Origin of the sequence: Abyssicoccus albus (assembly GCF_003815035.1) — a bacterium.
GTDB lineage: Bacteria > Bacillota > Bacilli > Staphylococcales > Abyssicoccaceae > Abyssicoccus > Abyssicoccus albus.
This window is the reverse complement of record NZ_RKRK01000003.1, coordinates 173014-230684: the sequence shown is the minus strand read 5'-3', so window position 1 is coordinate 230684 and position 57671 is coordinate 173014. Positions and strand designations below refer to the sequence as shown.

The 57671-nt window shown below is 37.2% G+C and carries 70 protein-coding genes (2 of these 70 only partly in view); 47 read left to right on the top strand and 23 right to left on the bottom strand.

Annotation, left to right across the window (positions count from 1 at the left end; genetic code table 11):
• Positions 1-918 carry the 5' portion of a potassium/proton antiporter gene (locus EDD62_RS06350; protein ID WP_123807973.1) on the bottom strand. Its footprint begins 552 nt before the window's first position, so the window shows 918 of its 1470 coding nt (coding positions 1-918); the start codon lies at positions 916-918; its stop codon lies beyond the left edge, outside the window.
• Between the two features lie 162 nt (positions 919-1080).
• Between EDD62_RS06350 and EDD62_RS06345 the strand changes: the two genes are divergently transcribed.
• Positions 1081-1992, top strand: coding sequence for a nuclease-related domain-containing protein (locus tag EDD62_RS06345; RefSeq protein WP_123807972.1), 912 nt, complete (start codon positions 1081-1083; stop codon positions 1990-1992).
• Between the two features lie 490 nt (positions 1993-2482).
• On the opposite strand, the gene EDD62_RS06340 is transcribed toward EDD62_RS06345, so the two are convergent.
• Both EDD62_RS06340 and EDD62_RS06335 read right to left on the bottom strand, forming a co-directional pair.
• Positions 2483-2809, bottom strand: coding sequence for a hypothetical protein (locus EDD62_RS06340; RefSeq protein WP_123807971.1), 327 nt, complete (start codon positions 2807-2809; stop codon positions 2483-2485).
• Positions 2810-2811: 2 nt separating this feature from the next.
• Positions 2812-3279, bottom strand: a complete 468-nt coding sequence (locus EDD62_RS06335) for a MarR family winged helix-turn-helix transcriptional regulator (protein ID WP_077139592.1) — start codon at positions 3277-3279, stop codon at positions 2812-2814.
• 102 nt (positions 3280-3381) lie between these two features.
• Between EDD62_RS06335 and EDD62_RS06330 the strand changes: the two genes are divergently transcribed.
• The gene (locus tag EDD62_RS06330) at positions 3382-5040 is read left to right on the top strand and encodes an alpha-keto acid decarboxylase family protein (RefSeq protein WP_123807970.1); all 1659 of its coding nucleotides are present in this window, start codon (positions 3382-3384) and stop codon (positions 5038-5040) included.
• 57 nt (positions 5041-5097) lie between these two features.
• Positions 5098-6585, top strand: coding sequence for an aldehyde dehydrogenase family protein (locus tag EDD62_RS06325; protein ID WP_123807969.1), 1488 nt, complete (start codon positions 5098-5100; stop codon positions 6583-6585).
• A gap of 53 nt (positions 6586-6638) precedes the next feature.
• Here EDD62_RS06325 and cstB read toward each other — a convergent pair whose 3' ends face one another.
• A complete protein-coding gene (gene cstB / locus EDD62_RS06320) occupies positions 6639-7970 on the bottom strand; it encodes a persulfide dioxygenase-sulfurtransferase CstB (RefSeq protein WP_123807968.1) in 1332 nt (443 codons plus the stop codon).
• 17 nt (positions 7971-7987) lie between these two features.
• Positions 7988-9052: a DsrE/DsrF/DrsH-like family protein gene (locus EDD62_RS06315; protein ID WP_414731066.1), complete on the bottom strand. Its 1065-nt coding sequence runs from the start codon at positions 9050-9052 to the stop codon at positions 7988-7990.
• Between the two features lie 149 nt (positions 9053-9201).
• Between EDD62_RS06315 and EDD62_RS06310 the strand changes: the two genes are divergently transcribed.
• Entirely contained in the window at positions 9202-9459 is a 258-nt protein-coding gene (locus EDD62_RS06310) for a metal-sensitive transcriptional regulator (RefSeq protein ID WP_077139597.1), read from the top strand.
• Positions 9459-10214, top strand: a complete 756-nt coding sequence (locus EDD62_RS06305) for a sulfite exporter TauE/SafE family protein (RefSeq protein ID WP_123807967.1) — start codon at positions 9459-9461, stop codon at positions 10212-10214. The genes EDD62_RS06310 and EDD62_RS06305 overlap by 1 nt, the downstream gene beginning before the upstream one ends.
• Before the next feature lie 76 nt (positions 10215-10290).
• On the opposite strand, the gene EDD62_RS06300 is transcribed toward EDD62_RS06305, so the two are convergent.
• From EDD62_RS06300 to EDD62_RS06270, 5 genes are all read right to left on the bottom strand, one after another.
• Positions 10291-10677 carry a TOBE domain-containing protein gene (locus EDD62_RS06300; protein WP_123807966.1) on the bottom strand — a complete coding sequence of 129 codons (387 nt, stop codon included), beginning with the start codon at positions 10675-10677 and terminating at the stop codon, positions 10291-10293.
• Between the two features lie 258 nt (positions 10678-10935).
• Positions 10936-11655: an aggregation-promoting factor C-terminal-like domain-containing protein gene (locus EDD62_RS06295; RefSeq protein ID WP_123807965.1), complete on the bottom strand. Its 720-nt coding sequence runs from the start codon at positions 11653-11655 to the stop codon at positions 10936-10938.
• Positions 11656-11972: 317 nt separating this feature from the next.
• Positions 11973-13586 (bottom strand): BCCT family transporter, encoded by a 1614-nt coding sequence (locus EDD62_RS06290; protein WP_123807964.1) that lies wholly within the window; start codon positions 13584-13586, stop codon positions 11973-11975.
• 512 nt (positions 13587-14098) lie between these two features.
• Positions 14099-15751 carry a YhgE/Pip domain-containing protein gene (locus EDD62_RS06280; protein ID WP_123807963.1) on the bottom strand — a complete coding sequence of 551 codons (1653 nt, stop codon included), beginning with the start codon at positions 15749-15751 and terminating at the stop codon, positions 14099-14101.
• A 535-nt stretch (positions 15752-16286) separates the two neighbouring features.
• Positions 16287-16631, bottom strand: coding sequence for an ArsR/SmtB family transcription factor (locus EDD62_RS06270; protein ID WP_123807962.1), 345 nt, complete (start codon positions 16629-16631; stop codon positions 16287-16289).
• Positions 16632-17000: 369 nt separating this feature from the next.
• Between EDD62_RS06270 and EDD62_RS06265 the strand changes: the two genes are divergently transcribed.
• Positions 17001-17573 (top strand): TetR/AcrR family transcriptional regulator, encoded by a 573-nt coding sequence (locus tag EDD62_RS06265; RefSeq protein WP_123807961.1) that lies wholly within the window; start codon positions 17001-17003, stop codon positions 17571-17573.
• Between the two features lie 17 nt (positions 17574-17590).
• Positions 17591-17938 (top strand): DUF488 domain-containing protein, encoded by a 348-nt coding sequence (locus EDD62_RS06260; protein WP_123807960.1) that lies wholly within the window; start codon positions 17591-17593, stop codon positions 17936-17938.
• Here the strand turns inward: EDD62_RS06260 and EDD62_RS06255 are convergent.
• Positions 17935-19281: a sodium-dependent transporter gene (locus EDD62_RS06255; protein ID WP_123807959.1), complete on the bottom strand. Its 1347-nt coding sequence runs from the start codon at positions 19279-19281 to the stop codon at positions 17935-17937. The genes EDD62_RS06260 and EDD62_RS06255 overlap by 4 nt on opposite strands.
• 316 nt (positions 19282-19597) lie before the next feature.
• Positions 19598-20083 carry a hypothetical protein gene (locus EDD62_RS06250; RefSeq protein ID WP_123807958.1) on the bottom strand — a complete coding sequence of 162 codons (486 nt, stop codon included), beginning with the start codon at positions 20081-20083 and terminating at the stop codon, positions 19598-19600.
• Between the two features lie 82 nt (positions 20084-20165).
• On the opposite strand from EDD62_RS06250, the gene EDD62_RS06245 reads away from it, so the two are divergent.
• Positions 20166-20591, top strand: a complete 426-nt coding sequence (locus EDD62_RS06245; protein ID WP_123808118.1) for an SACOL1771 family peroxiredoxin — start codon at positions 20166-20168, stop codon at positions 20589-20591.
• Entirely contained in the window at positions 20588-21415 is an 828-nt protein-coding gene (locus EDD62_RS06240) for an SDR family NAD(P)-dependent oxidoreductase (protein WP_123807957.1), read from the top strand. Before EDD62_RS06245 ends, EDD62_RS06240 begins: the two co-directional genes overlap by 4 nt.
• A gap of 328 nt (positions 21416-21743) precedes the next feature.
• Here EDD62_RS06240 and EDD62_RS06235 read toward each other — a convergent pair whose 3' ends face one another.
• The 4 genes from EDD62_RS06235 to EDD62_RS06220 all read right to left on the bottom strand — a co-directional run bounded on the left by EDD62_RS06235 (position 21744) and on the right by EDD62_RS06220 (position 25274).
• Entirely contained in the window at positions 21744-24008 is a 2265-nt protein-coding gene (locus EDD62_RS06235) for an ATP-binding cassette domain-containing protein (protein ID WP_123807956.1), read from the bottom strand.
• 16 nt (positions 24009-24024) lie between these two features.
• Entirely contained in the window at positions 24025-24504 is a 480-nt protein-coding gene (locus EDD62_RS06230; RefSeq protein ID WP_123807955.1) for a glutathione peroxidase, read from the bottom strand.
• A 65-nt stretch (positions 24505-24569) separates the two neighbouring features.
• Complete coding sequence (locus tag EDD62_RS06225) at positions 24570-24893, bottom strand: hypothetical protein (RefSeq protein ID WP_077139608.1); 324 nt, start codon at positions 24891-24893, stop codon at positions 24570-24572.
• 69 nt (positions 24894-24962) lie between these two features.
• Entirely contained in the window at positions 24963-25274 is a 312-nt protein-coding gene (locus EDD62_RS06220) for a CHY zinc finger protein (RefSeq protein ID WP_123807954.1), read from the bottom strand.
• A 58-nt stretch (positions 25275-25332) separates the two neighbouring features.
• Here EDD62_RS06220 and EDD62_RS06215 point away from each other — a divergent pair, with 58 nt between their 5' ends.
• Together EDD62_RS06215 and EDD62_RS06210 are read left to right on the top strand one after the other, a co-directional pair.
• Complete coding sequence (locus tag EDD62_RS06215; protein WP_331463354.1) at positions 25333-25659, top strand: DMT family transporter; 327 nt, start codon at positions 25333-25335, stop codon at positions 25657-25659.
• Complete coding sequence (locus EDD62_RS06210; protein ID WP_123807952.1) at positions 25659-25973, top strand: DMT family transporter; 315 nt, start codon at positions 25659-25661, stop codon at positions 25971-25973. The genes EDD62_RS06215 and EDD62_RS06210 overlap by 1 nt, the downstream gene beginning before the upstream one ends.
• 85 nt (positions 25974-26058) lie before the next feature.
• Here the strand turns inward: EDD62_RS06210 and EDD62_RS06205 are convergent, their stop codons facing one another.
• Complete coding sequence (locus EDD62_RS06205; protein ID WP_123807951.1) at positions 26059-26922, bottom strand: DegV family protein; 864 nt, start codon at positions 26920-26922, stop codon at positions 26059-26061.
• A gap of 136 nt (positions 26923-27058) precedes the next feature.
• Between EDD62_RS06205 and popT the strand changes: the two genes are divergently transcribed.
• The 4 genes from popT to EDD62_RS06185 are packed head-to-tail and all read left to right on the top strand — an operon-like array spanning position 27059 to position 31346.
• A complete protein-coding gene (gene popT, locus EDD62_RS06200; protein ID WP_123807950.1) occupies positions 27059-27910 on the top strand; it encodes a polyprenyl-phosphate transporter PopT in 852 nt (283 codons plus the stop codon).
• Between the two features lie 26 nt (positions 27911-27936).
• Positions 27937-29781 (top strand): cation:proton antiporter, encoded by a 1845-nt coding sequence (locus EDD62_RS06195; RefSeq protein ID WP_123807949.1) that lies wholly within the window; start codon positions 27937-27939, stop codon positions 29779-29781.
• The gene (locus EDD62_RS06190) at positions 29774-30784 is read left to right on the top strand and encodes a GTPase domain-containing protein (RefSeq protein WP_123807948.1); all 1011 of its coding nucleotides are present in this window, start codon (positions 29774-29776) and stop codon (positions 30782-30784) included. Before EDD62_RS06195 ends, EDD62_RS06190 begins: the two co-directional genes overlap by 8 nt.
• A gap of 13 nt (positions 30785-30797) precedes the next feature.
• Positions 30798-31346 (top strand): DsbA family oxidoreductase, encoded by a 549-nt coding sequence (locus EDD62_RS06185; RefSeq protein WP_123807947.1) that lies wholly within the window; start codon positions 30798-30800, stop codon positions 31344-31346.
• Positions 31347-31457: 111 nt separating this feature from the next.
• Here EDD62_RS06185 and EDD62_RS06180 read toward each other — a convergent pair whose 3' ends face one another.
• Positions 31458-33443, bottom strand: a complete 1986-nt coding sequence (locus EDD62_RS06180) for a thermonuclease family protein (protein WP_170152787.1) — start codon at positions 33441-33443, stop codon at positions 31458-31460.
• Between the two features lie 195 nt (positions 33444-33638).
• Between EDD62_RS06180 and EDD62_RS06175 the strand changes: the two genes are divergently transcribed.
• Complete coding sequence (locus EDD62_RS06175; RefSeq protein WP_331463353.1) at positions 33639-34886, top strand: lipid II:glycine glycyltransferase FemX; 1248 nt, start codon at positions 33639-33641, stop codon at positions 34884-34886.
• A 55-nt stretch (positions 34887-34941) separates the two neighbouring features.
• On the opposite strand, the gene EDD62_RS06170 is transcribed toward EDD62_RS06175, so the two are convergent.
• Positions 34942-35301, bottom strand: coding sequence for a hypothetical protein (locus EDD62_RS06170; protein WP_077139618.1), 360 nt, complete (start codon positions 35299-35301; stop codon positions 34942-34944).
• 10 nt (positions 35302-35311) lie between these two features.
• Positions 35312-36136: a TetR/AcrR family transcriptional regulator gene (locus EDD62_RS06165; RefSeq protein ID WP_123807945.1), complete on the bottom strand. Its 825-nt coding sequence runs from the start codon at positions 36134-36136 to the stop codon at positions 35312-35314.
• 198 nt (positions 36137-36334) lie between these two features.
• Between EDD62_RS06165 and EDD62_RS06160 the strand changes: the two genes are divergently transcribed.
• Complete coding sequence (locus EDD62_RS06160) at positions 36335-39478, top strand: efflux RND transporter permease subunit (RefSeq protein WP_123807944.1); 3144 nt, start codon at positions 36335-36337, stop codon at positions 39476-39478.
• Between the two features lie 37 nt (positions 39479-39515).
• On the opposite strand, the gene EDD62_RS06155 is transcribed toward EDD62_RS06160, so the two are convergent.
• Positions 39516-39833, bottom strand: coding sequence for a hypothetical protein (locus tag EDD62_RS06155; RefSeq protein WP_123807943.1), 318 nt, complete (start codon positions 39831-39833; stop codon positions 39516-39518).
• Positions 39826-40980, bottom strand: coding sequence for an MFS transporter (locus EDD62_RS06150; protein ID WP_123807942.1), 1155 nt, complete (start codon positions 40978-40980; stop codon positions 39826-39828). The genes EDD62_RS06155 and EDD62_RS06150 overlap by 8 nt, the downstream gene beginning before the upstream one ends.
• A gap of 84 nt (positions 40981-41064) precedes the next feature.
• Between EDD62_RS06150 and EDD62_RS06145 the strand changes: the two genes are divergently transcribed.
• Positions 41065-42204: an MFS transporter gene (locus EDD62_RS06145; RefSeq protein ID WP_123807941.1), complete on the top strand. Its 1140-nt coding sequence runs from the start codon at positions 41065-41067 to the stop codon at positions 42202-42204.
• Between the two features lie 249 nt (positions 42205-42453).
• Here the strand turns inward: EDD62_RS06145 and EDD62_RS09190 are convergent, their stop codons facing one another.
• Positions 42454-42609, bottom strand: coding sequence for an SE1832 family protein (locus EDD62_RS09190; protein ID WP_170152786.1), 156 nt, complete (start codon positions 42607-42609; stop codon positions 42454-42456).
• Positions 42610-42746: 137 nt separating this feature from the next.
• On the opposite strand from EDD62_RS09190, the gene EDD62_RS06140 reads away from it, so the two are divergent.
• From EDD62_RS06140 to EDD62_RS06000, 29 genes are all read left to right on the top strand, one after another.
• Entirely contained in the window at positions 42747-44069 is a 1323-nt protein-coding gene (locus tag EDD62_RS06140) for an NCS2 family permease (RefSeq protein WP_414731065.1), read from the top strand.
• Positions 44070-44373: 304 nt separating this feature from the next.
• Positions 44374-44682, top strand: coding sequence for a 30S ribosomal protein S10 (gene rpsJ, locus EDD62_RS06135; protein WP_077139625.1), 309 nt, complete (start codon positions 44374-44376; stop codon positions 44680-44682).
• A 29-nt stretch (positions 44683-44711) separates the two neighbouring features.
• A complete protein-coding gene (rplC, locus tag EDD62_RS06130) occupies positions 44712-45371 on the top strand; it encodes a 50S ribosomal protein L3 (RefSeq protein WP_123807939.1) in 660 nt (219 codons plus the stop codon).
• Between the two features lie 29 nt (positions 45372-45400).
• Complete coding sequence (gene rplD, locus EDD62_RS06125) at positions 45401-46024, top strand: 50S ribosomal protein L4 (RefSeq protein ID WP_077139627.1); 624 nt, start codon at positions 45401-45403, stop codon at positions 46022-46024.
• Positions 46024-46299: a 50S ribosomal protein L23 gene (gene rplW, locus EDD62_RS06120; protein WP_077139628.1), complete on the top strand. Its 276-nt coding sequence runs from the start codon at positions 46024-46026 to the stop codon at positions 46297-46299. Before rplD ends, rplW begins: the two co-directional genes overlap by 1 nt.
• Positions 46300-46327: 28 nt before the next feature.
• Positions 46328-47158 carry a 50S ribosomal protein L2 gene (gene rplB / locus EDD62_RS06115; RefSeq protein ID WP_123807938.1) on the top strand — a complete coding sequence of 277 codons (831 nt, stop codon included), beginning with the start codon at positions 46328-46330 and terminating at the stop codon, positions 47156-47158.
• Between the two features lie 61 nt (positions 47159-47219).
• The gene (gene rpsS / locus EDD62_RS06110; protein WP_077139630.1) at positions 47220-47495 is read left to right on the top strand and encodes a 30S ribosomal protein S19; all 276 of its coding nucleotides are present in this window, start codon (positions 47220-47222) and stop codon (positions 47493-47495) included.
• 31 nt (positions 47496-47526) lie between these two features.
• A complete protein-coding gene (gene rplV / locus EDD62_RS06105) occupies positions 47527-47922 on the top strand; it encodes a 50S ribosomal protein L22 (RefSeq protein WP_123807937.1) in 396 nt (131 codons plus the stop codon).
• 18 nt (positions 47923-47940) lie between these two features.
• On the top strand, positions 47941-48597 hold the full coding sequence (gene rpsC / locus EDD62_RS06100; protein WP_123807936.1) for a 30S ribosomal protein S3: 657 nt from the start codon (positions 47941-47943) through the stop codon (positions 48595-48597).
• 1 nt (position 48598) lies between these two features.
• On the top strand, positions 48599-49033 hold the full coding sequence (rplP, locus tag EDD62_RS06095; RefSeq protein ID WP_077139633.1) for a 50S ribosomal protein L16: 435 nt from the start codon (positions 48599-48601) through the stop codon (positions 49031-49033).
• The gene (rpmC, locus tag EDD62_RS06090) at positions 49023-49232 is read left to right on the top strand and encodes a 50S ribosomal protein L29 (RefSeq protein WP_123808114.1); all 210 of its coding nucleotides are present in this window, start codon (positions 49023-49025) and stop codon (positions 49230-49232) included. The genes rplP and rpmC overlap by 11 nt, the downstream gene beginning before the upstream one ends.
• Before the next feature lie 24 nt (positions 49233-49256).
• On the top strand, positions 49257-49523 hold the full coding sequence (gene rpsQ, locus EDD62_RS06085; RefSeq protein WP_123807935.1) for a 30S ribosomal protein S17: 267 nt from the start codon (positions 49257-49259) through the stop codon (positions 49521-49523).
• Positions 49524-49555: 32 nt separating this feature from the next.
• The gene (gene rplN / locus EDD62_RS06080) at positions 49556-49924 is read left to right on the top strand and encodes a 50S ribosomal protein L14 (protein ID WP_077139636.1); all 369 of its coding nucleotides are present in this window, start codon (positions 49556-49558) and stop codon (positions 49922-49924) included.
• Positions 49925-49958: 34 nt separating this feature from the next.
• On the top strand, positions 49959-50267 hold the full coding sequence (gene rplX, locus EDD62_RS06075) for a 50S ribosomal protein L24 (RefSeq protein WP_077139637.1): 309 nt from the start codon (positions 49959-49961) through the stop codon (positions 50265-50267).
• Positions 50268-50294: 27 nt separating this feature from the next.
• Positions 50295-50834: a 50S ribosomal protein L5 gene (rplE, locus tag EDD62_RS06070; protein WP_077139638.1), complete on the top strand. Its 540-nt coding sequence runs from the start codon at positions 50295-50297 to the stop codon at positions 50832-50834.
• A gap of 20 nt (positions 50835-50854) precedes the next feature.
• Positions 50855-51040 carry a type Z 30S ribosomal protein S14 gene (locus tag EDD62_RS06065; protein ID WP_077139639.1) on the top strand — a complete coding sequence of 62 codons (186 nt, stop codon included), beginning with the start codon at positions 50855-50857 and terminating at the stop codon, positions 51038-51040.
• Positions 51041-51073: 33 nt separating this feature from the next.
• Entirely contained in the window at positions 51074-51472 is a 399-nt protein-coding gene (rpsH, locus tag EDD62_RS06060) for a 30S ribosomal protein S8 (RefSeq protein WP_077139640.1), read from the top strand.
• A gap of 31 nt (positions 51473-51503) precedes the next feature.
• Positions 51504-52040 (top strand): 50S ribosomal protein L6, encoded by a 537-nt coding sequence (rplF, locus tag EDD62_RS06055; RefSeq protein WP_123807934.1) that lies wholly within the window; start codon positions 51504-51506, stop codon positions 52038-52040.
• A gap of 30 nt (positions 52041-52070) precedes the next feature.
• On the top strand, positions 52071-52433 hold the full coding sequence (gene rplR, locus EDD62_RS06050; protein WP_123807933.1) for a 50S ribosomal protein L18: 363 nt from the start codon (positions 52071-52073) through the stop codon (positions 52431-52433).
• Positions 52434-52456: 23 nt separating this feature from the next.
• Positions 52457-52951 (top strand): 30S ribosomal protein S5, encoded by a 495-nt coding sequence (gene rpsE, locus EDD62_RS06045; protein ID WP_077139643.1) that lies wholly within the window; start codon positions 52457-52459, stop codon positions 52949-52951.
• A gap of 14 nt (positions 52952-52965) precedes the next feature.
• Positions 52966-53145 (top strand): 50S ribosomal protein L30, encoded by a 180-nt coding sequence (gene rpmD / locus EDD62_RS06040; protein ID WP_123807932.1) that lies wholly within the window; start codon positions 52966-52968, stop codon positions 53143-53145.
• A gap of 34 nt (positions 53146-53179) precedes the next feature.
• Positions 53180-53620 (top strand): 50S ribosomal protein L15, encoded by a 441-nt coding sequence (gene rplO / locus EDD62_RS06035; protein WP_077139645.1) that lies wholly within the window; start codon positions 53180-53182, stop codon positions 53618-53620.
• Complete coding sequence (secY, locus tag EDD62_RS06030) at positions 53620-54912, top strand: preprotein translocase subunit SecY (protein ID WP_077139646.1); 1293 nt, start codon at positions 53620-53622, stop codon at positions 54910-54912. Before rplO ends, secY begins: the two co-directional genes overlap by 1 nt.
• 17 nt (positions 54913-54929) lie before the next feature.
• Positions 54930-55583, top strand: a complete 654-nt coding sequence (locus EDD62_RS06025) for an adenylate kinase (RefSeq protein ID WP_123807931.1) — start codon at positions 54930-54932, stop codon at positions 55581-55583.
• Between the two features lie 176 nt (positions 55584-55759).
• Positions 55760-55978 carry a translation initiation factor IF-1 gene (gene infA / locus EDD62_RS06020; RefSeq protein WP_077139648.1) on the top strand — a complete coding sequence of 73 codons (219 nt, stop codon included), beginning with the start codon at positions 55760-55762 and terminating at the stop codon, positions 55976-55978.
• Positions 55979-56011: 33 nt separating this feature from the next.
• The gene (rpmJ, locus tag EDD62_RS06015; protein ID WP_003156543.1) at positions 56012-56125 is read left to right on the top strand and encodes a 50S ribosomal protein L36; all 114 of its coding nucleotides are present in this window, start codon (positions 56012-56014) and stop codon (positions 56123-56125) included.
• Positions 56126-56144: 19 nt separating this feature from the next.
• A complete protein-coding gene (rpsM, locus tag EDD62_RS06010; protein ID WP_077139649.1) occupies positions 56145-56510 on the top strand; it encodes a 30S ribosomal protein S13 in 366 nt (121 codons plus the stop codon).
• Between the two features lie 22 nt (positions 56511-56532).
• On the top strand, positions 56533-56922 hold the full coding sequence (gene rpsK, locus EDD62_RS06005; RefSeq protein ID WP_077139650.1) for a 30S ribosomal protein S11: 390 nt from the start codon (positions 56533-56535) through the stop codon (positions 56920-56922).
• Between the two features lie 85 nt (positions 56923-57007).
• Positions 57008-57671, top strand: partial view of a DNA-directed RNA polymerase subunit alpha gene (locus EDD62_RS06000; RefSeq protein ID WP_077139651.1) — the 5' portion only. 284 nt of this gene lie beyond the right edge of the window; the window shows 664 of its 948 coding nt (coding positions 1-664); its start codon is at positions 57008-57010; the stop codon falls past the right edge of the window.

Genomic DNA, 57671 nt, shown 5'->3' with positions numbered 1-57671 from the left:
CATTAGGATCAAAGCGATAAATAATCCTCCCCACATAATGGATACAAGTGATGATGGAAAGACGAGTAACCCAAGTAAGATGAACATGCTCATCTGTCCCATCCAGGCAAAACTTTCACCGAATCGAATGATACTCGTTCTATAACTTAACGGTTGATTACCGAGTACGAGTGAAAAGATATATACGGCAAGTAATCCACTGACACTCATCCAAGAGGAGACGCCGTATGTTAAGAATGTAAGCGTCAACGCGAGAATTGGGTATAATCCTGTTGCTTCGAGCTTCATCCAATTAATCAGATAAACACCAGCGTAACCAGCTAACACTCCAACAATTACCCCACCAACCATTTGCCAAATAAACATTAAGACAGACTCGAAAATCGTTGCATCGGGAATCAATATTAAGCTGATCATCATCGTCGTTAAAAATAAAGCCATCGGATCGTTTGTTCCAGATTCAACTTCAAGAATATTTTTGATTTTTAGGTTGATTTTTTTGTTGCCGAGAATACTAAATACTGCAGCAGCATCAGTCGAACCAACAATCGCACCAAACAGTAATCCTTGTTGCCATGATAGGTCTAAGATGAACATAGTGGCTACAGCGACAATAAGTGTTGTGATGAATACACCAACTGTTGCAAGGATACCTGCATATGTAAGTGAAGATTTTACTTTTTGATAGCTTGTCTGAACACCACCATCGAATAGAATTGTGATGAGTGCCATCGTACCAATGGCTTGAGCGATCAATGCGTTGTTGAAAGTGAAGAAAGAGTTTAACCCCATACCAACAAGTAGAAATACAATTAAAGAAGGAAGGCCAAGTTTTGACGACAACGTCGTTGTAGAAATCGCGATAAAAAGTAAAAAGCCGATAAATAAAATAATCAAATCGGTAGTAATATAAATCACCTCGTTAAATTCTTATTTAGTATATCATATTTATTCACAGAATATTAAGTATACGCATCGGAATAGAGGATTCAGATGGATTCATTTCTATAAATGAACTTTTGCATTTTTTAAGAAATCACCCTCCGAAAAAACGATATATATAGTAGGAGGTATTTTTTTATGATTTTAAAAAATTTAAAATGTAGTAATACTTTGAACTATCTTCAAAATGCTAATAATCGTTGTACTTTGAATGAAACGGACGAACATCAATTGCAGACATTAATGAAAGGGATTGAAGGTGAACGCCTGTTTTTGAATTGCTTCGAACATTGCGAGAACATATTGAAGCTATGGGATTTACAAATCGATTATCGAGGTTTAGTTCAGTTCGATATATTATTTATTGTTCAAGGTGTTGTGTATCATTTTGAAATAAAAAATTATAACGGTTTATTTGTTGAACAAGGAGATAATTTGCAAGGCCCGTCAGGATTTATTTACCGAGGGATTTATTCTCAATTGGACCGTCAACATATGATGCTGAAAAATGTATGCCAAGGGTTTAAAGTAGTATCAAAAATTGTAATGATCAATCCAGGGTTTAAAATAAATACGAATCGTAGTGATATAATATTTCATAGTGATTTGGATGAATTGGTGAGGAAATTTGCTCAAGTTGAATCGTTCACTGCAATGGATTTAAAATTAGCTCGGAAACTTGAAGCAATGCATATTCAGGACAGTAAGTTTGATCGAATTTTTTACTATCCTTTTAATGAATTGAAGAAAGGATTGAAATGTCCTAACTGTAGAAAAATTTTAGAGCATCCAGTCAAAACTAAAAAGAAAATTATTTGTTCATGTGGTCATATGATAAATAAGCGTGAAGCGATCATGTTGAGTATAGATGAAATTGAATGTTTGAAAAATGATTATTTTACGTGTAGTGAAGTCTCTGAATGGGCTGGAGTATCGGCAAATATGGTATATCGAATTTTAAGAAATGAAGATGCGTACGATCGAATAGGACATTTTAAAGACGCACGTTATCGGAAAAAGCGACATCAGAGTAAATCGGAGATACTCTGAATACGGGATGGAAAATGAAAGAAAAGGTGCTGGTAATCAGAGTAAATCGGGGATACTCTGAATACGAGACGAAAAATGAAAGAAAAGGTGTTGGTAATCAGAGTAAATCAGAAATACTCTGAATACGGGACGAAAAATGAAAGAAAAGGTGCTGGTAATCAGAGTAAATCGGAAATACTCTGAATACAGGATGGAAAATGCAAGGAAAGTTATTGGTAATCAGAGTAAATCGGAAATACTCTGAATACAGGATGGAAAATGCAAGGAAAGTTACTGGTAATCAGAGTAAATCAGAAATACTCTGAATACGGGATGGAAAATGCAAGGAAAGTTATTGGTAATCAGAGTAAATCGGAAATACTCTGAATACGGGACGGAAAATGAAAGAAAAGGTGTTGGTAATCAGAGTAAATCGGAAATACTCTGAATACAGGACGAATAAAAACTACCGCCTATCAAGCGATGTCGCTTGATAGGCGGTAGTTCCTTATTATTTATTCAATTGTTCATTTAAATATTCTACAAATTGTTCTTTGTCACCTTCGATGATGTCTTTCATTTTGACACGCATTTCGCCCATTTGTAAAAACAGGTCATCCTCTTGAATAAAACCGCTTTGGATTGCATTATACGGGATATTTCGTTGATATACCTCGTCTTTCATTAAAGCGTTCATAATCAATCGCTCATTCGTTAAAATATAAGCTGCTTTGTATTCGCTTTGACCTTCAATTTCGTATTCAACCGTTCCTACAACTGATGGACCGACTTTTTCTGTTGGATATAACTCGTCAAATTTTAATTCGTTTAATTTCATCCTTATTCATCCTCCTTATAATGTGGTGATTTTTGCATTAAGTTTTCTACAAAATCACGATACCCTTGCCGTTCATTCGCATATTCATGCATGACTTCGAACCAATCATGTCCTACTTTATCAAAAATTTGAGCCATGCGCTTTGATTGTGCTTCAGTTAATTTTTGTTCTAGCAATTTTCCTTTGCGTGTTAAATATAAATGTTTAACACGCCGATCTTGTTCGTTATTACGCTCTATGATATATCCTTGTAATTTCAAGTCTTGTAACGTTTTATGGCTGCCTTGCTTTGAGATTTCTAACACTTTAATTAACTCTTTCAAAGACATCCCTTCGCGGCGTGCGATAAAAAATAAAAATCGATGATGTTGGCGACGTAGTCCGAACTCGGATAAAATTTCATCGGCGGTTTCTGTGAATGTATGATATGCAAAATAAAAAGTCATAATTTCATCGTGGTGTGATGTCATAAAAATACACTCCTAAATTTAAGTCAACTTTATTGACCTATTATATCAAAAAGTGTAAATTATGAATAGAAAAGAGTTTTATCAAGAAAGGATGAATGCAAGATGACATATACAGTAGGACATTATTTATTTGATCGATTAGTAGATGTAGGTGTAGATCGAGTGTTTGGAGTACCTGGTGACTTCAACTTGACATTTCTAGACACAATTGTCAGTCATGACAAATTACAATGGATCGGTAATACGAATGAATTGAATGCGGCTTATGCAGCGGATGGATATGGGCGTATCAATGGTATCAGTGCAATGGTGACAACATACGGTGTTGGAGAATTGAGTACAGTTAACGGGGTCGCTGGTTCATATGCAGAACGTGTACCCGTTGTTGCAATTACTGGTGGTCCAACGTCAGTTGTTGAACATGCTGGGAAATATGTTCACCATACGTTAGGTGAGGGAGACTTCAAAGATTTCCAAAAAATGTTCGAGCCGATTACAGTTGCTCAAACGAGATTGACTCAAGTGAATGCAAAGGAAGAGATCGATCGAGTGATTCGCCTTGCAATTATGGAACAACGTCCAGTGCATATTCATTTGCCAGTTGATGTCGCAGCGAAAGAAGTAGAAGAAGGGTTACTTGAATTCGATGTGACGGAGAAAAATATTACGTCTGAACATAAACAATGGTTGAGTGAATTGAAAGAAACAATTGACAATAGTAAGCAACCAGTTATTTTAACTGGTCATGAGATTAATAGCTTTAAGCTTCATGATGAATTGAAAGCATTCGTTGAAGCAACGAATATCCCAATCGCTCAATTATCTTTAGGTAAAGGTGCAATTGATGAGACGATTGATCAATATATCGGAATGTATGCAGGGGCAATTTCTGAAGATGATGTGCGTAACTATGTGGATTCAAGTGACTGCATCATAAATATCGGAGCGAAGTTAACGGATTCTGCAACAGCTGGATTCTCACAAAAATTTGATGCAAAAGATATGCAGATCATTAATCATCGCAATACTGATATTCTGAATTATCATGATGAAGATATTGCGTTAAGTGTATGGCTTAAAGAATTACAAGATTTAGGCATTAATAAACGTAACGATGAGTACAAAACTTATCAACATCAATACGATGTGTTAGTTGATGAAGTAACGGGTAATGAATTAACACAAAAATCATTACACAGCTTAATGAATCAGTACTTAGAACCTAATGATATATTGCTGGCTGAACAAGGAACATCATTCTTTGGTGCGTATGAAATGCACTTACCATCAAAAGTGAGCTACATTGGTCAACCTTTATGGGGGTCAATTGGATATACGTTACCGGCATTGTTAGGCACTCAGATGGCTGACTTAGATCGCCGTAATATCTTGATGATCGGTGATGGTTCACTTCAACTCACAGTTCAATCCATTTCAACAATGATTAGAGAAGGCATTAAGCCGATTATATTTGTAGTGAATAATGACGGTTACACAGTTGAACGTATTATTCACGGAGAGAAACAACACTACAATGACATTAAAATGTGGGACTATAAATCAATACCTGCAACATTTGGTGCTAAAGAAGGTGAAGTTGAACTTCACGATGTGAAAACTGATAAACAATTTGTTGAAGTGTTTGAAAAGATTAATAAGAATAAAGAAGTCATGCATTATGTTGAATTACACACAGCGGTAATGGATGCACCTGAAAACTTATACGAGATAGGCAAAGCATTTGCAAATCAAAATAAGTAATCATACAATGAAGTTATAGTCCTTGTGCAAACGATTACAATATAGGAGGAATTATAGATGGTTAACGTTAGAGATTATATCGACGAAAGTTATAAATTATTAATTAATGGTGAATTTGTAGACGCTGAAAGTGGCGAAACATTAAAGACATACTCACCGTCAACAGGTGAAGAATTAGCGACATTCGCTAAAGCGGGTCAAGCGGATGTAGATAAAGCGGTAAGTGCTGCTCAAGAAGCATTCAAAACATGGAGCAAGACTTCATTGCAAGAGCGTCAAGCATTACTTCATAAAATTGCTGATAAAATCGAAGAAAATGCCGATCGTATTGCATATGCAGAGTCTATGGACAATGGTAAAGTATTACGTGAATCAACAGGGATTGATATTCCATTAGGTACAGATCACTTCCGTTACTTTGCAGGTGTTCCTCGTACCGAACTTGGAACGGTGACTGAAATGGATGAGAATACAATGAGTTTGGTTACTAGTGAACCAATCGGAGTTGTTGGTGCGGTTGTCGCATGGAACTTCCCATTTTTACTTGCTTCATGGAAGTTAGCACCAGCACTCGCTGCGGGATGTACGATTGTCATTCAACCATCTTCTTCAACGCCGTTAAGTATGTTAGAGCTTGCTAAAATTATGCAAGAAGTATTACCGAAAGGTGTTGTGAACATTTTAACAGGTAAAGGATCTGAATCTGGTGATATGATCTTCAACCACGAAGGTGTAGATAAATTATCATTTACCGGTTCAACTGAAGTTGGATACTCAGTTGCTGATGCAGGTGCGAAGCGCTTAGTTCCAGCAACGTTAGAGCTTGGTGGTAAGAGCGCGAACATTATCTTTGACGATGCAAACTTTGAGCAAGCATTAGAAGGCGCTCAAATTGGTATCCTATTCAACCAAGGTCAAGTATGTTCTGCAGGAAGCCGTGTACTTGTGCAAGAAGGCATTTACGACAAATTCGTAGATGCACTTGTGAAGAAGTTTGAAGATATTAAGATTGGTAACCCATTAGAAGAAGGTAGTATCCTTGGTTCAATTACAAGTGAAGGTCAATTGAAGAAAATTATGGGCTACATGGACACTGCTAAAGAAGAAGGATGCAAGATTTTAACAGGTGGAGAACGTGTGACAGGTGGAGAATTTGATAAAGGATTCTACTTCAAACCGACAATTATCGAAGTACCAAACAATAGTGTGACAGTAGCACAAGAAGAAATCTTCGGACCTGTTATTACAGTTCAGAAGTTTAGCACGAAAGAAGAAGCGATTGACATTGCGAATGATTCTATTTACGGCTTAGCTGGTGGTGTATTCTCAACAAATATTAATACTGCATTAGACGTTGCACGTAACGTTCGTACTGGTAGAATGTGGGTTAACACATATAACCAAGTACCATCAGGTGCACCGTTTGGTGGATACAAAAAATCAGGAATCGGTCGTGAAACATATAAAGATGCAATTGCGAACTTCCAACAAACGAAAAACATTTACATTAACACATTAGACGCTACTATGGGGTTATACGAATAATTAACACAAATAAATAAGCGCTAAAGCATCATGCTTTAGCGCTTATTTTTATTTTATACGTTTATTTTTGAATATCCTTCTTTAACGTTAATGATATTTGTAAATCCACGATGCTCTAATATTCCAATGGCAATACTACTACGTAGACCAGATTGACAGTGAACGTAAATTTTATCATCATGGTTAAATGGAATGTCTTCTTTCATTAACCGACCGTGCGGAATATGAACGGCATGCTCAATATGACCACGATTATATTCATCTTGAGAACGAATATCTAAAATATGTTCCTCTTGACCAGTGATTGCAGCGGCATCGACAGTGTTTGTCATAATATCAGTTGATGGTTTAATGTAGCCTTTCACTTGATTGAAGCCAATCCATTGTAACGTCTTCGCTGCTTGATTTACTGTATCACGGTCCCCGATGAGTATAACCTCCTCATCATAATTCAAATAAAATCCGATTTGATTGATGAAGTTCTTATCATATGGAATATTGATCGCACCACGTTGGTGTCCACCGTGAAATGCTTCTCGACTTCTTAAGTCAAAGTGTAATAACGATTTATCATCATGAGCGAGTGGGTATACTTCATACGGTGAAATTAATTCAGATCCAAATTGATTGATTTCTTTCATTTTTGCAAAGTGCGTCGGTGGATCTGGTTGTTCACTTGTTAACGCATCGATAAATTGTGATTCATCTGTGATTTTAAATGCCCAGTTGTTCTCTCGTTCGTAGCCAAGTGTAGACATTGGAATGGCACCGAGTGCTTTACCACATGGACTACCGGCACCATGACCAGGCCATATTTGGATATAATCTGGTAAGTCTTTTGTTGACTGAATGGACTTGAACATCGCTTTCGCACCGATTTCTGTAGAACCTTCTACTGAGACTGCTTTTTCTAATAAATCAGGACGTCCAATATCTCCAATAAATAAGAAGTCTCCTGTAAATAGTCCCATTGGAACGGATGAACCGCCACCAATATCTGTTAATAAAAAGCTAATACTTTCAGGTGTATGGCCTGGTGTGTGCAATACTTTTAATTCAATATGGCCGACTTTAATGATATCATCATGTCCAACGAAGTGTGTATTGTCAGGCATGTTTTTATATCCTAACGAGTCATCACCTTCTTTAGACACATGGATGTGTGCGTTCAGTAATTTTGCGACATCACGAATACCTGATGCATAGTCGGCATGAATGTGAGTTTCAACAGCTTGAGTAATCGTAAAGCCTTCTTTATTTGCGACATCAATATATTGTTGTAAGTCTTTGTTAGGGTCAACGATTAATGCTTCATTCGTTCTTTGACAACCGATTAAGTAAGATGCGTGTGATAAATGGTCATTGTAAAATTGTTTAAAAAACATAAAATCTCTCCTTAAATTTAAATAAATAGATTATGGTTGGCGTGCTCAGTTTCGGCAATATACATTGCAACGCCGCCGTATTCTACGTCTGTTCTAAGTTCCTCTTTAGAAATACCCATGACATTCATGCTCATCGTACATGCAATGAATTTCACGCCTAAGTTAGAAGCGGTATCTAGTAACGTCGGTAATGAATTAACATTTTTACTGTTCATCGTATAGCGCATCATTTTATTTCCAAGTCCAAACATATTCATCTTTGATAATGGCATCTGGATTGCTTTTTTAGGCAGCATCATGTCGAACATTTTTGCGATTCCGTCTTTTTTCACTTTCGTCGTGGATGCTTTCTTTAATGCGCTAAGTCCCCAGAATGTGAAGAATATTGATACGTCACGACCGCTAGCTTTTGCTCCATTCGCGATAATCATTGCAGCAACTGCTTTATCTAAATCACCACTGAATAAGACGATGGTTGTTTTGTTACCTGAATTTACAACTTCCATATCTCCTGGTGTCTGCTTTTCAATAATGGCATGAATGTAGTCATCATACTCTTCTAATAAAATTGCCTTATGCTTTGTTTGGTTCACGTAACTTTTAATATCGTTGACAAAACCTTTGTCTGTCACAGTGATATCTAATTGTTCACCGTCTTTCATTTGATTTAACTCTTGGCTAATGTTGACGATAGGACCAGGACATTGAAGACCACTATAATCTACTTTTTTACGGTTTGATTTGACCTTTTCACGATCTGTTTCGATTGTTTCTTCTGATAGATGTTGATCTTGATAAGACAAGTAACCACCATCCAAGTTAATAATCTCATAACCTTGATCAGATAGGAACTCACTTGCTCTTGCACTTCGTCCACCTGATCTACAGAATACGTAGTATGTGCGGTCTTTTGGTAAATCAAATGTATCTATTTCTTCAATCGGATGGTTGATTGCATTATGAATTGTACCTAACTGTACTTCTTCTTTAGTTCTCACATCGATTAATTGTGCGTTGTCTGAAAGTGTCTTGAATTCTTCGTTTGTAAAGTTTTTCATATGTTTTGTTGTCATTGGCATGATTAACACTCCTTTTAAATTATAACTGTATGCCTATAAGGGTATATTACAATATATAAATATTTACGTCAAGTACCCATAGGGGTATTTGACAAAGTGATGTGATAGAGGTATGATATACACACTGAAAATAAAGAAAGGAAGAATGGAAAATGAAATATGATAAGAAATTAATCCATCGAATTAATCGAATTCAAGGACAATTGAACGGAGTCGTTAAGATGATGGAAGAAGAACAAGATTGTAAAGATGTTGTGACGCAGTTGAGTGCATCAAAAGGATCGATTCAACGATTAATGGGGATTATTGTCAGTGAAAATTTAGTAGAATGTATTAAAGACGCTGAGGGTAGTGAGGCTGAGCAGGAGATGATCAATCAAGCGATAGAGTTGATCGTGAAGAGTAAATAATGGATGTAGTGCTTATCGTCATTACATTATTAATCGGTGTCATCGGAGGGTTTATTGCTGGTTTAGTAGGTATTGGTGGTGCGATTATTATTTATCCAATGATCATACTGATTCCACCGTTATTTGGGTTAGAAGGTTTTACAGCATATACTGCATCAGGGTTAACGAGTGCCCAAGTTTTTTTTAGTACACTGAGTGGTACGAATCGAGCACGTAAAAGACCATTCTTTAATTTGCGATTGGTTGGTTATATGGGTGTTGGAATGATTGTTGGGAGTATTATTGGAGCAATTATTTCACAACACTTCACAGAACAGATGATTAACTATGTATACATTGCTGTCAGCATATTAGCTATTATGTTGATGATATGGAAGGTTAAGCCAACTATTTCTGCAAGTATTCGAGTCCATTGGTCAATGGCCATTGTAGGTGTATTTATTGGTCTTATCTCAGGTGTGATTGGCGCCGGTGGAGCATTTATTATTATCCCGATACTCCTTACGGTATATAAATTACCGATGAATACAGTTGTCACGAATAGTATTGTCATTGCATTTATCTCTTCTATAGGCGCATTTGTCATGAAGTTATTCCAAGGATTTGTTCCACTAGAACATGCAATATGGATGGTTATAGGAAGTCTTGTGATGGCTCCGATTGGAATGAAAGTTGGAGAAAAAGTTCCAGACGCAGTCCAAAAAGCAATCATCATTATATTAATTGCCATTGCGATTATACAGTTATTAACTTAAAAACGACGTGCTGAGTGTAGTGAACCCAAAAAGTTGAACTTTTTGGGTTCACTACAGTCGAGTAAGCAGGCATTTTTTAATTATCTGTAATTCTTTCTCCTGTATCGAAATCAAAGAAATGCCCTTTATCCATATCAAAGGCAAAGGTCATTGTGTCGCCGGGTTTATTTTGGTTATGCGCATCTACCCTTGCTACAATCTCTTCTCCTTCAAGTTCGGAGTAAATCATAAATTCCGAACCAAGCAGTTCATTCACCCTGACTTTTATATCGAACGGTGATGCTTCTTCCGGCTTAGAAAGCTGCTGATACTCCTGAACATTCTCAGGACGGATGCCAAATTTAATTTTCTTATCTGTATACCCATGCTCTTTCAGTATATGCTTGTCAGCTTCCGCAACCTTAATATTTGTATTGCCGATTTTTAAAAGTTCCCCGTCAAATATACCATCGAATATATTCATAGAGGGTGAGCCAATAAATTGAGCAACAAATAAGTTGTTTGGTGTATTATAAACTTCCTGAGTCTGCAATTAAAATCATTGCAGACTCAGGAAGTTTTACTGCACTGTAAATTTTAGTCATACTCATCCTGCTTTCTATAAATACTCTTTATAGCTTATATAGCCTAAAGTTAATAAATTAAACTCATCCAATGACAACAAAAAAACCGTACTATCTGGATAACCAGATAGTACGGTTTTTAATATTGGTGTTAGATCTTACCACCAGTTGTTAGCATTACGGAATTGGATTGCTGCATCGATTGAACCGTAACGTTGTTCAGCATAGTTAAGCATACCTGATGTTTGTTCTGCTACTGAACCAGTACCCCATGATTCTTTAGTTTGGCCAAGTCCTCGGTAGCCGTTCGGACTTACTGCATTTGGATTACCGCTTGATTCTGGTAATACGATTGAGTTCCACATTGCTTCAGTTCCGCCAGCAGCTAAGAATTGTGACTTAGTAGATCCGCCAGTTGATTGTGTTGTTTGTGGAGCTGGTGTTGCTGCTGCAGGTTCTTCTACAGTTTGAGTTTCTTCTTGAACAGCTGGAGCTGCTTCTTGTGTATTGTTAACTTCTTGTGTTTGTACAGCTTCATAGTTTTGAACTGTTTGTGTTTCTTCTTGAACAGCTGGAGCTGCTTTTTCTACTGCAGGTGCTTGGTTTTGTGCATCTGCTTGGCCATTCATTTCGTATGCCCATGAGAAGTAAGTTCCATCTGATTCGAAGTCGTAGTTAAAGTTGTTGTGGTTAAAGTTGTAGTCATATTCACCTTCGTGTAATGCTGATGCATTTAAAGCACTTGGGTTATTTTGAGCTGTGTGAGCAAGTTCTTCTTTATTAAGATCGTATGATGATGCTTCTGCGTCCTGACCTGCTGCAATTCCTGTTACGCCTAAACCTAATACTAATGTAGTAGCTAATACTGTTTTCTTCATAAAAATTTCTTCCTCCATTTAAATAAATTATATAGTAAACTGATTTGATATTTTTTCTCTAAAGCTAATCACACTTTTTATGTCTTGCTTCCTGACGACAGTTATCAATGTAACACAGAATATTTTTACGTGTGTTACAGCTCAATAATAAAGAAGTTACAATTCCTAACGGAACTGTAATAATGATATCTCACTGTATTATTTCTGACTATTACCATTAAACGGACATATTCGTGTAACACAACTGCCAAATTAGACACACGTTTGATAAAAAAACACCGTATTCTGAAAAAATCAGATACGGTGTGATTGATTATTTACAGATCTCTTTCATCGACACCTGCATTTTTTTGCTCTTCATATTGTTTTTCTTCTTTTTCAAGATATTCTTTCATACGTTTCGTATTTGGCGTTATCGTTAAGCCAAGATATTTTCTTTCTTCGTTTGCATCCTTATAGAAGGAAATCATCATCATGATAATGACGAAGCTGAATGGCAGTGCAGCGATAATCGCTGCGGACTGCAGGGCTTCAAGTCCGGTATCTCCGCCTGATAATAGCAGTATAAAAGCAATAGCTGACAAGCTGATGCCCCACACGACCTTAATACTTGCTGCAGGGCGAAGTGAACCATATGATGTTTGCATGCTGAGTACAAAGGTTGCGGAGTCCGCTGACGTAATAAAGAATGACGATACTAAAATAATCGCGAGAATCGACAGAGGAACGCTCAAAGGCATCTCATTAAAAATAGCGAATAACTGAGTTTCCGGGCCGAATTCTACAAGCGCCGGTACCTTGCTCGCAATTTCAATGCCGGTAACACCAAATACAGTAAACCAGATGATACCGATAGAGGTCGGCACAATAAGCAGTCCTAAAATAAATTCACGCACTGTACGTCCTTTTGATACCCGTGCGATAAAAATGCCGACAAAAGGACTCCAGCTGAGCCACCATGCCCAGTAGTAAATAGTCCATGACTGGAGCCACTCGTTTTTCTGATTGTTTAAAGGAGCTGCATCGAGCGTTCTTGCTATAAATGTATTAATATACTCGCCGGCAGCTGTCGGCAGCATATTCAAGATAAGAAGCGTCGGCCCCAGTATAAGAATAGCCAGCAGCAGGACAGCGGCGAGAAGCGTATTCAAATTGCTCAGGTATTTAATTCCTTTACTTAGACCGCTCCAGGCACTGCCTAGAAACAAGACAGTGACGACGGCGATAATAAGCCCCTGGATACCGATGTTAATCGGGACACCAAACAAGTAATTCAGGCCGCCGTTGATTTGAGTTGTGCCGATACCTAAAGATACAGCGACTCCGACCGCAGTTGCAAATACAGTCAGGACATCTATAAGTATTCCGACTGGTCCGTCTACTCTATCACCAAGTATAGGACGTAAAGTTTTTGACAGGAGACCCGACTCACCTTTTCTGAACTGAAAGTAAGCCAGAGCAAGTGCAACAGCACCGTACATTCCCCAAGCATGTGCACCCCAGTGAAATATGGTTGCTCTGATTGCTTCCAGCATTGCCTCCTCTGTTTCGGGGTCGGCAGTTGCCGGTGCGAAAAAGTGGGCGATTGGTTCTGATGTACTGTAGAATATCATCCCGATACCCATGCCTGCACTGAACAGCATCATCAGCCATGAACGTGTACTGAATTCAGGCTTGTGGTGCGGTTTTCCGAGTTTTAATTTGCCAATTGGACTGAAGATAAGAAAAATACAAAAGAATAAAGTAACGGAGGTGATTATCATGTAATACCATCCGAAGTAATTACTCACCCCGTCTGCTATGAAGCCTGCCACCGACCCGAATCCCTTTGGATTTATGGCGCCGATAACTACAAGTGTGCCGACTATCAGCACAGAATATATAAATACTTTCGACAATTTTTTACTGGCTGGATCTGAAGAATCTTTCATTAATGTGCTCCTTAATATTTTTAGGATGCGGATTATTCATCCGCGATTCCTTTTCTTTTAAATAAATAACCTATTGATAATATCAAACTTACACATCGAGTGCAATTTGAATATGAAAACAGCCGCATTTTCTGTAATGCGGCTGTTATAAAATTTAATTGTTAGCTGCTTTTTTATTACCGATTTTAACCGGACGTCCGGCAACAAGACCAAGTATAGCGATAATTATTGCTGCAGCCATCAAATATTCAAAGGCGCCGTCCATCCAGTGTAATCAGACAAGATTCCGAGAAATAACGGTCCTGCTGCGGCAATCAGATAACCGATTGACTGAGCGATGCCAGACAGGGAATACGGGTCCGCAGCACGGAGAACATTACAGCGAGGCTGAACGTTGTCCCTGCGCCGGGTCCTGCAAATATAAGCGCGGGAATGATGAGGAAAGTCGGCATAAATGCTATGCCAAACAAGCCGATAAAGAAAAAAGCCCGCTCGGTCAGCGGGCTGAACTTTTAGTTTTCAAATTTGGCCATTTTATTCGCTTTTTCTTCATACTTAGGGAATTTATCTTTCAGCCATAATACTAACAATACGAGCAGATAAGCACCTGCAGCTATTGCTAGCAGGATATATATTATTGTGCTGAATTCCATGTTAAATGCCTGGCCGAAAATCGCATCTTTAAAGCTGGACACGACGAATGCCATCGGCAGGAATTCATAAAGCGTTTGATAGAAATTGTTTGCAGTTTCTATCGGGAAAGTTCCGCCGCTTGATGATAACTGTACAATCAGCAGCACGATTCCGAGGAATTTTCCGAAGTTGCCGAATATCATTACCAGCAATCCTATAATGGAAATGGAAACGAGAGACCATACAAGCATCGCAAAGTAAAATCTCCAGTGGCTGGCAATTTCAATCTGCATTACCCAGACAATTGCAGCATACAGCAGAGTTGTAATGATTACCGAGTGAGATAAAAACAGCAGACCGCGGCTGAGCCACTGGCTGAATACATTTTTCTTATTTTCGAATATTTTATTCATCGGGTATACAACATTAAATGTAATAGCTCCGATATACAGGCTGACTGCAATAATTAACGGTGCAAAACTCTGCGCATAGTTTTGTGTATCCACCATGGACTCAATATCCAGGTTAACAGGACTTGCAATCGCTTCTGCTCCCTCATCACTGAAAACAATATTCTGCTCTTCTATTTCCGCAAGCAGCTCGTTAAATCTGGTATCAACCTCTGTAAGTGCTTCTGCCAATTCGCTGGAGCCTGCTTTCAACTCGCTGATACCGCCGTTCATTTGCCCAATACCTGAATTCAATTCAGAAGCCCCGCCAGCAAGCTGTGTGCTGGCTTCATTTAACTGGCCTGCTCCATTTTCAAGTTCTGACTGTGCACCTTGAACCGGCTGTGCATAATTTCCAAGCATTGGTGCCAGCTGAGTGATCTGTCCTGTAAATTGCTGTTCACCATTATACAGTGTTCCTGCTCCCTCGCTGACTTGTGAAGCGCCGCTTTCAAGGTTGTCAGCGCCTTCTTTTAACTGCGCTGAGCTGTCCTCGAGCTGGCCAAGTCCATCGTCAAGTGTGACTGCACCGTTCTTCAGCTCAGCAATGGCATCTTGTGCTTCATCACTCTGGTCAGACAAACTGCCGAGTTCGCTAATCAATGTTTTGGTATATGTTTCTGTAATTTCTTTTTGAACTGTTTCGACTAAGACTGAACCGACTTGTTCAGACATAATTGAACCGATGAAATTGAATCCCGGATTTGTCTTTAGTTTAAGGTTTACATTTTCCGGTGATTCGCTTAAGAAGGTCATGGCATTATCAGAAGCATCTGCAGGGATTTCCAGATATCCGTATGATTCTCCGCTTTTAATTGCTTCTTCTGCTTTTTCCAGAGTGGAAAATTGCCAGTCCAGCTGGTCGTTATCTTTCAGCTCAGCTTCGATTTCTTTTCCGAGCTCTATATCCTCATTGCCTGTATCTTCATTTACTATATGGAACTGCATATCGCCTGTGCGGTCATATGGGTCCCACATTGCACCGAGAAATGTCAATGCATATATAACCGGAAATAATGAAATGACTGCAAGAGATACTAATAACAACGGTTTTTTAAATACAAATTTAAAATCCTGTAACATTTAATCATCCTTCATTTTTTTGTGTTAAAGTTATCGTACACGATGTGCAATAAACCATGGGTATTCGGATTTTATGGTGGAAAAGTTGCTTCCACTTTAAACATCATGTCGGATTCATTTTCTTGTGGTGGTTCTATTGTTTTAAGATCTGGTAGTAATAATAAGTCTGACATATTGTTCATCCTTTACTACTCTGTGATGTTATAGTATTAAATATAGATTTGATATTGAAATTATCATTGCTAATTATTTTACTAACATCAATCTCATAAAGCATTTATATGATTGAAAACAAAAAACCTATCATTCACTATCCTACAATAAAAGGGTTATCCCATAGTTACACGGGATAACCTTACAATTATTAAATTATGCAGTTGCACAGCTACAATCTTTGCACTCGCAAACTTCATCAGTACAGTTGTCTACACATTCTTGACTACAGTAAACTTTTCCTGCTTCTTCTACTTTTGTTTCCCCAAGAAGACAATTACAGTTCGGTCTCGCACATTTTTCCATACTAAACACCTCCTTATTATTTAGGTAAATCTTCGGTTAAACACCAACCTCGATCTAATAGACTAACGACGCAATTATCAACAATTCGGTACCGAATAAAATTGCCTTCACGAATACTGCGAACGATGTCTTTATCAATCAATCGTTGAAGTTGGTTGGAAATGGCTTGAGGTTTCATTTCAAGCTGTTCTGCCACCTCGCTAACAGATGCATTTGGAGTTCGAAGCAAGGTATGCAGTATTCTAAGCCGTGTCCCGTTAGAAAGTATTTTAAAGGTCTCACTTAAACCTTCAGCGTTCTCTGTATCTAATAAGGGGCGTTCCGTTAGTTTTGGTTTTGGTGTACACCAGTTTTCAGACATTATTTCCTCCTCCATTTCACAATTACATTATATAGTGTAATGATTTTTGTGTCAAGAACCTGAAGTTCATATATGAGCATCTTTTTATCAGTACATTATAACGCCTTAATAAGATAAAATATAATTCCCTCTTGTTTGACTACCTACCCGTGATCACCCGTGTTTGATTTATAATTTTGTGGTATTATTATTTTTCCTTAGCATTCCACCAAACAATCCGATTTAACCACTATTTTTTTCGAATTATCAAAATGCTAATTCCACTATATATTCCGAAGACCCTTGATTTTTTGATGTTTTAAATTAAGATATATGTTAGCATATTTATAATTGAATGACAATCAGTCATTTTTGAATGGAGTGAAGATAATGCCGTCTATGAAGGACAAACGTAGTATAATTTTGAAGAGTGCAAAAGAGTTATTTGATCAATATGGTATTGAAAATACAAGAATTTCTGCAATTGTTAAGAAATCAAAAATTGCACAAGGAACTTTCTATTTATATTTCAAAAGTAAACAAGACTTATTATCTAAATTAAGTATTGATAGTATTCAAGAGTATAGTGATTATTTAAAAGAACATACAGATGTTGAACAAGGTGTCTATTACTTATTAGAGTTATCCATTGATCGAATTATTACAATGTCAAAAGACAGTCCAAAATTAACATTGATTGTGTTTGCAAGTGTGAATGAAGTGATGGAAGAGTCAGATTGGGAGATGTTATATGAACCTCTCAGAACGGTCCTAAAGGAGCGATTATTATATTCCATGAAAGCTGGGGATGTTAGAAGTGATCTGAATGTAGAATATACGATTACTTTCATTATCTCATTAATTGAGTCAACGGCTAAGCGATTTATTACCGTTCAACATGATGACGATATCGATCGATATAAAAAAGAGTTGATTGAATTTATTATGAATGCAATTCAATAAGAAAGTGAGCGATGTAAATGATTAGAATAAAGAGAGTATATGAAACAATAGATAGTGATCAATACAATGTCTTAGTCGACGGATTATGGCCTAGAGGGATAAAGAAGTCTGATTTGCATTATGATTTGTGGGCGAAAGATATTGCACCAAGTTCGACACTTAGGAAATGGTTTGATCATGATGAGGATAAGTTTGAAGCATTCGCTAATCAATATAAGGAAGAACTTAAAGAAAATGATAGTGAAACATTGAAAGTATTAATTGAAAAATCACGCACAGACGATATAACGTTGTTATATGCTGCGCGCGATACTCAATATAATCATGCGATTGTGTTGAAATCTTTTTTAGATGAGAGGAACTAGTTAATCAAATTATTAAGAAATACAAAGATAATGATAATCGGTAATACAAATCGAATGATAATCATCCATATTGTGTACATTGTCTTGCTAATCGATGAATCTGTGACGTTTAGTTGAGATTTGATGATGTTTTTATCCATAATGTAACCGACAAATAACGTTATAAGTAACGCACCAACTGGTAGTAATATATTAGATACTGAGTAATCCATAGTATCGAATATGGATTTACCGAAGAGCTGAACATCGCCAAGGACTCCAAATGATAAAGCAGAAGGGATGCCGATAATAAATGCGACTAATCCTATAATCATTGAAGTGGACATTCGTTTAGATGTCTGTTCCTTAATGACATTTGATACGTTAATTTCAATCATTGATAACGCAGATGTTAACGTTGCGAATAAGAACAACATTAAGAATAACAGGTAAAACAGTGTGCCGAATGGAATCTGTTCGAACACTTGTGGTAATACGATAAATAATAGTCCTGGTCCACCTTCTTCTACATCGATGCCTAAGGCGAATGTTGCAGGGAATATTGCAAGACCTGCAAGGATTGAGATAACAATGTTCATACTGACGATAGAGATGCCTGAGTTGACCAAGCTTGTTTCATCATCTAAGTAGGCAGCATATGTCATCATTCCAGTAACACCTAATGATAATGCAAAGAATGACTGTCCAAGTGCATAGATCAAACTTTCACTAGATAATGAACTGAAATTCGGTTGTAAAAAAAACTGAACACCTTCCATCGCACCATCTAATGTGAGTGAACGAATGACGATGATAATGAATGAGACAAAGAGTAAAGGCATCATAATTTTACTAGCCTTCTCTATACCTGATTCGATGCCTCGTCCAACGATTAAAGCAGTAATGAAGATGAAAGCACCTTGAGCAACAATAACCATCATACTATGACCGATTACACTGTTAAATAAATCTCCAGATGAATTGAGTGTATTCAGTCCGATAATATCTCCAATCGTGAGTACGATATAGATTAAGATCCAGCCTCCAATGACACTATAGAAAGATAATAGTAGTAACACTGCGAGTTGTCCTAGCATTCCAATGATTTTATAGTGTTTTTTTCCACCTAACAGTTCAAATGTTTTGACGGGGTATGTTTTTTTACTTCGACCAAGTACGAATTCAGCAAGAAGCAACGGTAATCCAATGAGCAATGTTAATAAGATAAAGATGAATAGAAACGCGCCGCCGCCATGATGGGCAGTCATATATGGGAATTTCCATACGGCTCCAAGTCCTATCGCACTGCCGGCAGCACTTAATATGAATCCGAGTTTTGATCCGAATTGATTTCCACTTTGCATTTTTAACACCCTCCAAGAAAATTTTATATAAAAAAGAAGAAGACTTACATTAGTTTGTGGATAAACTAATGTAAGTCTTCTTAATGAGATACTTTATTAGCTTAAACCATTAGTAATGGCTTAAGCATACACGAATAAGCCATCATACATGTGAGTGGCACTCACATGTACGATGACATATGAGCACTTTACTGTAGATAGCTCCAAAAATAGTTAAATTGTGTTGTGATGACTAATTCGTGTGTCATAAAGCATGACTCCTTTTATATATTGTTCACTATATTATAGTGTATTAGAAATTTTGTCAAATGTTTTGTTATAGAGCATTCATTTCTTTAACATAATAGTCATAAAGAGGTTTGTAATCGTCATTATCATATTGGTGATTAGCATCTAATAACATTTGCTCGATATTGATTAAAGCAACATGCCAATTTGTTATATCATGAATCAATCGATTGCTTAATGTCTCGCTCACTTGTGTTAGACTACACATCGTCGAAATGGGGCTTTGAGAATGTAGATCGAATTGCACATATCCTTTCGGCCATTCTAATTTTAGAAGTTCATCATTCGACACAGAAAGTATCGGTAACGTCAGTGATGAACTATTCGTTTCATCCAATTGGAGTGTGAAATTTGAGCCGTCTTTAACCTGATCAAAATGTATCATTTCATTCCATTGTGACGTTTGCTTTGTAATACATTCAAAAACTTTAGATGGTGATGCATCGAATGTCTTTTTGAACACTACATAGTATTTTTTGTCCATTTCGAAAATCTCAGGATATTCATAAGTCATGATATAATACTCCTTGAATAGATAAGATATTCATAGTTTAACATAACTTACATATGTATATATAAATTGAATGAGGAGTGTTATTATGATACACCGTTTTGAATTGAAAGGGAGATGGACAGGCGGTCGAAATAGCCAAGGTACGATCAAGATGGATGCGTTGGACAGTGACGTATCCATTCCTGAATCAATGGATGGACCAGGTGTCGGAACGAATCCTGATGAAATGCTATTAGGTGCTGCGTCAACGTGTTATTTAATTACACTCGCAGCAATATTAGAGTCAAGTCGGGTTCAGTTCGATTCAATTGAATTAAATTCAGTCGCGCATGTTGAAACAGATAAAGGGATTCCAACGTTTAAAGAGATTATACACGACCCGACAATTATTGGCTTACATTCATATGAACAAACCGATGCAAAAATTCAACGTATATTTGCGAAGGCAGAATCATCGTGTATGATTAGTCGAGCAATAGAAGGGAATGTGAAGGTGACTGTGAAATGACGAAAGTAATTTGGATTACAGGTGCCACAAGTGGATTTGGATTAGCCGTGACGTTAAAGCTTTTAAGAGAGACCGAACACGTGATATGTGTCAGTGCAAGGTCTAAGGATAAATCACAGTGGTTGAGTGAACAAGGGGCACATAGTTACCGGTGTGATATGTCAAATTATGAACAGATTCAACAAACTGTGAAGGGCATAACGTCAGATCATGGACGAATCGATGTCGTATGTTGTAACGCAGGCTATGGAGTATACGGACCAATCGAAGCGGTGCCACATGATGCAATGGTGAAACAATTTGAAGTGAATGTGTTCGGCGTGGTGGACTGTATTCGCGAAGTATTACCACAAATGAGAGCGCGTCGAAGCGGACGAATTGTGTTAACAAGCTCTAGTGCTGCTTATGTATCCAGTGCGGGAATGGGTTATTATGCATCGACGAAACATAGTATTAAAGCGATTGGTACAGCATTAAGACAAGAAGTTAAACCGTTCAATATAGAGGTCTCAATGATTGAGCCAGGTGTCGTTAAGACCGCATTTAAAGATCGTGCAATGGAGAATCAATATGTAGACTCAAGTCCTAAAGATTATCAACAGAAGATGCAACAAGTGAAACGATTCATGTTGAATTCGATGGAGAAAGCACCAACTGTTGAACGAACGAGAAACCAGATGATTCACGCTATTTTAGATGACAAACCAAGAGCTATTTACAAGTCTACAGCATCTTCTCATATCTTATGTAATTTATCGAAATGGGCACCACCTAAGATATATGACACAATCATAAATAAAGGTGTGGAGATTTTAAGTAAATAAAATTACTTGCATATATTTTAAAAGTTGGCAGATTTGATAGGATGAGTAGAAACTGCCAACTAAAACCAATTCTAAGTTGGCAGATTTGATAGGATGAGCAGAAACTGCCAACTAAAACCAATTCTAAGTTGGCAGATTTGATGGGATGAGCAGAAACTGCCAACTAAAACCAATTCTAAGTTGGCAGATTTGATAGGATGAGTAGAAACTGCCAACTAAAACCAATTCTAAGTTGGCAGATTTGATAGAAGAAGTTGAAACTGGCAACTTAACTTAATGCAACCAAAATGCCCGAAGTATGGAATCCATACTTCGGGCATTTTTTTGATTATGATTGAGAAATATACCTTCTCAAATGTTTCATTGTGACGGATTCTTTATCGTCAATGACATCTTGCAGTAGTCCTTCAACCATAATTTGACCGCCGCGTTGTCCTGCTGCGGGTCCGATATCAATCAGCCAGTCTGCTTCAGTCATAATGGATAGGTTATGTTCAATGACAATGATACCGTGTCCTTCTTCAATCATCATTTTAAAGCAATCCATTAAGACTGGAATATCTTGTTCATGAAGCCCAGTTGTTGGTTCATCAAAGATGAATGTAGAAGGTGTCGTTGCTTTCAATAAATGTTGTGATAATTTTAATCGTTGTAACTCACCACCGGATAAAGTATCCAACGTTTGTCCAAGTGTCATATATCCTAATCCTGTAACATTGAGTTGCTGTAATGTGTGGATAATTTTGTCATATCCTTCGAAAAAATCAATTGCTTTCGATGCGGTCATATGCAAAATATTAGAAATATTGTATCCATCGACATAAGTAGATAAAGTCTTTTCGTTATATCGTAATCCATTACATTCTTCACACCGATGCTCACTATTTCCCATAAAGGCAAGTTCAGTCTTAATGACCCCTTTACCATTACATTTAGGGCAGGCACCTTTGGAATTATAACTGAAGTAACCTTTAGACAAGTCTGTTCGATTGCTAAAGAATGTCCGAACTTCATCGAAAATATCTAAATAGGTCAATAGATTTGAACGACTTGATTGAGTCACTGCTTTTTGGTTAATGACAATTGATTGCTCTAAATGCTTAGGTAGCACATCGACAATAAGTGTTGATTTCCCAGATCCTGCAACACCAGTGACTACTGTGAAGACATCTGTTGGTATATTGATATGCTCTATCTTCAAATTATGCTTGGTCACATTCGTAAGTGTCGTATGCTGCTTCGATGTTCTTGGTGAATCATTAAGTTTGTGCTTTTTTGTTAAGGCGTATGCTGTATCATTTCGAGCATTAAGTAATGACTCATAAGCCCCACTATACATAATTTCTCCGCCTTCACTTCCAGCATATGGACCAAGGTCGATGACGTAATCAGCGATGCGAATGACATCCGGATCATGTTCAACGATTAAAACGGTATTTCCTTTATCTTTTAACGATTGGATAATCGCATTAATTTTGATAATGTCTTGTGGGTGAAGCCCAACACTTGGTTCATCTATGATATACACGATATCACTCAGTGCACTGTTCAAATGTTTTACAAGCTTTAATCGTTGTGACTCACCACCTGATAGTGTATTTGTTTCACGTGAAAGCGACAAATAACCAAGACCAATTTCCTCTAATCGAATTAATTGATCATACAGTCGATCGATGACGTGTTGTGCTTCTTTGTGATGTAATGTTTTAACGCATTGAATCGCATCATAAATCGATAATTCACAAAAGTCCATAATGTTCATACCGTTAATCGTTGCACGCAATACCTCATGGTTCAAACGTTGGCCTTGACATTCTGGACATTTCTTTTGAGTGACTACACGATCAATGTCTTTCTTAAATCGTTTGTTTTCGAAGTTTTCATTGAGTAAGAAATTTCGTCTAAAGCGAACAACTAATCCTTCGAACTTTGCAGTCTTTGGCCATTTTTCCGGTGCATCTTTCAACGTTCGTTGAGGAGAATATAGGAAATTATTGAGTTCATCTTCTGAATAGTCTTTAATCGGTTTATCATTATCGAATAGACCTGAATACAAGTAACGTTTACCTCTCCAACTATCAGGCTTAAAGGATGGGAAGTTGATTGCATCTTCATTTAATGAACGGTCCCAATGAATGAGTTCATCGATATCTATATCATCGATAAACCCTAATCCATCGCATGTTGTACACATGCCTTCTTTATTATTGAAGCTATAGACATTTGAATATCCGACAAACGGTTCTGCCATTCTAGAGTAGAACAATCTGACAGTCGAATAGATGTCTGATATTGTGCCGACTGTAGACCGTGAATTCCCTCCGAGACGCTTTTGATCGATAATAATAGAGACAGGTAAGTTTCGAATTTCATCAACATCAGGTTTATTGTACTGGGGAAGCTGATATTGGATATGGCTAGAGTATGTCTCGTTGAGCAATCTATTCGATTCGTAGGCGATTGTGTTAAATAGCAGTGATGATTTACCAGAGCCACTTCTTCCAGTAAAGACGGTAATTTGGTGCTTTGGTATATTGACACTGACATTTTTTAAGTTGTTGACACGGCTATTTATGACTTCAATTTGATTCATAGTATAACTCCTAACATTACAGTAAAGATTCAATCGTCTCCTTCATTGATTTCGGGTCGTCCTTCGGTGAGAATCGCTTGACGACTTGACCATCTCGAGAGATGACGAATTTCGTGAAATTCCATTTAATCGCACTGCCGAATAGTCCTTTTTGTTCTGACTTTAAGTGTTCAAAGAGTGGGTGAGTGTTGTCGCCGTTGACGTAAATTTTTTCGTGCATAGGAAATGTTACACCATAGTTCAATTGACAAAGAGATTCAGCTTCTTCAGCATTCCCTGGCTCTTGATTTGCAAATTGATTACATGGGAATCCTAAAATGACGAGCCCTTGATCTTTATAACTATCATAAAGGTGTTGTAATCCTTCAAACTGAGGTGTTAATCCACATTTACTTGCTGTATTAACGATGATCATTACTTTGTCCTTATACTTTGAAAGTTCGTATGTCTCACCTTGTACTGTCGCCACTTTAATATCATATATTGACTGTTTCATTTTAATTCACCTTTCTTTTCTTTGAATGAAAAACAGAAGGGGTTCAATGCCTTCTGTTTTTCACTTTATTTAGCTGTATGTGTCCATTCTTTCGGGTTTTTTCGTGTGCGTTTTAAGTTGGCATATATATTGTCCCCGGCATAACTTTGATTCGTATATACAGTGATCGTAAATGCTTGAATCGTATCGCTCAATGGCTCGTTTAAGTAGAAATCTTTTAAATGAACGAGCAATGACGTCATCTCATCTTTTTTTAAACTTGGGTATTCACGTAGTACATCTTTAATTAAGTTGTCTTTCTTGTTGATGACCGCTTGAACGATAATGACAAATGTTTCGTCATCTGATAATAACTCGTCAAATGCATTAATCTGACCGATATCAGCCATGTAGAACACCTCATTTCATAAGTGATAATTCTCCAATTCCATTATACTAAAATGAAAACAGTATGCATATCAATTCATATTGAAGTATAAATGGAAGTGGTCATGACAACCAGGATTGAACTGATGATGACAGTGCGGACAATGGTTAACTTGAACGTATTCATTAATTGCAATCGTCTGTTTACATGCACCACACACAACGGCATGTTCTTCGCTTGAAATATTATATTTATTTCTCGGGAAATGTCCGTGTATTGCTTCATAGCATTGAAAACACGGATAGTAGTGTGGATCGTTAGGAAAACGATAGCTGACGATATCAACGTCACTGTTGTAATGAATACAACGTCCTTTGTGATCAGTTAAAGAACCTCTAATCATGTTGATAAGTCTCCTTTTTGGTATGATATACACAATATAATATCAGAGGATGAATCGGATGAAGTATTATTTATATTTGATCGGGACATGTTTAAGCGAAATTGTATGGGTTGTAGGGTTTAACATTGCGAATGGATGGCTAGACTGGTTTTATGTCATTTTATTTGTCACGTTTGACTTTTATTTATTATCGAAAGCGTGTGAAGGATTACCGACAAGCACGGTATATGCCACGTTTGCAGGCATTGGAACCGTTGGGACAGTGCTGATTGATATGTATTGGTTTGATAATACACTGTCATTAATCCATTTAGTTTGTATAGCACTCATTGCCATCGGAGTCATTGGCTTGCATCTATCAGATCATTACAAAGGAGTATCATAATGGGTTGGATTTATGTCATGTTAGCTGCATGTTTCGAAGTCCTCGGAGTCATAGGCTTAAGTCTTTATAGTTCTAAACATACGATACGTCATTTTATATTGTTTGTCGGTGGATTTTTTATGAGTTTTTTATTTTTATATTTTAGCTTTCAATATTTACAACTGAGCATTGCATACGCTGTGTGGGTTGGTTTAGGTACATTTTTTGGAGTGCTCGCAAGTATCGTATTATTTAATGAGTCGAAACATCCGTTAAGGCTAATCAGTTTATTGCTCATTATTTTAGGTGTTGTCGGTCTCAAGTATTACGGATAGTGTCAGATTGCGATTAATGTACCATTACAATATGCAGTTTCAAAAAGCAAAAAAAAGGATGTGACGCAGTCACATCCCTTTGATATTATAAGAACGATTTGAAATCTTGAACCCAACCAATACTAATTGTGCCTAGGCCTGTGTGTACTCCAGCAACAGGAGCTAAATATTGATTAACAATTCGAATTGAGCTGAATTGTGATTGAATTCGTTCTTCCCATTCTTTCACAGCATCCAAATTACCACAATGCATAATGCAGATTTCTTTAACGTGCTCATGATTAATTAATTCACCCATTTTATTCATCATCATAGTTTTTAACTTTTTCTTAGAACGTGCTTTTTCTTTCAGAACGATCGCACCATCATCAAAGCCAATCGCAAGTTGTAAGTTCAAGATGCTTGCAAGTAAGCTCTTCGCTCCAGTTAAGCGGCCACTCTTCTTCACTTGGTCTAATGATGCTGGTAACAGATACATCTCTAACGTATGTGCCATCTTTTGAATGACTTCAACAATGCGTTCAATTTCATGTCCTTGTTCAGCCATTTCAATGCCTGCTTCAATCATTTTAGAGAGTGGATATGATCCGACTTTAGAATCAATCACGTATGTTTTGAATCCTGTTTGATCACTTGCTGCTAGAGATGATTGATACGTTCCAGTCAATTTACTTGAAGCGTGAATTGCTATCGCAACTTCATAGTCGCTATTATCGCGAATGTCTTCATATATTTCAACGAATTCACCAATTGGTGGCTGGCTCGTTGTTGCATTCTGGTTATTATGGTCAAATAACTTATAGAACTCCTCGTAACTCAACTCATCCATTTCTTTATATTCTTTGTCATCTAGAATTAACTTCAATGGCGCGACTTTAATGTCATGTACTTTAATATAGTCTTCTGTTAATGCACATGTTGAGTCTGTAATCCATGCAATGTTTGTCATTCTTGCCGCACTCCTTCTATATTAGATGCTATATATTAGCTAAATTAATAGTACTAAATTAGTATAAAAATAACAAATATTAATGTATCATAAAGTTATATGACTAAAATGATATGATAAAAGGATTTGTGAACTTATGAAACAGATACAGTGGATTAATATATTACGTGGATATGCTATGGGGATTAGTGACCTAATTCCAGGTGTCAGTGGAGGAACGATTGCATTATTGCTTGGTATTTATGATGACTTTATTCAAGCGATTAGCGGTTTGTTTTCAAAACACTTCAAAAAGAATTTTCTATTTCTATTGCCTCTCGGTATTGGAATTATATTGGCGATTGGTACGTTAAGTAAATTGATTAGTTATTTACTCGAATACCATGTCATACCGACGCAATTTTTCTTTTTAGGTTTAATTGCAGGGATTATTCCGTTCTTGTTGCGACTATCTAAACCTAAAGAAAACTTTAAACTGATACATTATATTGTCATTATTATAGGCGTCTTGTTATTGTTATGGATGAGTTTAAATCAAATGGAAAAAACGGATGTGAGCTCAGTTGAACTGACAACACCGATGTTAATCCAATTATATATTGCAGGAATTTTAGCATCGAGTGCGATGTTATTACCTGGTATTAGCGGGTCATTCGTCTTATTGTTGCTAGGGTTTTATGGCATCGTGATTTATTCGGTTAGTGAAGTTGTATCATTTAACTTTGCCTTATTACCCGTAATTATTGCTGTAGGACTTGGAGTCATGACTGGATTTATCGTATCCAGTAAATTAATTAATTATATGTTAACGCATTTCACATATTTAACATATTCGTTAATTATTGGCCTTGTCATTGGCTCTTTGTTCAACGTATTTCCTGGGTTACCTAGCTCAATCATTGTATGGATTATCACTGTGTTCACATTTACTATTGGCTTTTTAGTCAGCTATACACTTGGTAATAAGACGCTAGATGAAATGACATAAAAGCTAAAAGATAAAGGAGTTAAACTATGAAAGAAACGATATTGCTTGGCGCTGCTGTTATTATAGGGCTTGGGATATTCTCGCAATGGCTTGCGTGGAGAATTTCCTGGCCTACAATTGTCATTATGTCTTTAGTGGGATTACTTATAGGACCGGGATTAAATATTGTATCACCGCAAGAAGCACTTGGAGAGTTCTATAAACCGATTATTGCAATGGCGGTAGCACTCGTACTATTCGAAGGTAGTAACAGTTTGAATATCAAAGAAATTAATGGTGTGACGAAGTCAGTTTGGCGAATTATTACGGTTGGTGCATTTATTGCCTGGATTTTAGGAAGTCTAGCTGCACATTATATTGCGGGACTAAGTTTAGGGGTATCTTTTGTCATTGGTGGAATCTTTATCGTGACAGGACCAACCGTCATTATCCCGTTATTACGACAAGCGAAATTGAAGCCTAGAACGGCGGCAATTTTGAAATGGGAAGGGATCATCGTCGATCCGATTGGTCCTCTTGTTGCATTATTTGCATTCGAAATTGTTGTCGTGATGCAAGATCATAACGGAAATTTAACCGATTTAGCAATGTTCTTTGTTGGAGCAATCGTAGCAGCGATTATCGGTGTAATCGTTGGTATATTTTTAAGTTATGTTGTGAAGAAACAATACATTCCAGAATATATGACGACACCTGTCATTTTTGCAATGGTATTACTTTCATTTGCACTCAGCGAACAAGTCATGCATGAAACAGGAATGCTATGTGTTACTGTACTTGGCGTCATCCTCGCGAAGTCAAAACATTTCATCTCGACGATGAGAGATGTTGACCATTTCGCCGAAAATATGTCGATGATTTTAACGTCAACAGTCTTTATCCTGATCACTGCATCGTTAAAACGTGAAACGATAATGGAAGTCTTTTCAATTGAGATTATATTATTTGTCCTTGCAATGTTGTTCATCGTCAGACCGTTGTCCATTGTTATTGCGACGATTAATACAGAACTTTCATTCAAGGAACGCGCATTACTTGGGTGGATTGCACCAAGAGGTATTGTCGCACTCACGGTATCGAGTTATTTTGCTTCAATCATGAAGACTAGAGGATTTGAAGATGCCGAACTGATTCCAGCTATTACGTTTGCACTCGTCTTTATTACAGTGTGTGCACACGGCTTTACATTATCACCACTCGCAAAAATGCTTGGGCTTGCTCACGAGAAATCTGAAGGATTGCTGATTATTGGTGCGAATAAGTTTACGTATCAATTCGCATCATTCTGTAAACAACAAAACATCCCAGTAATGGTTGTGGACAATAATGCTAAACGATTGTCAATATTTGAAGAGAATGGAATAGAAGTCCATCATGGTCAAATTTTAACTGAAGAAAAAAGGTTAGAGATGGATTTAACAGAATATAGTAAAGTGTTATGTATGACTGACTCATTCGTTTTCAATCTATTGTCTTATGAAACGTTGTCTAAACAATTTGGAACGAACAATACATTTTTACTACCTGTCTACTTAGATGAGACATATAAAGATGAAACGATTCCTGAATTTATGAAATCTCATTTGTTATTTAAAGAGAGTGCGGTATTTGAAGATTTAATCTATAAAATTAAGCACGGTCATGAAATTGTAGGGGAAGTTTCATCAGGGTCAAGGAAACTATCAGTTCATGATGATTTAGATGGTACACTATTATTTATTATCCATAAAGAAAGTAAAGAAATCTCAATGATGACAACAAATAGAACGATTAAAACGGAAAAAGGTGACATGCTCGTCTTTTTAAAGTCAAACGAAAACACACAATCACAAATGATAGATATTGAGGGTGAGGGGTCGCTCAATGGATAAATTGATAAATGAATTCAATGATTACGTAATCAATAAAGTTAAATTGAAATATGGTGTGTTAGGTCAAGCGGATGCAGGCAAAAGTTCATTGATTAACTTGCTAACGAATAATAAGGATGCGTATGTATCATCACAAACCGATGCGACGATGCAAATTGATGCATACGATTATGAAAATAGAGCGGAATTAATTGACTTCCCGGGTGTTGGTACGACGCATCATAACTTGAAGAAGTACAAACGGTATATCGATACGCTTAAGCTTGATCGAGTGTTGTATATTTTCTCAAGTAAAATTAAAAATGTTGATATGAAAGTGATTGAATATTTAGCAAAAAAAGATGTGAGAATCATCTTCGTATTTAACAAGGTTGATAGCTTAACTGATGTATCAGGGCAACAATCAAGAGCTCAAATGGAGCGAGAAAAAGATTTAGAACTTGAACAACAGTTCAAAAAATATATCCAACCACCAATGTCTTATATTTACACGAGTGTTTTAACAAATGAAGGTATCGATCAGTTGAAGGAAACGCTCCGTGAAGATATTGCTGAAAAAGAAGAGAAAGTTCGCCAACTCATGAATGATGATGAAATGATCAATCAATTTATCACATACAAGACGAACACGCTGATTCCTAAAATATTTGCACCAAGTTTTAAAGATATTATTATGAGTCGTAAGTATGAGAATATTGAACAGTCGATTTTAAAACATTATCATTTAAAGCAAAATGATAATAAAATCACCTCGATTGATGAACGGATTAACACTTTCAAACAAAAAGCAGAACAAACTAAGTCAATGTTTAACTTAAATCAATTGTTGAAATTCATCACCCCGATACTGAAACTGAAAAAATTAAAACCGATATTTTTTATGGCGACGATTTTGACCGAAGCAGGCGTTAAAGATGTCGTTACGATTATTCGCAGTATCCTCGCTTACGTTGGAGATGCTGAACACCTAACAAAAAAAGAAATCTCAAATCATACGAATTAAAAGGAGTTAAACAATGGATATCATATATTATTTAGATTTTAAATGCCCGTTTTGTTATATGGGATTAAGTCAATTAGAAGAAGCGGTTGAATCATTCGATGAGGAAGTTAATTTATCATTTCATTCTTTCGTCCTTGCAGATCCGACGTCTAAAAAATTAATGGGTGATGTTCATAAGTACAAAGAATCTTTTAATGTACGAATTAAGCCTAAGAAACCCGTCAAGTTCAATACGTTTTTAGCACATCAAACTTTACATGCTATCAATGAAGCGGACCAATTAAACTTTATTAAAGATGCATATGAACTCGTCTTCGAAGAACAACAAAAGCTCGATGAGAAGACGTTAAAACCGTTATGGGAGAAGTATAATGTGACATCTGATGAAGTGATGACGGATGAAATGAAAGATAAGGTACTTACAATTCATCAAGAAGCGGTTAAAGATGAAGTCGAACAAATTCCAGTCGTTGTCATTGATGACCAATATGCTGTAGTAGGTGCCCAACGTAAAGAAGGATATTTGAAAGCAATGGAACAAGCAAAAGCAGGAGAAGCATAAAAATATCGCCGGTACTTGCGCGCAAAATGAATCTGCGCGCAAGTACCGGCGAAAATATGTGGAAAAACGGTCATACGTGCGCGCAAATTTGTTTTGCGCGCACGTCTTCTATTATGCTGCATGTGGGTTTTTAACTTTACTTGGGTGTGTATCAAACTTTGGATGTGATTTTTTCTGTTTATTCTTTCCTTTAGCCTTCCCTTTATTTGGTTTTTCTTTAGAAGGAGATTCTACAGTAGGTTCCTCAGTCGTTGGCTCTTCTACATGTTGTTGTGCATCATCTAACAATACTTTGTAGTTAGAGTAACTATAAGATAACGGCCCAGTGATTTTAGCGTAAGTCTGACCGACTTCTAAGTCGTTTTGTGATTGACCTTTAATTAACACTGTATGACCTGCTTCATCCTTTACTAAAAACTCATTATATTCATTGACGCTTTGAACTGTAACATTTGTTAATGCAACGTATTGTCCTTCATGCGTTTCGTTTGCTTCACTTAAATCAATCTCTTTAGCAATCACTTCATTCATTGCACCTGATTGAGTAATATCTTCTGTTACGATTTGACTTAAACCGAAGTAAGAAGATGTTTTACCTTGAGCAGTAATCTGTTCTCCAATATTAAATGACGTGTTCTCACTGCGCACGACAATACCACCAGTACCATCTTCAATGTATGCATTTTTACCATCGATGTATGTGACGATACCTTCAACGATGACCGGTGTATTTTGAGCTGCTGTTCGCGCTTTGTCAATCGTCACTTGTTTGTATTGTTCTGGTTCAGTCGGCTCAGTCGGTGCATCTTGACCTTCTGCCAGTGTGTAACCATTCGCTTTTGCTTGTTCTTCAGTGAAGAAAATACGGTGTTCTACCGATATGTCTTGATAATTTTCTGGTAAATAATATTCCTTAGTGTCAGAATTTCCAACATAACGTTGTAATCCTTTACCTTGAGAGCGCGCTCTAAATACAAATGGCAATTCCATTAATGTATGTTCTGTCTGCCAAATACCTAATTGTTGATCTTTAGCATATTTAACAGCATCTTGGAACTGATGATATACATTCATATCGCCTACTGGATATATGAAGTACGATACCGCATAACCTTGTTTCACCATTTCTAAATTAATGTTTGTATTACCATCATATACTTGACCTAAAATACGTCCATAATCATCTGTAGGTTTATCAACGTTAACTTTAATCGTTACCGTATCACCGACGCTAATCATTTCGCTTAATGCTTTCGTTGCAAGATCACCGTGATATTTTTGAGAGTGATCATGGTTTGAGTCAATGAGCTCTGCATCATAGGCACCTAAATGATATGTTTCAGGTGTATCCATATTTGTCATACGAATCGTATTACTGCCTAAAATTGCGGGCTCGATTTTAATCGTATCACCATCTGTTACTTTTGATACAGTCACTGTATATTCAGATTGTGGTTGTTCAGGTTCAGGAGCAGTGACATCTGATTGGAATGACCCGATATGATCAAATGTGTCTTTCGGTAATGCTGTAAAATATGCACTTGGATCGTAGTTGTCTTCAGGATTTTTATCCGGTGTCAAATGACTACGGATTAACGTCGTATCTTGTGTACGAACATCTTGGCCGAAAGCACTTCCTGGATCAAAACCAAGTTGTCCAATTGAATCGACAACGGTACCTTCATAAGTATCTTTGTTTAAGTTTTTAAATAGGACAAGTGTATCATCACCATTGAAGTTAAATGCCGTTGAACCACCTGTCAAATCTGCATGTTGAAGAATTGCATCAGATGCACTTTGATGAGCAATGACATACACATCATTTGGTTCAAGTGTTCCTTCTAATTGAACTGAACCTTTAGTCCCTTGTTCGAGATTTGCACCGTTAACAAACGAAACAAGTGTATAGCTGCTTAAGTCGATCGGTGTTGATGTTGGGTTGTATAATTCAATTGCTTTGTTATAACTAGACCCTTCAATGTATTCGCTAATGATCAAGTCTTGACTCACATCATTTGCACTAGACGTGATAGGGAATACCGTTGTGAGCATGATTAAGCACAGGGCCAGGTTACGAATAATATGTAAAATATTCAATGGAATACCTCCTATAGTATAGATTAAATAACAATACATGAACGACTTGCATTGCACGAATAAATATACCAAACCAATATTAAATGAATGTAAAAGTTATATGACAATTCTATCAATTTGAGATGTTTTGCACCGATGGGTGTATTAATTTATAATAGTAAATGAGCTGATGAGTGATGAAAGGAATGGATATTGATGATTAAAGGCGTAAGCTTAACAAATCAAGAGCACGATGAATTTGTAATCAATCATGAGAATGGTGATTTATTGCAGTTGTCTGATTGGGCAAAAACGAAAGAATTAACAGGATGGTATGCGAAACGAATTGCTGTTGCAGATGATGGACAAGTGCTCGGTGTCGGCCAAATATTATTTAAAAAAATTAAAAGAACTAAATATACTTTAGCTTATATTTCACGCGGCTTTGTTGCGAATTATCACCAAACATACGTCATTAAAGCGTTATTAGATGAAGCAATTAAAGTGAGTAAAGCAGAGCATGCATATTGCATCAAAATTGACCCGGATATTGAGTTGAAAGAGCATCCTAATTTGATCAATGCTTTAGAAAGTATTGGATTTAAACATAAAGGTTTGTTTAACGGATTGGATGCACGTTATATTCAACCGAGAATGACGATGGTCACTGATATATCCCCTTCGATGGATGAAGTGATTCAATCATTTGAGTCAGGCAATCGAAGTAATGTTCGCCGTAGTTTAAAGAAGGGGACAATTGCGTATAAAGGAACACGTGAAGATTTGCCGAAGTTTTATGAGCTGATGAAAGAAACAGGAGAACGCAATGTGTTCTTAACTCGAAGTTTATCTTACTTTGAGACGATTTATGACTGCATGAATCCAGGCGGACATATGGAAGTATTCTTTGTAAAATTAGACCCTGATCATTCTTTACAAGAGATTGAGAAGGAAATTAATGCATTGAACGAAGAGAAAGAAGCTTTAAAAGAAAAGAGTAATAAAAAATCTAAAGGAAAACTGAAAGAGATAGATAATCGTCTGCCGAAATTATCGAAGCAACAACAAGATATGCTAGAACTAAAACAAGAGCATCCAAACGGCGTTCATTTATCCGGCGCGATGCTCGGATTAAACGGCCATAAAGCTTATTATTTATACAGTGGTTCATCTAATAGTTATCGTGAATACTTACCAAACCACTTGATGCAAGTAACTTTAATGGAGTATGCTAAATCGCAAGGTGCGACACAATATGATTTCGGTGGTGTCAGTATTGATTTAGATGAAGATGATCCACAACATGGCTTGTATCAGTTTAAGAAAGTATGGGGCACAGAACTAAGTGAGAAAGTCGGAGAGTTTGACTACGTCTTAAAGCCGATTCAATATGCTTTGTTCGATAAAGGCATAGAAGTGTATCGTAACACGAAGAAAAAATTAAATAAGAGAAAAAATAAATAAAAGAAAAAGGTCTAACCTCACAGTGTTCATGATGTAGGTTAGACCTTTTATGATATTAAGTACCGGGATAATTTTTAAAGTTTAATACATGAATAAAATCAAACTGTATATTAAAAGTATCAGTCAAAAATTGCTGGATTAACAAATATAAACGAGGATGCATCACGATAATGAGTATGATATAGATGATTGTTATGATTGTTGTAATTAACAATACGTATGAAAATGGTCTTCTATACTTTATGTATGATTGGTTCGTCTTAGAGTAGATATTAATTAAACTAATTCCAATAGAGATGATTGACAGCATAATCCAGAAATAAATACTGAAAAAGATAATGCCGTTATTCGTGACGTAACTAATCATAAATAAGATTTGCATTAACGTAAACAATACCATGATAACGCGTAACATAGTACCCTCCTTACGATTGACTTGATTTTAGTATTTTTTGGACCATTAAATGAAGTTCATAATGAGCATCACGGAATTGATCGTTCAAAGCGTTGACGATGATGAGATCATCTTCTTTGAAATCTGCTTTGTTCAAATGTTTGATCATCAGTTTTGCAGTTTTTAATTGATGTTCTTCCGTTAAAGTAGAATGAATATATTGTTCAATATGCTCTATAGAATATTCATTCAATGAATTGTTTTGAATCAGCACGTAATTAGAATGATTGTGACTTAATGTGTTTAATATATCATATATTGCATAAGCCGTCTGTTCAAAATCAATCGTTTTTAGATAGCCTGATACAATATCCCCCATAATCCCTTTGACGATGTATTCAAATACATGTGATAAATCTTCAATATGAGATTGTTTCGTCACATTAAATGTATGGACAATAAGATGTTCAAACCATGCATTTTCTATAATTTTTTGTTTATGTAAAAGCTTATGAACTTCTTCTAACTCTTTTGAGAATGAATCTTGCAACATCATTTTAATAATGTCTTTATTGTGATAACACAAATTTAATTGCATTGTGATAAATTGAATAAATTTATATTGAGGTGAATCTTTACTTTCAGTAATGGTTTGAAATTGTGCTTTTAATTGATATTGGAATCCTTTCACGAGCTGAATTAATAAATCTTCTTTATTCTCAAAATATGTATAGAAAGACCCTTTTGATATATTTGCGGCATTCGCAATGTCTTGAATACTAGTTTGGGCGTAGCCTTTGTCTGCAAAACAAGTGAATGCAGCGTTAATGATAATATCTTCTTTTTTTATCGTCATAATAGGTCCCTCATTTATTGTTTAATCATTCTTTACTTTCATCAATTATATAGTCTAATATAAAGCGAGTTGACTTATCAGTCAATATTGTTGACTAACTAGTAAGTGTCTTGTAATATAGTCGATGTTATAGTTGTATTGATATATTCAGATGAATGAAAGTAAGCCTATAATGAATGAAGATTAGGGAGGATACATATGTTAAAGTCTATTATACGATTTAGTTTGAACAATAAATGGGCATTATTTCTAATGTCGATTATTATTGTTGCGATGAGCATTATTGCGACAATGAATATGAAAATGGAGACCATTCCAAGCATTAAAACACCGGTGATTACTGTGACTACGGTTTACCCTGGTTCTACACCTGAGGATGTTGAAGATGAAATTTCAATTCCAATTGAAGAACGTGTGAATAATTTAAGTGGTGTTGAAAATGTCACAAGTCGCTCGATGGAGAATGCAAGTGCAGTGACAATTCAATATGATTTTAGTACGGATATGTCTAAAGCAGAAGATGAAGTGAATGATGCACTTGAAAGTATAGAATTTCCAGAGGGTGTCGATGTTCCGAAAGGTGAACAAATGTCGTTCGGCAGTTTCCCGATCATTAGTTATAGTATCGGTAGTTCTGAAGTGTCAATCAAAGACATGACGAAAATTGCTGAAGATGAATTGATTAAAGACTTGAAAGGCATTGATGGTATTCAAGATGTGACGTTACAAGGACAATTGATGGAAGAAGTTCAACTGTCGTTTGATCAAGATAAGTTGAAGTCTGAAGGATTAAGTGAAGATCAAGTGTTGCAATACATTGAAGGTGCGACAACGAATGCACCACTTGGCCTATATACGTTCGGCGATGAACTGAAGAACATTGTCGTCGATGGTCAATTTAGTTCAATCGAAGCATTAGAAGGATTGAAGATTCCAAACCAACAACAAGCTGAGCAAATGGGCGAAGAGATGAAGGCGTTACAGCAAAAAATCGAATCAGGGGAAGCGTCGCCTGAAGAGATGAAACAAGCTCAACAAGCAACTGAATCGAATGCGATGCCTTCGACGAAATTATCAGATGTCGCAAAAATTGACAAAGTCTCAGAACGTGAATCGATTGCCAAAACAAACGGTAAAGATGCACTGAGTGTTCAGATTACAAAATCAGATGATGCTAATACCGTGACGGTTGCGAATGAAGTGAAAGACGTGATGAAATCGTTCGATAAAGCACATCAAGATATTGAAGTGAACAAAGTGATGGACCAAGCAGAACCGATTGAGACGTCGATTAAAACGATGGTGGAGAAAGCACTTGTTGGTATTATCTTTGCAGTGATTGTCATCTTAGTCTTCTTACGTGATGTCCGTTCGACGCTCATTGCATCTGTTTCAATTCCATTATCGCTACTTGTTGCATTATTAATTTTGAAGAATATGGATATCACATTGAATATTATGACGCTTGGTGCATTAACCGTTGCGATTGGACGTGTCGTTGATGATTCGATCGTTGTAATCGAGAATATATATAGAAGAATGACGTTGAAAGATGAACCTCTAACAGGTAAAGAACTGGTCATAGACGCAACGAAAGAAATGTATATTCCAATCATGTCTTCAACGATGGTAACGATTGCGGTATTCTTACCGTTAGGACTTGTCGGTGGGGAAGTTGGTGAACTGTTTAGACCGTTTGCGTATGCGGTCGTCTTCGCATTGTTAGCATCGCTATTGATTGCGGTTACGATTGCTCCAATGTTAGCACATATGTTTTTTAAACGTGGTGTGAAACATTCAACAAGTCATGAACAAGTAGGGTTTATCGCAAAACATTACCGTTCAATATTGAAATATTCATTAAATCATAAATGGCTAGTATCGATTTTATCAGTATTGCTTCTTGTCGGTTCATTAATGCTTGTGCCGTTCGTCGGCACGTCATTCATCGATACAGGTAGTGAGAAGGTTGTAGCAATCACTTATAAGCCTGCCCCTGGTGAAACGGATGAAGCAATATTAGAACATGCTGATGTCGCTGAAGCATATTTCTTAAATGATGAAGACGTCAAGAATGTCATGTATACAAAAGGTGAAAATCCGATGAGTCCAGGAGATTCAAGTTCAGTCGCTTTCTTTGTGAAATATGAAGACGATACTGAAGAATTTGAATCGAAAGGTGAGAAAGCACTCGAACAATTATCGAAAGAAAATTCTGACGGTGAATTTGCGTTGCAAGATTTTGCAACTGGAGGAACGGCGAACTCATATGCGGTTACGGTTAAAGGAAGTTCAACAGAATCAATTCGTGATACGGTTAATGAGGTGAAGGATATTTTAGACAATGAAGAGCAATTGTCTAATGTGTCAAGTTCATTGAGTGAAACATATGAAGAATATCAAATCGAAGTGAACCATGATAAAGCAAGTGACCTTGGATTGAGTGCCGGTCAAATTGCGATGGCATTAAATCAGCGTTCAATGAATAATGAAGTGACAGAAATCAATCAACAGAAAGATGAACCACTGAAAGTAGTCCTTCACAAAGAAAAGGATACAGAGTGGACTGAGGAAAAATTAGAATCTTACACAATCCAATCACCAATGGGAGAATCTGTGAAGCTCAGTGACATTTCAACATTAAAGCAAGGTGAAACCTCTGATACGATTATCCGTGAAGATGGTGAAATCTCAGCAACAGTTGAAGGTAAAATCAATAGTGATGATGTATCTGCAGTGAGTCAAAGTGTAAATCAAGCTTTAGATGAATTAGATACACCATCAGGCGTTGATGTATCTGTTGGTGGAACGACAGAAGATATTAACGAATCGTTCTCTCAATTAGGTCTTGCAATGCTTGCAGCCATTGGAATCGTCTATTTGATTCTTGTATTAACGTTTAAAGGTGCATTGGCACCGTTTGCGGTATTGTTCTCATTACCATTTACGATTATTGGATCGATTCTAGGTCTTTTAATGACGGGTGAGACAATATCTGTGCCAGTCATGATTGGTATTCTCATGTTAATTGGAATCGTTGTAACGAATGCGATTGTATTGATTGATCGTGTCATTAATATGGAGAAAGAAGGCCTTACAACAAGAGATGCGTTATTAGAAGCGGCGACAATACGTGTGAGACCGATCCTTATGACAGCACTTGCAACGATTGGAGCATTGTTGCCTTTACTGTTGCCTGGAGAAGGAAGTATGTTAATTTCTAAAGCACTAGCTGTGACGGTAATCGGCGGTTTAACATCGAGTACGATTTTGACATTAATTGTTGTTCCTGTCGTTTATGAAGTGTTGATGCGAATTAAGAAAAAGTTTATTAAAGCATAGAAAAAATAAGGGATCAATTTGATCCCTTATTTTTGTGCTAAAAGATAAATAGAATGAGTACAATGATTAATATGATAAATGCTGTAAACCAATGCAACAAAAATAGTCTTTTACGATCACCGTGATGATCTTTGAAGGCAGTGATTTCAATGTTCATCACTAAGCATAGCGTTATAATGAATAACCATATAGAATCAATAGATGTTGTATTCAGTGGAATGAATACGGACAATGTTAATAGCAATGTTCCATAAATATATCTTGCGATATTAAGAAATTTATATGATTGATATATACTTAATAATCCAATCACTACATATATCAATGATAGTAGTAAAAATAATATTTTAATCACGTGCGGTCACCACCTTTTTTGGGTATATTAAGATGAATGCCATACCGATAAATGTCATGACGACACCGAAATAGAATGGTAGTCCGATTAAGATTGTAAATAAGTAATTGAACATCAATGGTCCGAATACGCGAGCAAGGGAGTCCATTGAGTATGCAGCGCTTGTCATTTTACCCATCTCATTATGTGCTGCTTGTTTCGTCACTTGTGAAGTAAGCAATGTTCTAACGAGTGCGTTCCCACACATTAAAAGGACGATACAAACACCTGCGTAGACAAGGTTCATTGTAAATGGCAACATGAAGAAACCAATGGCAGTTAATAATTGTCCGACGACCATCACTTTAGTTTCTTGTTCGATTTTGACGCGTCTTAAATATACACCTTGGAGTAGAGCGCTACAAATTCCACCGATAAAGAACAATATTCCCATTTGCCAAGCTTTTATATTTATTAGCTCTATCGCTAAGAGCTGGAACGTACTTTCCATCCCACTTAACGTAAACGTAACAATGAATGTTGTAATGAGTAATAATCCGACGGGCTCTTTTAAATAATTTATCGGAATTGTAATTTTCTTTTTGTAGCTTTCTTCGCCTTGATATGTTTCTTTTAATTTGAAGAAACTATATACGAACACGAGTAGTATGATGATTGCAGTCATATAGTAACTAAATGAATAACTAATTGTAGATAGTAAACCACCAACACCTGGGCCGAAGATAAAGCCCATTCCAGTCATCATACCCATTAGACCCATGTATTTTGTCCTTTCCTCTTTCGAAGAGAGGTCGGCAACCATGCTCATCGTAGACGTATACAATGCACCTGATGCAATCCCTGTTACGATTCGAGAGATGTATAATATCCATAAGTGATCTAAGAAATAGCCAAACGTAAAAAAGCTGACACCGAATGCAATTAAGCCGATGAGTAATATCGGCCTTCTACCAAATCGATCTGCTAAATATCCCCAAAACGGGGCACTGATAAATGAAGCAACAGAATAAACCGCCAGCAGCCACCCCATATGCATCGTTGGAAGTTCTAGGAACTTGACGATTTCTGGGATGACGGGAATGACCATACTAAATCCGAAATATATGAAAAATTGAATACCCATTAATATAGAAAGTTTTTGTTTCATGTCATCGACGTCCTCATTGTCTTAATATATTTACTATTGTATAGTATAATGCTCATATTGAATAGCGTTAAAGGAGAACTCATCATGACTAAACTGCGAATATTGACCTTTATTATTAATATCTTCATCGTTGGCATGGTCGAGTTGATTATAGCCGGTTTGCTGACGTTAATGTCAGAAGACCTTCATGTCAGTGAATCCGTCATCGGCCAATTGATTACGATATACGCTTTTAGTTTTGCCATCGCGGGACCGATATTAGTGAAGTTAACGACCCGCTTTAATGTGAAGCGTACATTGATTGTATCATTATTAATTTTTATGTTTGGAAATCTTCTCATCGTTTTGGCTCCGAATTATACGGTGATTGTTATCGGGCGGATGATTTCATCTGCGATCGCTGCATTAATCGTTGTTAAAATATTGAGTACAACGGTTGTGTTGAGTAATCCGACAGAACGTGCCAAAATGTTAGGGATCGTCTATATTGGATTTAGCGGTGCGAATGTCTTTGGAGTACCGATAGGTACAATGCTCGGGGACTGGTTTGGATGGCGAATGACATTCTTGTTTATCGTCTTATTAACCGTTGTTGCACTTGTCTTACTAGTATGGCAAATGCCTTCAAATGTTAAATTGGAGCATAGTGAAGGAACGCAACGTGTCCTATCTTATGTTGAGATCGCGAAGTTTATTTTGATCACAACGTTAATCCTTGCTGCAAATTATGTCGTCTTCACATACATCGGACCATTGATGATTCGTTCAGGGTACGAATTGTGGCACGTTTCAATCGTCTTGTTTATCGCTGGATTTGGAAGTCTTTTTGGAACGAGCATTGGCGGTGCAATCACTGATCACATCGGTTCTAAAAATCAGCTTGTGATTATGTTAACGATTTTTATACTGATGATGTTCGTCATAAATAGCGCGATGCCAATGTTCTATCTATTATTAATTGTCATGTTCGTTTGGAGCTTTACACAATGGAGCACGAGTCCATCGATTCAAAATGGTATTGTTGAACTTGTTGAAGGAGATACGAGCGATGCACTTAGTTGGAATATGTCAGGACTGAACGTCGGCATTGGTCTAGGCGCGTTGATCGGAGGCGTTGTCGTTGAATACGGAACAATTACAATGACACCGTGGATCGGAGGAACGATCTTGATGATTGCGTTAGCCGTCTCTTTATCATTAAAAACGGTTTCGAATCATTCATAATCAGAGTATTTGTGATTTACTCTGAATACGAAGGGGAATTCTGTTAAAAATGGCCTGGTAATCAGAGTATTTGAGATTTACTCTGAATACGGAGGGGAATTCTGTTAAAAATGGTCTGGTAATCAGAGTATTTGAGATTTACTCTGAATACGAAAGGGAATTCTGTTGAAAATGGCCTGGTAATCAGAGTATTTGCGATTTACTCTGAATACGACAAAAGGTTTGGAGTGGTGATGCCACTCCAAACCTTTATTTCTTTCGTAACGCTTTAATCTCTTCTTCGATCCGAACGAGTTGAGCTTGTAGCTTCGTTGTATCATTTCCAGTCGATTCTACCTTTTCTAAATCACCTTGAATTCTCACATACTCGTCTTTCAATTCGATCAATTGTTGTTCTTTATCCATGATTGTTCATCACTCCCACATATTTTCTTCTATATTAACATAATTTAGTATTGCTTTTCCGGCAGTTCCTTATTAAACTAGATGAATGATTTATAATCAATAAAAAGGATGTGCTTGTTGTGAAAAGCTTCTTTAATATGGAGGAACTCGGGACAAATTATAAAAATGAAATCATCGGTGGATTGACAACGTTTTTATCTATGGCATATATTTTAGCCGTCAATCCAAGCATTCTATCACTAGCTGGGATAGATAATTTACCAGAAGGCACTGGAATGGATGCGGGTGCGGTGTTCGTTGCGACGGCCATTGCGGCATTCATTGGGTGCATGGTGATGGGGCTTCTTGCAAATTACCCGATTGCTTTGGCACCGGGTGTTGGAATTAATGCGTTCTTTGCTTACAGTGTTGTATTAACGATGGGGATTCCTTGGCAGACAGCATTAACAGGTGTGTTAATGAGTGGGATTATTTTTGCGCTATTGACGTTGTCTGGATTAAGAGAATTAATTATCAATGCGATTCCATTGGAATTAAAACTTGCCGTCAGTGCAGGGATTGGATTGTTCATTACATTCGTTGGTTTACAAAATTCTAATTTAATCGTGAATAATGACAACACACTTGTTGGATTAGGAGATTTTTATGATCCGTTAGTGCTATTAACGGTCGCAGGAATCGTGATTACGGTCATCTTGATGGCACTCAAAATTAATGGTGGAATATTTATCGGTATGGTCGCAACGGCTTTAATCGGTTTAGCAACAGGACTCATCGACTTACCATCATCTGTGGTCGGCGCTGTTCCTAGTCTTGAGCCGACATTTGGTAAAGCGTTCGAAGCATTCCAAACGCCGAGCGAAATATTTAATATGCAATTTTTGATTGTTATTTTAACGTTTTTATTTATAGACTTTTTTGACACGGCTGGAACACTCGTAGCAGTTGCGAGTGCCGGTGGATTGATGAAAGGGAATGTATTACCACGTGCTGGTAAAGCATTGTTCTCAGACTCAGCGGCTACGATTACAGGAGCGATTCTTGGTACAAGTACGACTACATCATACATTGAATCATCGGCCGGAGTCGCTGCTGGTGCTAGAACAGGACTTGCGAGTATCGTCACAGGGATATGCTTCTTGCTTGCGTTGTTCTTTAGTCCGTTACTACAAGTAGTCACACCACAAGTGACCGCACCAGCATTGATCATCGTTGGATCTCTAATGGTTGCTAACTTGAAACATATTGACTGGCAACAATTCGAAATTGCTGTACCAGCATTCTTGACGATGTTAATGATGCCGTTAACGTACTCTATCGCAACAGGGATTGCGATTGGATTTATCTTCTATCCAATTACGATGTTAATGTCTGGACGTCGTAAAGAAATTCATCCTATTATGTATGGAATGTTTATCATCTTTATTTTATACTTCATTTTTGTAAAACCACACGGTTAAAAATAGATGCGCATGTGCAACATGCGCATCCTTTATTATCATTCATATTTTTTTAGAAAATATTTGATAAACACTTGATTTATAGTGGATATTCATGTATTATATACAACGTTGGACTTAAAAATTGTGAGGGATAACTATGTCTACTCATAATTGAAAAAGCGTCAACCACAAGGTTGAACGCGATCATCGTTGAAGCGAGAGGTTACTGACACACCCGGCCGCTTTGCCATGGCGAGTGTGTGAAGAGAATTTTCGTGGAGAAGTCTGTACATTATATAGACGACAGTGAGGAGGGAAAGTAATGGCAAATCAAAAAATTAGAATTCGTTTAAAAGCGTATGATCACAAAGTGATCGATCAATCAGCAGAAAAGATTGTAGAAACAGCTAAACGTTCTGGTGCGGAAGTTTCAGGTCCGATACCATTGCCGACAGAAAAGCAAGTGTATACAATCATTCGTGCCGTTCACAAGTACAAAGATTCTCGTGAACAATTCGAACAACGTACGCATAAGCGTCTAATTGACATTGTTAACCCTACGCCGAAAACAGTTGATGCTCTTATGGGCTTAAACTTACCATCAGGTGTAGACATCGAAATCAAATTATAATAATAACTTAACAGGAGGTGCGACTTTCGATGACCAAAGGAATCTTAGGTAGAAAAGTTGGGATGACTCAAGTGTTCGGTGAGAACGGTGAGTTAATTCCGGTAACAGTAATTGAAGCAACGAACAACGTAGTATTACAAAAGAAAACTGAAGAAATTGACGGATACAACGCAATTCAAGTTGGTTTTTCTGATAAAGAAGGATACAAAAAAGACCGTAAGTCTAATAAGTATGCAAACAAACCAACTGAAGGCCATGTGAAAAAAGCAGGTGCAAATCCTAAGCGCTTCGTACGCGAATTCAAAGTTGAGAATGCTGAAGAATTCGAATTAGGTCAAGAAGTTGCTGTAGATACATTCGCAGCTGGAGACTTCGTTGATGTAACAGGTATTTCTAAAGGTAAAGGTTTCCAAGGTGCGATCAAGCGTCATAACCAAAGCCGTGGACCAATGAGTCACGGTTCACATTACCATAGATCACCTGGTTCAATGGGGCCAGTTGACCCAATGCACGTACTTAAAGGTAAGAAGTTACCAGGACGTATGGGTGGTAAAGCAGTAACACTTCAAAACTTAGAAATCGTAAAAGTAGACGCTGAAAGAAATGCGATTCTTATTAAAGGTAATGTACCAGGTCCTAAAAAAGGATTTGTTAAAATTACAAATGCTATTAAGAAAGACGCGAAATAATAAAGGATTGAAAGGAGGACAATACACTCATGGCTAACTATGATGTTTTAACAGTAGAAGGTACTAAAGCAGGTTCAATCGAACTTAACGATTCAGTGTTCGGTATCGAGCCGAACCAACACGTATTATTTGAAGCAATCAATTTACAACGTGCTTCATTACGCCGTGGTACACACGCAGTGAAAAACCGCTCAGCTGTATCAGGTGGAGGTAAGAAACCTTGGAGACAAAAAGGGACAGGTAACGCACGTCAAGGTACAATCCGTGCACCACAATGGCGTGGTGGTGGTATCGTATTCGGACCAACACCAAGAAGCTACTCTTACAAAATGCCGAAGAAAATGCGTCGATTAGCATTGCGTTCAGCATTATCATCTAAAGTTCAAGAAGATAGCTTATTAGTTTTAGATGCAATCCAAATGGATGCGCCAAAAACAAAAGAATTCACGAAGTTAATGGATAACTTAAATTTATCGAAGAAGGTATTATTTGTAATCGACGGAGAAGATACGAACGTTGAATTATCAGCACGTAACATTCCTGGTGTTACAGTAATTAAACCAGAAGGACTTAATGTATTAGATATTTTAGGTCACGGTAAAGTGGTATTCACTCAAAAAGCAGTTGAAAAAACAGAGGAGGTGCTTGGATAATGGAAGCACGCGATATTATTAAGCGCCCAGTCATCACAGAACAAACTGCGATCCAAATGGAAATGAACAAATATACATTTGATGTAGACGTAAGAGCGAACAAAGTTCAAGTACGTAAAGCAATCGAAGAAATCTTCGATGTTGAAGTACAAAGCGTTAACATTATGAATGTTAAACCTAAGTTCAAACGTATGGGTCGTCACACAGGATATACAAATCGTCGCCGTAAAGCGATCGTAACATTAAAAGAAGGCAATTCAATCGAATTATTCTAATAAAAAACCAATAAGGAGGTAAACGACAATGGCATTAAAACATTATAAGCCAATTACAAATGGTCGTCGTAACATGACAAGTTCTGATTTCGCTGAGATTACAACGAATAAACCAGAAAAGTCATTGTTACAACCGCTACCGAAAAGAGCGGGACGTAATCATCAAGGTCGTATTACTGTACGTCATAGAGGTGGCGGACATAAGCGTCAATACCGCGTAATCGACTTCAAACGTAATAAAGATAACATTGTAGGTAAAGTGGCGACGATCGAATACGATCCGAACCGTTCAGCAAATATCGCATTAATTCACTATGTAGATGGTGAAAAACGTTACATTCTAGCACCTAAAGGGTTAAAAGTAGGGATGGAAGTAATGAGTGGTGCAGAGGCAGATATCAAAGTAGGTAACGCAAAAGTGTTATCTGAGATTCCTGTCGGTACTGTAATCCATAACATCGAACTAAAACCTGGTAAAGGTGGACAACTTGTACGTTCTGCTGGAGCGAATGCTCAAGTATTAGGTAAAGAAGGTAAATACGTACTTGTTCGTTTGAAATCAGGCGAAGTACGTATGATTCTTGCAACATGCCGCGCGACAATCGGTGCTGTTGGTAATGAACAACACGAATTGATTAACATCGGTAAAGCGGGTCGTTCTAGATGGCTAGGCAAGCGTCCTACAGTTCGTGGTTCTGTAATGAACCCTAACGATCACCCACACGGTGGTGGTGAAGGTCGTGCACCAATCGGTCGCCCATCACCAATGTCACCATGGGGTAAACCTACGCTTGGTAAGAAAACGCGTAAAGGTAAAAACAAATCAGATAAACTTATCGTTAGAAGACGTAAGAAGTAATATTATTAGAAGGGCGGCATAATCGCTCTTCTACATCATAATAAAAGAGGAGGCGTAACTTATGGCTCGTAGTCTTAAAAAAGGACCTTTCGTCGATGACCACTTGATGAAAAAGGTTGAAGCTCAAGAAGGTAACAACAAAAAATCAGTAATCAAAACATGGTCACGTCGTTCAACAATCTTCCCGAATTTTATCGGACATACGATTGCAGTATACGACGGACGCAAACACGTACCTGTATACATTACAGAAGATATGGTCGGACACAAATTAGGTGAATTTGCACCTACACGTACATTTAAAGGTCACGGCGGTGACGACAAGAAAACTCGTTAATTGTAACGGGATTTAAGAAGGAGGATATATGATGGAATCAAAAGCTATGGCGAGAACGATCCGCATTGCACCACGTAAAGTACGTCTTGTATTAGATTTAATCCGTGGTAAAGATGTTCAAGAAGCGATCGCAATCTTGAAATTAACAAACAAAGAAGCATCTCCAGTTGTAGAAAAAGTGCTAATGTCAGCAATCGCTAACGCTGAGCATAACTACGATATGGATATTGATAACTTAATGATTAAAGAAGCATTTGCTAATGAAGGACCAACACTTAAACGTTTCCGTCCACGTGCACAAGGTCGTGCTTCAAAAATCAACAAAAGAACAAGTCATATTCACGTAACAGTTGTCGAAAAAGCTGTTCAAGAAGAAACGACAAACAACGAACAAACTGAAGAAACAAAAGAAGAACAAAACGCATAATATTAAGGAGGGAATACAGTGGGTCAAAAGATTAATCCAACTGGTCTTCGTGTCGGTATTATCCAAGACTGGGAAGCAAAATGGTATGCAGATGACAAGAATTTCGCAACATTACTTCATGAAGACTTAAAGATTCGTAAATATATCGAAGAAAACTTAAAAGATGCTGCCGTATCAAAAGTTGAAATCGAACGTGCCGCAAATAGACTAAATATTTCAATCCATACAGGTAAACCAGGAATGGTGATCGGTAAAGGTGGATCTGAAATTGATAAATTACGTAACAACTTAGCGAAATTAACAGACAAGAAAGTTCACATTAATGTCGTAGAAATCAAGAAAGTAGATCTTGATGCGAAATTAGTAGCAGAAAACATTGCACGTCAATTAGAAAACCGTGTATCATTCCGTCGTGCTCAGAAGCAAGCTATCTCTCGTGCGATGAAACTTGGTGCAAAAGGGATCAAAACTCAAGTGTCAGGGCGTTTAGGCGGAGCTGATATTGCGCGTGCAGAACAATATTCAGAAGGAACTGTTCCACTTCATACTCTACGTGCGGATATCGATTATGCACACGCAGAAGCAGACACAACATACGGTAAATTAGGTGTCAAAGTATGGGTTTATCGTGGAGAGGTTCTTCCTACTAAGAATAATAGTAAAGGAGGAAAATAATATGTTATTACCTAAAAGAGTAAAATACCGTCGTCAACATAGACCAGATACAAAAGGTCGTGCGAAAGGCGGAACTGAAGTAACATTTGGTGATTACGGTTTACAAGCAACGACAACATCTTGGATTACTTCACGTCAAATCGAGTCAGCGCGTATTGCAATGACACGTTATATGAAACGTGGCGGTAAAGTATGGATTAAGATTTTCCCTCATACACCATATACAAAGAAACCATTAGAAGTACGTATGGGATCAGGTAAAGGTGCAGTTGAAGGATGGATTGCAGTTGTAAAACCAGGTCGTATCATGTTCGAAGTCGCAGGTGTAGAAGAAGAAGTAGCACGTGAAGCATTACGTCTTGCAGCACACAAGCTACCTGTAAAAACAAAGATCGTTAAACGTGAAGAATTGGGTGGTGATCCGAATGAAAGCTAAGGAAATTAGAGAGTTAACCACAGCAGAAATCGAAAATGAAGTCAAATCCTTAAAAGAAGAATTGTTCAACTTACGCTTTCAACTAGCTACAGGTCAGCTAGAAAACACGGCACGTATTCGCGAAGTGAGAAAATCAATCGCTCGTATGAAGACAATCGTAAGAGAACGTGAATTAGAGCAAACAGCTAACAAAAACTAATAAATAAAGGAGGTTTTGACGATCATGACTGAAGAAAGAAACAATCGTAAAGTATATACTGGGCGTGTTGTATCAGACAAAATGGATAAAACAATCACGGTCTTAGTAGAAACTCAAAAGAAACACGGTTTATATGGTAAACGTGTGAAATACTCAAAGAAATATAAAGCACATGATGAAAACAACTCAGCTAAAATGAACGACATCGTTCGTATTATGGAAACTCGTCCATTATCTAAAGATAAGCGTTTCCGCTTAGTTGAAATTGTTGAAGAATCAGTAATTATTTAACACAAAATCACTTCGTAAGGGAGGTCAAGTAAATGATCCAACAAGAAAGTCGTTTGAAAGTAGCAGACAACTCAGGGGCTCGTGAAGTCTTAACGATTAAAGTATTGGGCGGTTCAGGTCGTAAAACTGCCAACATCGGTGATGTGATTGTATGTACTGTAAAGAATGCAACACCAGGTGGCGTTGTAAAGAAAGGTGACGTTGTGAAAGCGGTCATCGTTCGTACGAAGTCAGGTGTTCGTCGTGAAGATGGTTCATACATCAAGTTTGATGAGAACGCATGTGTAATTATCCGTGATGACAAAGGCCCTCGTGGTACTCGTATCTTTGGACCGGTTGCACGTGAATTGCGTGAAGGTAACTTCATGAAGATCGTTTCATTATCACCAGAAGTATTATAATATAACAATCCAATAATAAGGAGGTGCCACCACCATGCATGTAAAAACTGGAGACAAAGTTGTAGTCATCTCAGGTAAAGACAAAGGTAAACAAGGCGTTGTACTGAAAGCTTTACCGAAAAAAGATCGCGTCGTTGTAGAAGGCGTGAATATGATGAAAAAACATCAAAAACCAACTCAAATGAATCCTGAAGGTGGAATTTTAGAAACAGAAGCGAGCATCCACGTATCAAACGTTATGCACGTTGACCCTAAAACAAATGAGCCAACACGAATTGGCAAGAAAATCGAAGATGGCAAGAAAGTTCGTATTGCTAAAAAATCAGGTCAAGAAATTAAATAGTAACGAAAGTGAAAGGAGGCAACTAAATTGACGCGTTTACATGATAAATATAAAGAAACAATTACTAAAGAATTAATGAATAAATTCAATTACGATTCTGTAATGGAAGTTCCTAAAATCGAAAAAATCGTTGTGAATATGGGGATTGGTGATGCAGTTCAAAACGCTAAAGTATTAGATACTGCGGTAGAAGAATTACAAGCAATCACTGGTCAAAAGCCATTAATTACAAAAGCGAAAAAATCAATCGCGACATTCCGTTTACGTGAAGGTATGCCAATCGGAGCTAAAGTAACATTACGTGGTGAGAGAATGTATGAATTCTTAGACAAACTGATTTCAGTTTCGTTACCACGTGTACGTGACTTCCGTGGTATTTCTAAGAAAGCCTTCGACGGTCGTGGAAACTACACTTTAGGTGTTAAAGAACAATTGATCTTCCCAGAAATCGATTATGATAAAGTTTCAAAAGTACGCGGTATGGACATCGTAATTGTAACAACAGCAAATACAGACGAAGAGTCTAGAGAACTATTAACTCAATTCGGTATGCCATTCCAAAAATAATCGTATAAGGAGGCGAAATTATGGCTAAAACTTCAATGAAGACAAAGCAACAACGTAAACAAAAATTCAAAGTCCGTGAATATACACGTTGTGAACGTTGTGGAAGACCACATTCAGTGATTCGCAAATTCAAACTTTGCCGTATATGTTTCCGTGAACTTGCCTATAAAGGCCAAATTCCAGGCGTTAAAAAAGCAAGCTGGTAGAATTTTAGATAAACGAAAGGAGGCAATTTAATTATGACAATGACTGATCCTATTGCAGATATGTTAACTCGTGTACGTAATGCGAATATGGTTCGCCACGAATCATTAGAATTACCTGCATCAAACATCAAAAAAGAAATCGCCCAAATCTTAAAGCGTGAAGGGTTCGTAAAGAACGTTGAATTCATCGAAGATGACAAGCAAGGTGTTATCCGTATGTTCTTGAAATACGGTGAGAACAATGAGCGTGTTATTTCTGGAATTAAACGTATTTCTAAACCTGGTTTACGTGTATATGCTAAAGCTGATGAATTACCAAGAGTTTTAAATGGTCTTGGAATTGCATTAGTTTCAACATCAGAAGGCGTATTAACTGACAAAGAAGCAAGACAGAAAAACATCGGTGGAGAAGTACTCGCATACGTTTGGTAATACATTTAGAAAATAAGGAGGTGCATCGCGAATGAGTCGTGTAGGTAAAAAAATTATCGAAATTCCAAGTGGAGTTGAAGTTAAATTTGATGGATCTACAGTAACAGTTAAAGGTCCTAAAGGTGAATTGACAAAGACGTTTAATGAAGAGATGACGTTCAAGCAAGAGGAAAATACAATCGAAATAGAGCGTCCATCAGAATCTAAAGAACATCGTACGATTCACGGTACAACAAGAGCATTGTTACAAAACATGATTACTGGTGTATCAACTGGATTCGAACGTTCATTAGAACTTATCGGGGTAGGTTACCGTGCTCAAATGCAAGGTCAAACATTAGTGTTAAATGTTGGTCTATCTCACCCAGTTGAAATCGAAACAAGTGAATACATTACGATTACAGTAGATAAGAATACAAACGTTAAAGTTGAAGGGATCTCTAAAGAAGAAGTTGGTGCCGTTGCATCAAAAATCCGTTCAATTAGACCACCTGAACCATACAAAGGTAAAGGTATTCGTTATGTAGGTGAATACGTAAGACGTAAAGAAGGTAAAACAGGTAAATAATAAACGTTAATATAAGAAAGGAGTAAGCACATGATATCAAAAATTGATAAGAATAAAGTTCGTCTTAAAAGACGTGCTCGTATTCGTTCAAAGATTTCTGGTACTGCCGAAAGACCACGCTTAAGCATTTATCGTTCTAACAAGCACATTTATGCTCAAGTAATCAATGATGATGAAGGTGTGACTATTGCAAGTGCAACTTCTACTGATCCTGCATTAGGATTAGATTCAACGTCTAACGTTGAAGCAGCGAAGAAAGTTGGCGAAATAGTCGCTAAAGCTGCTGTTGAGAAAAACGTAAAAACGGTTGTGTTCGATCGTGGTGGATATTTATACCACGGACGTATTAAAGCATTAGCTGATGCAGCTCGTGAAAATGGATTAGAATTTTAATTTAAAAGGAGGGACATAAATCTATGGCTCGTAGAGAAGAATCTGAATTTGAAGAACGCGTAGTAACAATTAACCGTGTCGCAAAAGTTGTTAAAGGTGGTCGTACATTCCGTTTCGCCGCACTTGTTGTTGTCGGAGACAAAAACGGACGTGTCGGTTTCGGTACAGGGAAAGCACAAGAGGTACCTGAAGCGATCAAGAAAGCTGTTGAAGCTGCAAAACGTGACTTAGTTGAAGTACCACGTGTAGATGGTACAACACCTCATGAAATCGTAGGACGCTTCGGTTCAGGGAGCATCTTAATGAAACCTGCTCAACCAGGTACAGGGGTGATCGCTGGTGGTCCAGTTCGTGCCGTATTAGAGCTTGCTGGAATTACGGATATCGTAAGTAAATCATTAGGTTCAAATACTCCAATCAACATGGTTCGTGCAACAATTCAAGGATTAACTAACTTGAAAACAGTAGAAGACGTTGCTAAATTACGCGGACTATCACCTGATGAAATAAAAGGATAAGGAGGGAATTATTCATGGCTAAAGTTCAAATCACCCTCACTAAAAGTTTAATTGGGCGTCCACAAGCGCAACGTGATACAGTGAAAGCATTAGGATTGACTAAAGTGAACTCAACTGTAGAACACGAAGATAACGATGCAATTCGTGGACAAATTAACAAAGTATCACACTTAGTAACAGTAGAAGAGAAATAGTATTCACAATTTATCTTAGGGAGGTGCAACAAAGATGAAATTACATGAAATGAAACCAGTAGAAGGTGCACGTAATACGCGCAACCGTGTTGGACGTGGTATGTCAAGTGGTAACGGTAAAACAAGTGGTCGTGGTCACAAAGGTCAAAACGCACGTTCAGGTGGCGGTGTACGTTTAGGATTCGAAGGTGGACAACTTCCATTATTCAGACGTTTACCAAAACGTGGATTTACTAACATAAACCGTAAAGAATATGCTATTGTTAATTTAGAGACTTTGAATCGTTTCGAAGAAGGTACTGAAATCAATCCAGCTGTACTTGTTGAAGCAGGTATTGTTAAGAATGAAAAATCAGGAATTAAAATCTTAGGTAACGGTTCATTAGATAAAAAGTTAACAATTAAAGCTCATAAATTCTCTCGTTCAGCAGTTGAAGCGATTGAAGCTAAGGGCGGAACTTACGAGGTGATCTAATGATTGGAACGTTAATCAATTTCTTTAAAGTTAAAGAAATTAGAAACAAGATCCTATTTACACTAGCAATGCTTTTAATTTTTAAGATTGGAACGTTTATTCCTGTTCCAGGTGTTGATCCGTCAGCATTTGACACTGGAAATAAACAAGGTGTTATGGACTTATTCAACACATTCGGTGGTGGAGCGTTGAAAAACTTCTCCATTCTTGCAATGGGTATTATGCCATACATTACAGCATCAATCGTTGTTCAATTATTGCAGATGGATGTTGTTCCGAAATTTACAGAATGGGCTAAGCAAGGTGACGTTGGTCGTCGTAAATTGACTCAATTTACACGCTACTTCACGATTGTGCTAGCATTTATTCAAGCATTAGCGATGTCGTATTCATTTAATAGAATGTTACAGGGTCAATTAATAACGGATCAATCAGTATGGGGTTATTTGCTGATCGCAATCGTACTCACAACAGGGACTGCATTTTTAATGTGGCTTGGTGAGATGATTACTCAACATGGTGTTGGTAATGGTATTTCAATTATTATCTTTGCGGGTATATTAGCAGTAATTCCTGATGCACTTATACAACTTTATCAACAAAACTTTGTCGGTGCTGATAATACGACAATGGCAGTGTTACAAGTTGTTGGCTTGTTTGTATTCTTAGTGTTGATTACAGCATTAAGTGTATTTATTCTACAAGCTGTTCGTAAAATTCCGATTCAATATGCAAAACGTCAAACACAAGGATCTAGACTTGCACCACAGTCAACTTTCTTACCATTGAAAGTGAACCCTGCCGGTGTAATCCCAGTAATCTTTGCGATGGCATTCTTTATGTTACCGCAGACATTATCATTATTCTTCCCAGATCAACAATGGGCCAAGTCATTTGCTAACGCGAGTGACCCGAGTAATCCTATTGGTATGATCGTTTATGTTGTATTAATTATTGCGTTTACGTATTTCTATTCATTCGTTCAAGTGAATCCTGAACAAATGGCTGAAAACTTACAAAAACAAGGGAGTTATGTCCCGGGGATTCGCCCAGGTAAGTCAACAGAGAAATATATTACGTCAGTGTTATATCGTTTAGTGTTTGTCGGCTCAATATTTTTAGCAGCAATCTCAATATTGCCATTACTTGTTACGAAATTTATGAACTTACCTCAAGCAATTCAAGTTGGGGGTACGAGCTTACTGATCGTAATCGGTGTAGCTTTAGAGACAATGAAGACGTTAGAAGCACAATTAAACGAACGTGAATATAAAGGGTTCAGAAAAAGATAAAAGGGGATTATATTATAATGAATATCATTCTTATGGGTTTACCAGGTGCTGGTAAAGGAACGCAAGCAGAATTAATAACAGAAAAATACCCAATTCCACATATTTCTACAGGTGATATGTTCCGAAAAGCGATGAAAGATGAAACACCACTCGGTGCGAAAGCGAAATCTTTTATGGATAAAGGTGAACTAGTACCTGATGAAGTAACCATTGGAATTGTTAGAGATAGATTGAATGAGTCTGATGCATCTAAAGGATTTTTGCTTGATGGTTTCCCAAGAACGGTTGAGCAAGCAGAAGCATTAAACGAGATTATGAAGGATTTGTCATCAAAAATTGATGCAGTCATTTATATTAACGTTGCTCAAGAAGAATTGTTAACGCGCTTAACAGGGAGAAGAATTTGTAAAACATGTGGTAAAGCATATCATTTAGTATTCAATCCACCAAAAGTTGAAGGTGTGTGCGATAATGATGGTACTAAGCTTTATCAACGTGAAGACGATAACCCTGAAACAGTTCAAAACCGATTAGATGTTAACATTAAGCAAACTAAGCCATTATTAGATTTCTATGATGCACAAGGTGTATTAAAAGAAGTGAATGGTGAAGGTGATATCGATGATGTGTTTAATGAAATTCAGTCCATTTTAGTGGATTTAAATCAATAACCCATCACTTAACAACATGAAGCTAAAGCTCTTTGGAACCGGAGTTGAATTAGATCAGGAGCAGATACAACCGTCTCTCTAAAATCGTTTATAATCGCACAACTAATATATTTCAATATGTTTTCCGAACGCTTCATAGATTTTAACAATAATCATTAAGTGAGGAGGGAATTAATTTGGCTAAACAAGATGTGATTGAATTAGAAGGAACAGTACTCGATACACTTCCAAATGCACAGTTCAAAGTAGAACTTGAGAACGGACATGAGATTTTAGCTCATGTATCGGGTAAGATTCGTATGAACTACATCCGTATCTTACCAGGCGATAAAGTGACAGTTGAAATGTCACCATACGATTTAACAAGAGGACGTATTACGTATCGTTATAAATAATGAAGCTCCACAAATAAGGAGGTTTGAATAACTATGAAAGTAAGACCATCAGTTAAACCAATCTGTGAAAAATGTAAAGTTATCCGCAGAAAAGGTAAAGTTATGGTAATTTGTGAAAACCCTAAGCATAAGCAAAAACAAGGATAATTAATGGAGGTGTAAAGGTATGGCTCGTATCGCAGGAGTAGACATTCCACGTGAAAAACGTATCGTAATTTCGTTAACTTATGTATACGGTATCGGAAAGAAACGTTCTGAAGAGATCTTAGCGAAAGCTGGAGTTTCTGAAGACACGCGTACACGTGATTTAACTGAAGATGAATTAAATAAAATTCGTGAAGTTGTAGATAGTTACAAAGTAGAAGGTGACTTACGTCGTGAGATCAACATGGATATTAAACGTCTAATGGAGATTGCTTCTTACCGTGGAATCCGTCATCGTCGTGGTTTACCAGTTCGTGGTCAACATACGAAAAACAACGCACGTACTCGTAAAGGTCCAGTTAAAACAGTAGCAAACAAAAAGAAATAATAAGTAAAGGAGTGAGTTTAATATGGCACGTAAACAAGTATCTCGTAAACGTCGAGTGAAAAAGAATATTGAAACAGGTGTAGCACATATCCGTTCTACATTTAACAATACGATCGTGACAATTACTGATGATTTCGGTAACGCAATTTCATGGTCATCAGCTGGTGCACTTGGATTCAAAGGTAGTAAGAAATCAACACCATTCGCTGCCCAAATGGCAAGTGAAACTGCTTCTAAAGCTGCGATGGAACACGGACTTAAGTCTGTTGAAGTAACAGTTAAAGGACCTGGTTCTGGTCGTGAATCAGCAATCCGTGCATTACAATCAGCTGGTTTAGAAGTTACAGCGATTAAAGATGTAACACCAGTTCCTCATAACGGTTGTCGCCCACCGAAACGTCGTCGTGTATAATAGTTTTAAAATCAATCCGTTTAATTTATAATTTAAATGAATCTCATTAACTGACATTCGACGTATTGAAGGAGGATATTAATCAATGATTGAAATCGAGAAGCCTAGAATTGAAACAATTGAAGTAAGCGATGATTCTAAGTTTGGTAAGTTCGTCATCGAACCATTAGAACGTGGCTATGGAACAACGCTTGGAAACTCCTTACGTCGTATCCTACTGTCTTCATTACCAGGTGCGGCCGTTAAACACATTGAAATTGAAGGTGTATTACATGAATTCTCAGCGATTGATAACGTTGTAGAAGATGTAACATCGATTATTATGAACTTAAAAGAATTATCACTTAAGATTTACTCTGATGAAGAGAAAACACTTGAAATAGACGTAAATCAAGCAGGCGAAGTGACTGCTAAAGATATTACGCATGATAGTGATGTTGAAATCTTAAATCCTGAATTATATATTGCTACTGTATCTGAAGGCGGTCATTTCAAAATGCGCTTGGTAGCGAACAAAGGTCGTGGTTATGCACGAGCTGAAGATAATAAAACAGGAGACTTACCAATTGGTGTTATTCCGATTGACTCAATCTATACACCAGTAGAACGTGTAAATTACACTGTTGAGAATACACGTGTAGGTCAAATGACTAATTTTGATAAGTTAACATTAGATGTGTGGACTGACGGTTCAATCACACCACAAGAAGCTATTTCTTTAAGTGCGAAGATTTTCACTGAGCATTTGA

Bases quoted from the DNA above. Each gene is read 5' to 3' on its own strand.
- EDD62_RS06145 (WP_123807941.1), top strand. From the start codon at position 41,065: ATGACTAAACTGCGAATATTGACCTTTATTATTAATATCTTCATCGTT.
- EDD62_RS06340 (WP_123807971.1), bottom strand. From the start codon at position 2,809: ATGAAATTAAACGAATTAAAATTTGACGAGTTATATCCAACAGAAAAA.
- rplD (WP_077139627.1), top strand. From the start codon at position 45,401: ATGGCTAACTATGATGTTTTAACAGTAGAAGGTACTAAAGCAGGTTCA.
- EDD62_RS06140 (WP_414731065.1), top strand. From the start codon at position 42,747: ATGGAGGAACTCGGGACAAATTATAAAAATGAAATCATCGGTGGATTG.
- EDD62_RS06240 (WP_123807957.1), top strand. From the start codon at position 20,588: ATGACGAAAGTAATTTGGATTACAGGTGCCACAAGTGGATTTGGATTA.
- EDD62_RS06150 (WP_123807942.1), bottom strand. From the start codon at position 40,980: ATGAAACAAAAACTTTCTATATTAATGGGTATTCAATTTTTCATATAT.
- EDD62_RS06330 (WP_123807970.1), top strand. From the start codon at position 3,382: ATGACATATACAGTAGGACATTATTTATTTGATCGATTAGTAGATGTA.
- EDD62_RS06205 (WP_123807951.1), bottom strand. From the start codon at position 26,922: ATGACAAACATTGCATGGATTACAGACTCAACATGTGCATTAACAGAA.
- rpsM (WP_077139649.1), top strand. From the start codon at position 56,145: ATGGCTCGTATCGCAGGAGTAGACATTCCACGTGAAAAACGTATCGTA.
- rplC (WP_123807939.1), top strand. From the start codon at position 44,712: ATGACCAAAGGAATCTTAGGTAGAAAAGTTGGGATGACTCAAGTGTTC.
- rplX (WP_077139637.1), top strand. From the start codon at position 49,959: ATGCATGTAAAAACTGGAGACAAAGTTGTAGTCATCTCAGGTAAAGAC.
- EDD62_RS06230 (WP_123807955.1), bottom strand. From the start codon at position 24,504: ATGAAACAGTCAATATATGATATTAAAGTGGCGACAGTACAAGGTGAG.
- popT (WP_123807950.1), top strand. From the start codon at position 27,059: ATGAAACAGATACAGTGGATTAATATATTACGTGGATATGCTATGGGG.
- EDD62_RS06175 (WP_331463353.1), top strand. From the start codon at position 33,639: ATGATTAAAGGCGTAAGCTTAACAAATCAAGAGCACGATGAATTTGTA.
- EDD62_RS06210 (WP_123807952.1), top strand. From the start codon at position 25,659: ATGGGTTGGATTTATGTCATGTTAGCTGCATGTTTCGAAGTCCTCGGA.
- rpmC (WP_123808114.1), top strand. From the start codon at position 49,023: ATGAAAGCTAAGGAAATTAGAGAGTTAACCACAGCAGAAATCGAAAAT.
- EDD62_RS06290 (WP_123807964.1), bottom strand. From the start codon at position 13,586: ATGAAAGATTCTTCAGATCCAGCCAGTAAAAAATTGTCGAAAGTATTT.
- EDD62_RS06270 (WP_123807962.1), bottom strand. From the start codon at position 16,631: ATGTCTGAAAACTGGTGTACACCAAAACCAAAACTAACGGAACGCCCC.
- rplO (WP_077139645.1), top strand. From the start codon at position 53,180: ATGAAATTACATGAAATGAAACCAGTAGAAGGTGCACGTAATACGCGC.
- rpsJ (WP_077139625.1), top strand. From the start codon at position 44,374: ATGGCAAATCAAAAAATTAGAATTCGTTTAAAAGCGTATGATCACAAA.
- rpsK (WP_077139650.1), top strand. From the start codon at position 56,533: ATGGCACGTAAACAAGTATCTCGTAAACGTCGAGTGAAAAAGAATATT.
- EDD62_RS06255 (WP_123807959.1), bottom strand. From the start codon at position 19,281: ATGCAAAGTGGAAATCAATTCGGATCAAAACTCGGATTCATATTAAGT.
- rplF (WP_123807934.1), top strand. From the start codon at position 51,504: ATGAGTCGTGTAGGTAAAAAAATTATCGAAATTCCAAGTGGAGTTGAA.
- EDD62_RS06305 (WP_123807967.1), top strand. From the start codon at position 9,459: ATGGATGTAGTGCTTATCGTCATTACATTATTAATCGGTGTCATCGGA.
- rplP (WP_077139633.1), top strand. From the start codon at position 48,599: ATGTTATTACCTAAAAGAGTAAAATACCGTCGTCAACATAGACCAGAT.
- rpmJ (WP_003156543.1), top strand. From the start codon at position 56,012: ATGAAAGTAAGACCATCAGTTAAACCAATCTGTGAAAAATGTAAAGTT.
- EDD62_RS06345 (WP_123807972.1), top strand. From the start codon at position 1,081: ATGATTTTAAAAAATTTAAAATGTAGTAATACTTTGAACTATCTTCAA.
- EDD62_RS06195 (WP_123807949.1), top strand. From the start codon at position 27,937: ATGAAAGAAACGATATTGCTTGGCGCTGCTGTTATTATAGGGCTTGGG.
- EDD62_RS09190 (WP_170152786.1), bottom strand. From the start codon at position 42,609: ATGGATAAAGAACAACAATTGATCGAATTGAAAGACGAGTATGTGAGA.
- EDD62_RS06225 (WP_077139608.1), bottom strand. From the start codon at position 24,893: ATGGCTGATATCGGTCAGATTAATGCATTTGACGAGTTATTATCAGAT.
- rplV (WP_123807937.1), top strand. From the start codon at position 47,527: ATGGAATCAAAAGCTATGGCGAGAACGATCCGCATTGCACCACGTAAA.
- EDD62_RS06335 (WP_077139592.1), bottom strand. From the start codon at position 3,279: ATGACATCACACCACGATGAAATTATGACTTTTTATTTTGCATATCAT.
- rplW (WP_077139628.1), top strand. From the start codon at position 46,024: ATGGAAGCACGCGATATTATTAAGCGCCCAGTCATCACAGAACAAACT.
- EDD62_RS06325 (WP_123807969.1), top strand. From the start codon at position 5,098: ATGGTTAACGTTAGAGATTATATCGACGAAAGTTATAAATTATTAATT.
- EDD62_RS06215 (WP_331463354.1), top strand. From the start codon at position 25,333: ATGAAGTATTATTTATATTTGATCGGGACATGTTTAAGCGAAATTGTA.
- rplR (WP_123807933.1), top strand. From the start codon at position 52,071: ATGATATCAAAAATTGATAAGAATAAAGTTCGTCTTAAAAGACGTGCT.
- EDD62_RS06300 (WP_123807966.1), bottom strand. From the start codon at position 10,677: ATGAATATATTCGATGGTATATTTGACGGGGAACTTTTAAAAATCGGC.
- cstB (WP_123807968.1), bottom strand. From the start codon at position 7,970: ATGTTTTTTAAACAATTTTACAATGACCATTTATCACACGCATCTTAC.
- EDD62_RS06165 (WP_123807945.1), bottom strand. From the start codon at position 36,136: ATGACGATAAAAAAAGAAGATATTATCATTAACGCTGCATTCACTTGT.
- EDD62_RS06170 (WP_077139618.1), bottom strand. From the start codon at position 35,301: ATGTTACGCGTTATCATGGTATTGTTTACGTTAATGCAAATCTTATTT.
- rpsH (WP_077139640.1), top strand. From the start codon at position 51,074: ATGACAATGACTGATCCTATTGCAGATATGTTAACTCGTGTACGTAAT.
- EDD62_RS06260 (WP_123807960.1), top strand. From the start codon at position 17,591: ATGATTAGAATAAAGAGAGTATATGAAACAATAGATAGTGATCAATAC.
- rpsE (WP_077139643.1), top strand. From the start codon at position 52,457: ATGGCTCGTAGAGAAGAATCTGAATTTGAAGAACGCGTAGTAACAATT.
- EDD62_RS06025 (WP_123807931.1), top strand. From the start codon at position 54,930: ATGAATATCATTCTTATGGGTTTACCAGGTGCTGGTAAAGGAACGCAA.
- EDD62_RS06295 (WP_123807965.1), bottom strand. From the start codon at position 11,655: ATGAAGAAAACAGTATTAGCTACTACATTAGTATTAGGTTTAGGCGTA.
- EDD62_RS06250 (WP_123807958.1), bottom strand. From the start codon at position 20,083: ATGACTTATGAATATCCTGAGATTTTCGAAATGGACAAAAAATACTAT.
- EDD62_RS06265 (WP_123807961.1), top strand. From the start codon at position 17,001: ATGCCGTCTATGAAGGACAAACGTAGTATAATTTTGAAGAGTGCAAAA.
- EDD62_RS06235 (WP_123807956.1), bottom strand. From the start codon at position 24,008: ATGAATCAAATTGAAGTCATAAATAGCCGTGTCAACAACTTAAAAAAT.
- rplN (WP_077139636.1), top strand. From the start codon at position 49,556: ATGATCCAACAAGAAAGTCGTTTGAAAGTAGCAGACAACTCAGGGGCT.
- EDD62_RS06280 (WP_123807963.1), bottom strand. From the start codon at position 15,751: ATGTTACAGGATTTTAAATTTGTATTTAAAAAACCGTTGTTATTAGTA.
- rplB (WP_123807938.1), top strand. From the start codon at position 46,328: ATGGCATTAAAACATTATAAGCCAATTACAAATGGTCGTCGTAACATG.
- EDD62_RS06065 (WP_077139639.1), top strand. From the start codon at position 50,855: ATGGCTAAAACTTCAATGAAGACAAAGCAACAACGTAAACAAAAATTC.
- secY (WP_077139646.1), top strand. From the start codon at position 53,620: ATGATTGGAACGTTAATCAATTTCTTTAAAGTTAAAGAAATTAGAAAC.
- EDD62_RS06220 (WP_123807954.1), bottom strand. From the start codon at position 25,274: ATGATTAGAGGTTCTTTAACTGATCACAAAGGACGTTGTATTCATTAC.
- EDD62_RS06185 (WP_123807947.1), top strand. From the start codon at position 30,798: ATGGATATCATATATTATTTAGATTTTAAATGCCCGTTTTGTTATATG.
- EDD62_RS06160 (WP_123807944.1), top strand. From the start codon at position 36,335: ATGTTAAAGTCTATTATACGATTTAGTTTGAACAATAAATGGGCATTA.
- EDD62_RS06310 (WP_077139597.1), top strand. From the start codon at position 9,202: ATGAAATATGATAAGAAATTAATCCATCGAATTAATCGAATTCAAGGA.
- rpsS (WP_077139630.1), top strand. From the start codon at position 47,220: ATGGCTCGTAGTCTTAAAAAAGGACCTTTCGTCGATGACCACTTGATG.
- rpmD (WP_123807932.1), top strand. From the start codon at position 52,966: ATGGCTAAAGTTCAAATCACCCTCACTAAAAGTTTAATTGGGCGTCCA.
- rpsQ (WP_123807935.1), top strand. From the start codon at position 49,257: ATGACTGAAGAAAGAAACAATCGTAAAGTATATACTGGGCGTGTTGTA.
- EDD62_RS06190 (WP_123807948.1), top strand. From the start codon at position 29,774: ATGGATAAATTGATAAATGAATTCAATGATTACGTAATCAATAAAGTT.